At 49.8% G+C, this 57,671-nt stretch carries 44 protein-coding genes and 1 pseudogene (1 of these 45 running past the window's edge); 23 read left to right on the top strand and 22 right to left on the bottom strand.

The genetic code is table 11. From position 1 onward, the window contains the following. From galS to mglC, 4 genes are all read left to right on the top strand, one after another. Positions 1-7 carry the end of an HTH-type transcriptional regulator GalS gene (gene galS, locus H9644_RS09870; protein ID WP_064526837.1) on the top strand. It extends 1,016 nt beyond the left edge of the window, so only the last 7 of its 1,023 coding nucleotides appear in the window; its start codon lies beyond the left edge, outside the window; the stop codon is at positions 5-7. Between the two features lie 297 nt (positions 8-304). Further along, positions 305-1,303, top strand: coding sequence for a galactose/glucose ABC transporter substrate-binding protein MglB (gene mglB / locus H9644_RS09865; protein ID WP_001036964.1), 999 nt, complete (start codon positions 305-307; stop codon positions 1,301-1,303). Positions 1,304-1,363: 60 nt separating this feature from the next. Beyond that, complete coding sequence (gene mglA / locus H9644_RS09860; RefSeq protein ID WP_191774375.1) at positions 1,364-2,884, top strand: galactose/methyl galactoside ABC transporter ATP-binding protein MglA; 1,521 nt, start codon at positions 1,364-1,366, stop codon at positions 2,882-2,884. 15 nt (positions 2,885-2,899) lie between these two features. After that, positions 2,900-3,910, top strand: coding sequence for a galactose/methyl galactoside ABC transporter permease MglC (gene mglC, locus H9644_RS09855; RefSeq protein WP_001275110.1), 1,011 nt, complete (start codon positions 2,900-2,902; stop codon positions 3,908-3,910). A gap of 151 nt (positions 3,911-4,061) precedes the next feature. Here the strand turns inward: mglC and preA are convergent, their stop codons facing one another. The 7 genes from preA to H9644_RS09820 form a co-directional block, all read right to left on the bottom strand. Then, positions 4,062-5,297: an NAD-dependent dihydropyrimidine dehydrogenase subunit PreA gene (gene preA / locus H9644_RS09850; RefSeq protein ID WP_064526841.1), complete on the bottom strand. Its 1,236-nt coding sequence runs from the start codon at positions 5,295-5,297 to the stop codon at positions 4,062-4,064. Beyond that, the gene (gene preT, locus H9644_RS09845) at positions 5,291-6,529 is read right to left on the bottom strand and encodes an NAD-dependent dihydropyrimidine dehydrogenase subunit PreT (protein WP_064526843.1); all 1,239 of its coding nucleotides are present in this window, start codon (positions 6,527-6,529) and stop codon (positions 5,291-5,293) included. Before preT ends, preA begins: the two co-directional genes overlap by 7 nt. 191 nt (positions 6,530-6,720) lie before the next feature. Beyond that, positions 6,721-6,960 (bottom strand): DUF2542 family protein, encoded by a 240-nt coding sequence (locus tag H9644_RS09840; RefSeq protein ID WP_064526844.1) that lies wholly within the window; start codon positions 6,958-6,960, stop codon positions 6,721-6,723. A 2-nt stretch (positions 6,961-6,962) separates the two neighbouring features. Beyond that, positions 6,963-7,682 (bottom strand): outer membrane permeability protein SanA, encoded by a 720-nt coding sequence (gene sanA, locus H9644_RS09835; RefSeq protein ID WP_064526846.1) that lies wholly within the window; start codon positions 7,680-7,682, stop codon positions 6,963-6,965. A gap of 199 nt (positions 7,683-7,881) precedes the next feature. Further along, positions 7,882-8,766 (bottom strand): cytidine deaminase, encoded by an 885-nt coding sequence (cdd, locus tag H9644_RS09830; RefSeq protein ID WP_105289006.1) that lies wholly within the window; start codon positions 8,764-8,766, stop codon positions 7,882-7,884. Between the two features lie 129 nt (positions 8,767-8,895). Continuing rightward, positions 8,896-9,591, bottom strand: coding sequence for a CidB/LrgB family autolysis modulator (locus H9644_RS09825; protein WP_064526850.1), 696 nt, complete (start codon positions 9,589-9,591; stop codon positions 8,896-8,898). Further along, entirely contained in the window at positions 9,588-9,986 is a 399-nt protein-coding gene (locus H9644_RS09820) for a CidA/LrgA family protein (protein WP_064526852.1), read from the bottom strand. The genes H9644_RS09825 and H9644_RS09820 overlap by 4 nt, the downstream gene beginning before the upstream one ends. 273 nt (positions 9,987-10,259) lie before the next feature. On the opposite strand from H9644_RS09820, the gene dusC reads away from it, so the two are divergent. Further along, positions 10,260-11,210: a tRNA dihydrouridine(16) synthase DusC gene (gene dusC, locus H9644_RS09815; protein ID WP_064526854.1), complete on the top strand. Its 951-nt coding sequence runs from the start codon at positions 10,260-10,262 to the stop codon at positions 11,208-11,210. 396 nt (positions 11,211-11,606) lie between these two features. Here the strand turns inward: dusC and yohP are convergent, their stop codons facing one another. Next, positions 11,607-11,690 (bottom strand): small membrane protein YohP, encoded by an 84-nt coding sequence (yohP, locus tag H9644_RS21575; RefSeq protein WP_000691708.1) that lies wholly within the window; start codon positions 11,688-11,690, stop codon positions 11,607-11,609. Positions 11,691-11,912: 222 nt separating this feature from the next. Here yohP and mdtQ point away from each other — a divergent pair, with 222 nt between their 5' ends. Together mdtQ and H9644_RS21570 are read left to right on the top strand one after the other, a co-directional pair. Beyond that, on the top strand, positions 11,913-13,349 hold the full coding sequence (gene mdtQ / locus H9644_RS09805) for a multidrug resistance outer membrane protein MdtQ (protein WP_191774373.1): 1,437 nt from the start codon (positions 11,913-11,915) through the stop codon (positions 13,347-13,349). Between the two features lie 52 nt (positions 13,350-13,401). Continuing rightward, positions 13,402-13,473: pseudogene (locus H9644_RS21570) on the top strand (hypothetical protein); the annotation flags it as partial. A 122-nt stretch (positions 13,474-13,595) separates the two neighbouring features. Here H9644_RS21570 and H9644_RS09800 read toward each other — a convergent pair. Then, positions 13,596-14,174, bottom strand: coding sequence for a DedA family protein (locus H9644_RS09800; protein ID WP_064526857.1), 579 nt, complete (start codon positions 14,172-14,174; stop codon positions 13,596-13,598). Between the two features lie 168 nt (positions 14,175-14,342). Between H9644_RS09800 and H9644_RS09795 the strand changes: the two genes are divergently transcribed. Further along, entirely contained in the window at positions 14,343-14,930 is a 588-nt protein-coding gene (locus H9644_RS09795; RefSeq protein WP_001295454.1) for a Yip1 family protein, read from the top strand. A 173-nt stretch (positions 14,931-15,103) separates the two neighbouring features. After that, positions 15,104-16,033, top strand: a complete 930-nt coding sequence (pbpG, locus tag H9644_RS09790; RefSeq protein WP_064527004.1) for a D-alanyl-D-alanine endopeptidase — start codon at positions 15,104-15,106, stop codon at positions 16,031-16,033. A gap of 211 nt (positions 16,034-16,244) precedes the next feature. Here the strand turns inward: pbpG and dld are convergent, their stop codons facing one another. After that, positions 16,245-17,960: a D-lactate dehydrogenase gene (gene dld / locus H9644_RS09785; RefSeq protein WP_191774371.1), complete on the bottom strand. Its 1,716-nt coding sequence runs from the start codon at positions 17,958-17,960 to the stop codon at positions 16,245-16,247. Positions 17,961-18,155: 195 nt separating this feature from the next. Between dld and bglX the strand changes: the two genes are divergently transcribed. The 5 genes from bglX (at position 18,156) to yehW (ending at position 24,426) form a co-directional block, all read left to right on the top strand. Continuing rightward, positions 18,156-20,453, top strand: a complete 2,298-nt coding sequence (gene bglX, locus H9644_RS09780) for a beta-glucosidase BglX (protein ID WP_191774369.1) — start codon at positions 18,156-18,158, stop codon at positions 20,451-20,453. 236 nt (positions 20,454-20,689) lie between these two features. Then, the gene (gene osmF / locus H9644_RS09775; RefSeq protein ID WP_191774367.1) at positions 20,690-21,607 is read left to right on the top strand and encodes a glycine betaine ABC transporter substrate-binding protein OsmF; all 918 of its coding nucleotides are present in this window, start codon (positions 20,690-20,692) and stop codon (positions 21,605-21,607) included. A 6-nt stretch (positions 21,608-21,613) separates the two neighbouring features. Continuing rightward, the gene (yehY, locus tag H9644_RS09770; protein ID WP_064526865.1) at positions 21,614-22,771 is read left to right on the top strand and encodes a glycine betaine ABC transporter permease YehY; all 1,158 of its coding nucleotides are present in this window, start codon (positions 21,614-21,616) and stop codon (positions 22,769-22,771) included. Next, complete coding sequence (gene yehX / locus H9644_RS09765; protein WP_064526867.1) at positions 22,764-23,690, top strand: glycine betaine ABC transporter ATP binding protein YehX; 927 nt, start codon at positions 22,764-22,766, stop codon at positions 23,688-23,690. Before yehY ends, yehX begins: the two co-directional genes overlap by 8 nt. 4 nt (positions 23,691-23,694) lie before the next feature. Then, positions 23,695-24,426, top strand: coding sequence for a glycine betaine ABC transporter permease YehW (gene yehW, locus H9644_RS09760; protein ID WP_064526869.1), 732 nt, complete (start codon positions 23,695-23,697; stop codon positions 24,424-24,426). On the opposite strand, the gene H9644_RS09755 is transcribed toward yehW, so the two are convergent. After that, complete coding sequence (locus tag H9644_RS09755) at positions 24,407-24,514, bottom strand: protein YohO (protein ID WP_064526871.1); 108 nt, start codon at positions 24,512-24,514, stop codon at positions 24,407-24,409. The two genes, yehW and H9644_RS09755, sit on opposite strands and share 20 nt — an antisense overlap. A gap of 59 nt (positions 24,515-24,573) precedes the next feature. Further along, the gene (mlrA, locus tag H9644_RS09750) at positions 24,574-25,305 is read right to left on the bottom strand and encodes an HTH-type transcriptional regulator MlrA (protein ID WP_064526873.1); all 732 of its coding nucleotides are present in this window, start codon (positions 25,303-25,305) and stop codon (positions 24,574-24,576) included. Between the two features lie 221 nt (positions 25,306-25,526). On the opposite strand from mlrA, the gene btsS reads away from it, so the two are divergent. Genes btsS through H9644_RS09735 form a run of 3 tightly spaced genes read left to right on the top strand, consistent with a single transcriptional unit; the run spans position 25,527 to position 28,445 of the window. Next, positions 25,527-27,212 (top strand): two-component regulatory system sensor histidine kinase BtsS, encoded by a 1,686-nt coding sequence (btsS, locus tag H9644_RS09745; protein WP_064526875.1) that lies wholly within the window; start codon positions 25,527-25,529, stop codon positions 27,210-27,212. Further along, the gene (gene btsR, locus H9644_RS09740; RefSeq protein ID WP_064526878.1) at positions 27,209-27,928 is read left to right on the top strand and encodes a two-component system response regulator BtsR; all 720 of its coding nucleotides are present in this window, start codon (positions 27,209-27,211) and stop codon (positions 27,926-27,928) included. The genes btsS and btsR overlap by 4 nt, the downstream gene beginning before the upstream one ends. 46 nt (positions 27,929-27,974) lie before the next feature. Beyond that, a complete protein-coding gene (locus H9644_RS09735) occupies positions 27,975-28,445 on the top strand; it encodes a YehS family protein (protein ID WP_064526882.1) in 471 nt (156 codons plus the stop codon). 42 nt (positions 28,446-28,487) lie between these two features. On the opposite strand, the gene H9644_RS09730 is transcribed toward H9644_RS09735, so the two are convergent. From H9644_RS09730 to metG, 10 genes are all read right to left on the bottom strand, one after another. Further along, entirely contained in the window at positions 28,488-28,949 is a 462-nt protein-coding gene (locus H9644_RS09730; RefSeq protein WP_064526883.1) for a YehR family lipoprotein, read from the bottom strand. Positions 28,950-29,055: 106 nt separating this feature from the next. Beyond that, the gene (locus H9644_RS09725; protein WP_191774365.1) at positions 29,056-31,071 is read right to left on the bottom strand and encodes an SWIM zinc finger family protein; all 2,016 of its coding nucleotides are present in this window, start codon (positions 31,069-31,071) and stop codon (positions 29,056-29,058) included. After that, complete coding sequence (locus H9644_RS09720; protein ID WP_191774363.1) at positions 31,068-32,204, bottom strand: vWA domain-containing protein; 1,137 nt, start codon at positions 32,202-32,204, stop codon at positions 31,068-31,070. The genes H9644_RS09725 and H9644_RS09720 overlap by 4 nt, the downstream gene beginning before the upstream one ends. Then, on the bottom strand, positions 32,197-34,476 hold the full coding sequence (locus tag H9644_RS09715) for a DUF5682 family protein (protein WP_191774361.1): 2,280 nt from the start codon (positions 34,474-34,476) through the stop codon (positions 32,197-32,199). Before H9644_RS09715 ends, H9644_RS09720 begins: the two co-directional genes overlap by 8 nt. 10 nt (positions 34,477-34,486) lie before the next feature. Beyond that, complete coding sequence (locus H9644_RS09710) at positions 34,487-35,575, bottom strand: ATP-binding protein (RefSeq protein ID WP_191774359.1); 1,089 nt, start codon at positions 35,573-35,575, stop codon at positions 34,487-34,489. A 1,198-nt stretch (positions 35,576-36,773) separates the two neighbouring features. Continuing rightward, positions 36,774-37,091: a hypothetical protein gene (locus tag H9644_RS09705; RefSeq protein WP_064526890.1), complete on the bottom strand. Its 318-nt coding sequence runs from the start codon at positions 37,089-37,091 to the stop codon at positions 36,774-36,776. Positions 37,092-37,142: 51 nt separating this feature from the next. Beyond that, positions 37,143-40,775, bottom strand: coding sequence for a DUF4132 domain-containing protein YehI (gene yehI / locus H9644_RS09700; RefSeq protein ID WP_064526895.1), 3,633 nt, complete (start codon positions 40,773-40,775; stop codon positions 37,143-37,145). 9 nt (positions 40,776-40,784) lie between these two features. Continuing rightward, the gene (locus H9644_RS09695; protein ID WP_064526898.1) at positions 40,785-44,573 is read right to left on the bottom strand and encodes a DUF4132 domain-containing protein; all 3,789 of its coding nucleotides are present in this window, start codon (positions 44,571-44,573) and stop codon (positions 40,785-40,787) included. Positions 44,574-44,585: 12 nt separating this feature from the next. Next, positions 44,586-48,401 carry a DUF4132 domain-containing protein gene (locus H9644_RS09690; protein ID WP_191774357.1) on the bottom strand — a complete coding sequence of 1,272 codons (3,816 nt, stop codon included), beginning with the start codon at positions 48,399-48,401 and terminating at the stop codon, positions 44,586-44,588. Positions 48,402-48,541: 140 nt separating this feature from the next. Further along, on the bottom strand, positions 48,542-50,575 hold the full coding sequence (metG, locus tag H9644_RS09685) for a methionine--tRNA ligase (protein ID WP_191774355.1): 2,034 nt from the start codon (positions 50,573-50,575) through the stop codon (positions 48,542-48,544). A 167-nt stretch (positions 50,576-50,742) separates the two neighbouring features. Between metG and apbC the strand changes: the two genes are divergently transcribed. The 6 genes from apbC (at position 50,743) to H9644_RS09655 (ending at position 57,523) form a co-directional block, all read left to right on the top strand. After that, positions 50,743-51,852 carry an iron-sulfur cluster carrier protein ApbC gene (apbC, locus tag H9644_RS09680; RefSeq protein ID WP_191774345.1) on the top strand — a complete coding sequence of 370 codons (1,110 nt, stop codon included), beginning with the start codon at positions 50,743-50,745 and terminating at the stop codon, positions 51,850-51,852. A gap of 258 nt (positions 51,853-52,110) precedes the next feature. Beyond that, positions 52,111-52,392 (top strand): DUF2574 family protein, encoded by a 282-nt coding sequence (locus H9644_RS09675; protein ID WP_191774343.1) that lies wholly within the window; start codon positions 52,111-52,113, stop codon positions 52,390-52,392. A gap of 282 nt (positions 52,393-52,674) precedes the next feature. Next, positions 52,675-53,217 carry a fimbrial protein gene (locus H9644_RS09670; RefSeq protein ID WP_191774341.1) on the top strand — a complete coding sequence of 181 codons (543 nt, stop codon included), beginning with the start codon at positions 52,675-52,677 and terminating at the stop codon, positions 53,215-53,217. Between the two features lie 85 nt (positions 53,218-53,302). After that, the gene (locus tag H9644_RS09665; protein WP_064526910.1) at positions 53,303-53,977 is read left to right on the top strand and encodes a fimbria/pilus periplasmic chaperone; all 675 of its coding nucleotides are present in this window, start codon (positions 53,303-53,305) and stop codon (positions 53,975-53,977) included. A 15-nt stretch (positions 53,978-53,992) separates the two neighbouring features. Further along, a complete protein-coding gene (locus H9644_RS09660) occupies positions 53,993-56,473 on the top strand; it encodes a fimbrial biogenesis outer membrane usher protein (protein WP_191774340.1) in 2,481 nt (826 codons plus the stop codon). Positions 56,474-56,488: 15 nt separating this feature from the next. Further along, positions 56,489-57,523, top strand: coding sequence for a putative fimbrial-like adhesin protein (locus H9644_RS09655; RefSeq protein ID WP_191774338.1), 1,035 nt, complete (start codon positions 56,489-56,491; stop codon positions 57,521-57,523). Positions 57,524-57,671 lie beyond the last annotated feature (148 nt).

Here is a 57,671-nt window from a genome sequence, read left to right as displayed (position 1 = left end):
TAACTGAGCAAATCAGAGGATGTAACCGCTTTCAATTTGTGAGTGGTTTCACAGTATGTTAACAATGTGGTAGCTATGATTGCACTGTTTTAACGTTGTAACTTGTATGTAACAGTGAGTAATCGCTTTTATCGAGGTTATGGCGTCATCACAACAATTAGAGCCGTTTTATGGAGCGTTACCGGGCATGGAAGAACGAATTTTAAAACGTGAGCTTCGGCGTTCAGTAACACTTCATTAACTATACTGCCCCGCCAAGCATTTATCTCAAGTACTACCCTGCATAAGAAAAACCGGAGATACCATGAACAAGAAGGTGTTAACCCTGTCTGCTGTGATGGCCAGCATGTTATTCGGCGCCGCTGCACACGCTGCTGATACCCGTATTGGTGTGACGATTTATAAATATGACGATAACTTTATGTCTGTGGTGCGTAAGGCTATCGAACAGGATGCGAAAGCAGCACCAGACGTCCAGTTGCTGATGAATGATTCACAGAATGACCAGTCCAAGCAGAACGATCAGATTGATGTGCTGTTGGCGAAAGGGGTGAAGGCCCTGGCAATCAACCTGGTTGACCCGGCAGCTGCGGGTACGGTGATTGAGAAAGCGCGCGGACAAAACGTGCCGGTGGTTTTCTTCAATAAAGAACCTTCCCGTAAAGCGCTGGATAGCTACGACAAAGCCTACTACGTTGGTACTGACTCCAAAGAGTCCGGCATTATCCAGGGCGATCTGATTGCTAAACACTGGGCTGCGAATCAGGGTTGGGATCTCAACAAAGATGGTCAGATTCAGTTCGTACTGCTGAAAGGCGAGCCGGGCCATCCGGATGCAGAAGCACGTACCACTTACGTGATTAAAGAGCTGAACGACAAAGGCATCAAAACTGAACAGTTACAGTTAGATACCGCTATGTGGGACACCGCTCAGGCGAAAGATAAGATGGACGCCTGGCTGTCTGGCCCGAACGCCAACAAAATCGAAGTGGTTATTGCTAACAACGATGCGATGGCAATGGGCGCGGTTGAAGCGCTGAAAGCACACAACAAGTCCAGCATTCCGGTGTTTGGCGTTGATGCGTTGCCAGAAGCACTGGCGCTGGTGAAATCCGGTGCGCTGGCTGGCACCGTGCTGAATGATGCCAACAACCAGGCGAAAGCGACTTTTGATCTGGCGAAAAACCTGGCCGATGGCAAGGGCGCCGCTGACGGCACCAACTGGAAAATCGACAACAAAGTGGTGCGCGTACCTTATGTTGGCGTAGATAAAGATAACCTGGCTGAATTCAGCAAGAAATAAGACTGAACGGGCGCAATAGTTTATTGCGCCCTTATTGTATGGCCAACAAGGTAAAATTATATGGTCAGCTCAACGACTCCGTCATCAGGTGAATACTTGTTGGAAATGAGCGGTATCAACAAGTCCTTTCCCGGTGTGAAGGCTCTTGATAATGTCAATTTAAAAGTTCGGCCACATTCCATCCATGCTTTAATGGGGGAGAATGGTGCGGGAAAATCGACATTATTAAAATGCCTGTTCGGTATCTATCAAAAAGATTCCGGCACCATTTTATTTCAGGGTAAAGAAATCGATTTTCACTCTGCCAAAGAAGCGCTGGAAAACGGTATTTCGATGGTACATCAGGAATTAAACCTGGTATTGCAACGTTCGGTCATGGACAACATGTGGCTGGGGCGATATCCCACCAAAGGCATGTTTGTCGATCAGGACAAAATGTACCGCGAAACGAAAGCGATTTTTGATGAACTGGAAATTGATATCGATCCACGTGCGCGCGTCGGGACATTATCTGTTTCGCAAATGCAGATGATCGAAATTGCTAAAGCGTTTTCCTATAACGCGAAAATTGTGATTATGGATGAACCGACTTCTTCGTTAACCGAAAAAGAGGTTAATCATCTGTTCACTATTATTCGTAAATTAAAGGAACGCGGCTGCGGTATTGTCTATATCTCGCATAAAATGGAAGAGATTTTCCAGTTATGTGATGAAGTTACCGTATTGCGCGACGGTCAGTGGATCGCGACCGAACCGCTGGAAGGGCTGACGATGGACAAGATCATTGCCATGATGGTTGGTCGTTCTCTTAACCAGCGTTTCCCGGATAAAGAAAACAAGCCGGGGGAAGTGATCCTCGAAGTGCGTAACCTGACGTCACTGCGCCAGCCGTCGATTCGTGATGTCTCGTTTGACCTGCATAAAGGGGAGATCCTCGGTATTGCCGGGCTGGTGGGGGCGAAACGTACCGATATTGTTGAGACGTTATTTGGCATTCGCGAGAAATCTGCTGGCACCATTACGTTGCATGGCAAAAAGATCAATAACCATAACGCCAACGAAGCCATTAACCACGGATTCGCGTTGGTAACTGAAGAACGCCGCTCAACAGGAATTTATGCCTATCTGGATATCGGATTTAACTCGTTAATTTCCAATATTCGCAATTACAAAAACAAAGTTGGCTTGCTGGATAATTCGCGGATGAAAAGTGATACCCAGTGGGTCATTGATTCGATGCGGGTAAAAACGCCAGGTCATCGGACACAAATTGGTTCGCTTTCCGGTGGTAATCAGCAAAAGGTGATTATTGGTCGCTGGTTACTCACGCAACCGGAAATATTAATGCTCGACGAGCCAACGCGCGGAATTGATGTCGGGGCGAAGTTTGAAATTTATCAGTTAATTGCCGAACTGGCGAAGAAAGGCAAGGGGATTATTATTATCTCCTCTGAAATGCCAGAGTTGTTAGGGATAACAGACCGTATTCTGGTGATGAGCAATGGCCTCGTTTCCGGAATTGTCGATACAAAAACAACAACGCAAAACGAAATTCTGCGTCTTGCGTCTTTGCACCTTTAAGATTAGGGGCTTCCCATGAGTGCGTTAAATAAGAAAAGTTTTCTTACTTACCTGAAAGAGGGCGGTATTTACGTCGTTCTTTTAGTTTTGCTGGCCATTATAATTTTCCAGGACCCAACATTTTTAAGTCTGTTGAACTTAAGTAATATTCTTACCCAGTCATCGGTGCGTATTATTATCGCGCTCGGCGTGGCAGGGTTAATTGTCACCCAGGGGACAGACCTTTCTGCAGGTCGCCAGGTGGGGCTGGCGGCAGTAGTAGCGGCGACGTTATTGCAGTCGATGGATAACGCCAACAAAGTATTCCCGGAAATGGCAACTATGCCGATTGCGCTGGTTATTCTGATTGTCTGTGCTATTGGCGCGGTTATCGGTTTGATCAACGGCCTGATTATCGCTTATCTCAACGTGACGCCGTTCATAACCACTCTCGGCACGATGATCATCGTTTACGGCATTAACTCGCTCTATTACGACTTTGTTGGTGCGTCGCCGATTTCTGGTTTCGACAGTGGTTTCTCCACGTTTGCCCAGGGCTTTATTGCGCTGGGGAGTTTCCGGCTCTCTTACATCACCTTCTACGCCCTGATTGCGGTGGCGTTCGTCTGGGTACTGTGGAACAAAACCCGTTTCGGTAAGAACATTTTTGCAATTGGCGGTAACCCGGAAGCGGCGAAAGTTTCTGGTGTCAACGTTGGACTGAACCTGCTGATGATCTATGCGTTGTCTGGTGTGTTCTATGCCTTCGGCGGAATGTTAGAAGCCGGACGTATCGGCTCTGCCACCAACAACCTCGGCTTTATGTATGAGCTGGATGCTATCGCGGCGTGCGTGGTGGGCGGCGTATCATTCAGCGGCGGTGTGGGGACGGTCATTGGCGTGGTGACCGGGGTCATTATCTTTACGGTCATCAACTATGGTCTGACGTACATTGGCGTAAACCCGTACTGGCAGTACATCATCAAAGGGGCGATTATTATCTTCGCCGTGGCGCTGGATTCACTGAAGTACGCGCGTAAGAAGTGATGTGAAGGCGGGCATTGCCGGATGCAACGCTGGCGCGTTTTATCCGGTCTACAATGGGTTCAACATACTGATTTGTATGGTTTTGTAGGCCGGATAAGGCGTTTACGCCGCATCCGGCAATCGGTATCAAATGCCGGATGCGATGCTGGTTCTACAACGTTACCGGATGTTCTTTCTCACCTTTTTTAAACTTCACTTCCCCAAGATCAATACAACCAACCGGGCAGACGTGACCGCAAAGCAAACAACCGACGCATTTCTCGGTATTACAATGTGGCGTGCGCGTTTTCTCATTCCACTCCATTGCCTGATGACCGCCGTCGTAACAGGAAATATAACAGCGCCCACAGCCAACACATTTATCGAGATTGATGTTGGGATAGACGATATAACTGCGGTCTAAATCTTCTGCCGGAACAATATTATGATTCGCCAGCCCCACCATTTCCTGCAACGAGGCAAATCCCTGATCGGCAAGGTAATGCGACAACCCGCTCGTCATATCTTCCACAATGCGATAACCGTACTGCATAATGCCTGTGGTCACCTGCAACGTTGCCGCGCCGAGCAATAAAAACTCCGCTGCATCTTCCCAGGTTTCAATACCGCCGATACCGCTGATCGGGAAATCGCGCAGTTCTGGATGCGTGCGCATTTGCTGAATAAAGCGCAGGGCGATCGGTTTCACCGCTTTACCGGAATAACCGGAAATACTCGATTTACCGTTGACGATCGGCATACCGATTTTCTGATTAAGATCGATATTGGTGATGGATTTGACGGTGTTAATCGCCGCAATGCCGTCTGCGCCGCCGCGTTTCGCCGCCAGCGCCACTTCGCACATATCACCGATATTCGGCGTCATCTTCGCCAGCATTGGCAGCGTAGAACCACGTTTCACCGCTCGACAATATTTCTCTACCAGTTCCGGGCTTTGCCCGACATCGCTCCCCATCGCATGGGAAGTCATTTGCGGACAGGAGAAGTTACACTCGATCATATCGGCGCCAGCTTTTTGCACCAGACGCGCCAGATCTTCCCACTGTTGCTCATTTTCCCCCATGATCGAGGCGATCAATACTTTGTCGGGGTAATCTTCTTTCAGTCGACGCAGGGCAGCCAGATTCTCCTCCAGCGGATGCTCGGCAATCTGCTCCATATTTTTGAAGCCAATAAATCCGGTATCTTCTTTTACCAGATGATCAAAACGCGGCGAGACTTCATTAGCGATAAAAAAACCGATCGTTTTAAATACCACTCCGCCCCAGCCTGTGTCGTAGGCTTTGGCGCACATCTCGTAGCAATTGCCAACCGGCGAAGAAGAGAGGCAGAACGGGTTGGGAAACTTCACGCCGCAAAAGGTAATAGAAAGATCTTTCGTTAACATGAGCAAGCCCCCTCTAAATAATGATGAATCGCCTCGGCGGCTTCTTTCCCGGTCTTCACGGCATAAACTACGGTTTTGTCACCCTCAACAATATCGCCAGCGGCAAACAGTTGCGGGTCGCAGGTCTGGTAATTTTGCGTTTCGATGGTGTTACGCTGTGGTTCCAGTGCGGAAAAAGCAGCAAGTTCGGCATGTTGACCTACGGCGAGAATAATTTTGTCCGCCGCCATCGTTAGTTCACCTGGTAAACGAACATGCTTAAAGGTGACTTTATTGCTGTCTACTGCCACTGGCGTAAAGCCATCAATAATCGATACACCCAATTTCTGGGCGCTGGTGAACTCTTTCTTGCTTGCCGGAAACGCATCTAACTCTTCGCGCGCTACACAGGTCACCGCCTGACAACCAAGAACTTTCAGCGTGCTGGCAACGTCCATCGCGACATCGCCGCCGCCAATAATTAATGCGCTCTGTGGGATGCTGATATCACCTTGCGCCTGGCGCGCGCGTTGCAAGAAATCGACGGCTATTTCAACGTCGCTGTGTTCAAACAGCGGCAGACCAGAACCGCTCGATAACCCCACGGTGACCAGTACCGCTCGGTTTTCTGCTTTCAATTGTTCCAGCGTGAGCGTTTTACCAATCTCGTAATTGCACTTAATGGTCACACCCATTTTTTCGATACGGGCGATTTCTGCATCCAGCACCGATTGCGGCAAACGAAATTGCGGAATACCGTTACGCAGCCAACCACCTGGCTGTGCTTCTTTTTCATAAATCGTGACGTCGTATCCCCGGTTGGTCAGTGTCACACTAGCTTGTAATCCGGCGGGGCCTGCACCAATAATCGCCACTTTGCCGAGCGTTTTACTGCCGGGCTGATAAATTTCCATTCCGGTTTGCTGTTCGAAATCAGTAACAAAACGCTGTAAGCGACCAATATCAATCGGGTCGTCGACCCCGGCTCGTGTACAACCGCGCTGGCATAATTTTTCCGTCGGGCATACTCTGGCGCAAACGGCACCGAGCGCGTTATTTTCGCGAATTGTCTCGGCAGCACCTTTAAAGTTACGAAAATAAATGGAGCGAATAAATTTTCCCGGATCGGTTTGTGCCGGACAAGCCTGACTACAGGGCGCGTCGTGACATAATAAACAGCGAGAGGCTTCTTTAATCGCCAGTAAAGGCGTAAAAGCCGGAGTGAGTTCATCCAGATAATTTTGTTGCGGCATGTGATCTTCCTTAATGCTATAGGTAATTAAGGCGAGCGTTTAGTAAATATATGTACTGATATGAAGGCTAAGCGTGCGGGGAAATTTAAACTGTGAAAAGATTCACAAATAGCTGCGGTTAAGAATGTGATATCCGCAGCTTATCAGGTGAAGTAATAATTATTCTCAATAATTAACTGGAGAGGGGGATATTAACGATAGAAAATAAGATAAATAATCATGCCAACAGATAAAAGTCCGAAACCGCTATACGCCACCATATAAGCAAAGAAGAGCCGCGGATTTTTTTCGCGCCAGACATACACCGGTTCCGGCGAATTTTTAACTCGTTTATCAATCGCGCCAGCACGCCAGCCTTTCCACGCTTCGCGAAAACAAAATACAGGGATCAGGAAAAAAACGGCAACGACAAAAAACTGCTGTACATCCATAACTACTTTCCTTGTTTCTTTTGTAATTCAAGTAACTGCTCGGGCGTGACGGCGGGATAGCCCTGCGCATCTTCCGGCACTTGATGCATTGCCGGAATAGGGACCAATGGACCTAAAAAGCGCGGCTCACGTTTAAAAATATAAAGGTCAGCCAGTGCGCCGAAACGGGCGGCAAATTCGCGAATACGTACCGACCACATATCTTTTGGTGATGGTACGGCATAACACTGGGCCTGAATACCCATATGTAAAGCAATAAATAATGCCCGCTCACAGTGAAAACGCTGGGTGATAATAATGAAATCGTTTGTATCGAACACTTTGCGCGTGCGTACGATGGAATCCAGCGTTCGGAATCCCGCGTAATCGAGAACAATATCAGAGGGGTCGACGCCGGCGGCTATTAAATCTTTGCGCATGGTCATCGGCTCGTTATAACTTTGCAACGCATTATCGCCGCTAAGTAATAGATAGTTCACCTTACCGCTGTTATATGCATTAATCGCCCCCTGAATACGGTAGCGGTAATACTGATTAATGACTCCGGTGCGATAATACTTTGCCGTGCCAAGCACCACACCGACCTGACGGTAGGGGAGATCCTGCAATTCGTCGTAGATATAAGGCGCGGTTTTCCAGCTCATCCAGCGATCGAGGCCGAGCACAGTTAACAGCAGCAAGCCGATCATGACTAACAGGCTGTAGAACACGCGCTTTAACATGCAGAAAACTCGATCTTGGGGAATTTCAATCAGGCTACTTTACCTGCGGGCTTTGCGCAAGAAACGGCAAACTGTTTGCCGGGATTTTCGACACCGGGATAAGTTGGCAAGCCTGATGCGACGCCTGGCGCGTCTTATCAGGCCTACAAAACATACCAGACCAGTAGGCCGGATAAGCGTAACGCATCCGGCATAAGGCTTAAGCGAGGAGAACGCGGTCGATGTTGTTACAACCGAGGGCTTTCAGTGTTGCTGAGGTTGCATCCCATTGAATCAACGGTGCGTCGGCTTTTTCTGCCAGAATCGCGCGCTGAATATCCGGGTAATCATAACCTTTGAGATTCAACAGAATTAACGCGGCCTGTAACGGTGGCAGCGTAGGGTTGAACGCCGCGTTTTCCGCATAACTACCACTGAAAATACGGCCATCTTTACATTCCAGCGCCACTCCGCTGGGAGACTTGCTATAAGGCATGTGTGAACGGTTCGCCGCGGCAATCGCTGCCTGAGAAAGTGCATCGCCAGTTAACGTAAAGCCGTGATCCTGCTCGTCCATCAGCAGCGTTTTAATCTCCAGATCTTTTGGTCCAAAGGCATCCGGCAGATAGTCACGCAGTGCGTGCGCTTCGCGACCTGGTAGATGAATACGCAGATCCAGACCGCTGTTCAGTTCATTCATAAACTGACGGCAGTGACCACAAGGGGTGTAGTTAACGGTAATGGCCGCGAGAGCTTTCTCACCGCTTAACCAGGCGTGGCTGATTGCACTTTGTTCGGCATGAACGGTTTGCTGCATTGTTGCACCAATAAATTCCATATTGGCACCGAAATACCATGTACCACTCACGCCGCGTGCAATAGCGCCAACGTTAAAATTTGACAATGGCGTACGCGCACAGGCCGCAGCCAGCGGTAGCAGTGCGAAAGCCAGCGCGTCTTCGTCCAGCCCTGTTGCGCTCTTAAGCGAAGAGACTTGCTCCCCGGTCAACAAAGCGGGGAAGTACTTGTCTGCCAGAATAGGTTCCAGCGCAGATTGCAAGTTATCCGCAAGTTGGGCAAAAGCAGTTTGAAAACGTGGATGCATGGCGTTGCCTCATAATCATGTAATGGGATAACAGTTTACGAACCTGTTATGGCTTTATATGTGATCTGAATCTCATTAATCATGCAACGCGTGAAACTTGCATCGAAAATGCGCGACGCATCGCAAATTTTAGCGCATTACTGCCAGGATAATCGGGAAAAGAAACGGTGCGAGCAGCGAGGTAATAATCCCGCATAGCACCAACGCCAGCGAACTAAATGCGCCTTCCTGATAATCCAGTTCGGCACAGCGTGCCGTACCGAGGGCGTGAGAAGCCGTCCCCATCGCCAGACCGCGCGCCGCTTTAGTACGAATACGCATTGCATTAAGCAACGTATGACCAAAGACCGCGCCGAGGATCCCGACGAAAATGACACAAACTGCGCTAATTGCCGGAATACCGCCAATACTCCCGCCGACCGCCATCGCAATTGGCGTAGTGACCGATTTCGGTAAGATTGACGCAGCAATTTCCGGTGAAGCCCCCATCAACAATGCCACGCAAGTCCCCGTCACCATCGCTACCACGCTGCCGACAAAACAGATGGTGATGATTGATTTCCAGCGGGCGCGGATCTGATGCAGCTGTTCATATAAAGGATAGGCCAGCGCGACGACTGCCGGTTGCAGCAGATCGTTTAACACTTCGCTGCCTTTAAAGTAGCTGTCGTAAGAGATGCCGGTCAGCAAGAGAAAAGGAATGATCACCACCATTGCCACCAGTAACGGGTTAAGCAGTGGAAACTTATACCGCGCTGCCAGTTTGCGTGCGGCAAAAAAGACAATCAACGTTAGTGGTAATGACCACCAGATATTTGCCATCATTCTTCTGATCCTTTCTGACCTACGACTTTACGTTCACCGTGCACCAGGTGCGAGCTCCAGCTCACCACCAGAAAAACCACCAGCGTACTGACTGCACAGGAAACTACTACCGGGCCAAACTGCGCGCGTAGTAAATCAAAATATTGCATTACGCCTACGCCAATAGGCACAAACAATAGCGCCATATAGCGAATTAAAACGTAACACCCCGGATTGACCCACTTCGCCGGAAGAATTTGCAAGGCCAGCAGGACAAACAGGATTAACATCCCGATGATGCTGCCCGGAATGGTTACCGGTAGCAGGGATGCAATGAAAATGCCTGCATACAGGCAGGCATAAATCAGGACGAAAGCGCGTAAATATTGCCAGATAATGTTCAGTGTCTTACTCATAATCAACACCCCAGATGAGATGGATTCATCATACAATTAATTCGTAAAACGTGCTACCGATCACATTAAGAATTCATCGCTTATTTTTCGCGCCTGGGTATGACGATGTGAGCAGCGAACTCAGGCAAATCTGCTTTTTCGCAACAGCAAGTGTGTTTGCCATAGATCAAGCATAGAGAGGGATTGTAGCTTTGCAGTAATCTCACTCGGCAGACCTTTAATCCGCTGACCGGAGGCGCTAACATAGCGCCTCATTTTTTTGCGGGTGATGATATGCGTGTGTTACTGGCGCCAATGGAGGGGGTACTTGACTCTCTGGTGCGCGAATTGCTGACCGAAGTTAACGACTACGATCTGTGCATCACTGAGTTTGTTCGCGTGGTGGATCAACTGCTGCCGGTAAAAGTTTTTCATCGCATTTGCCCTGAGCTACAAAATGCCAGCCGTACTCCTTCAGGGACGCTGGTGCGCGTACAGTTGCTGGGGCAGTTCCCGCAATGGCTGGCAGAGAATGCCGCCCGTGCGGTGGAATTAGGTTCCTGGGGCGTGGATCTTAACTGCGGCTGCCCGTCGAAAACGGTTAACGGCAGCGGCGGTGGGGCAACGTTGCTGAAAGATCCTGAACTCATCTACCAGGGCGCGAAAGCGATGCGCGAAGCCGTACCGGCGCATTTGCCCGTCAGCGTGAAAGTGCGTCTGGGCTGGGACAGTGGCGAGAAGAAATTTGAAATTGCCGATGCTGTTCAGCAAGCTGGAGCTACGGAACTGGTCGTGCATGGGCGGACAAAAGAACAGGGTTACCGTGCAGAGCATATCGACTGGCGGGCGATTGGCGAGATTCGCCAGCGGCTGAATATTCCGGTGATTGCCAATGGTGAAATCTGGGACTGGCAGAGTGCGCAACAATGCATGGCTATCAGCGGCTGCGACGCGGTGATGATTGGGCGCGGGGCGCTCAATATTCCCAACCTGAGTCGGGTGGTGAAATATAACGAACCGCGAATGCCGTGGCCGGAGGTCGTTGCATTGCTGCAAAAGTATACCCGTCTGGAGAAACAGGGAGATACCGGGTTATATCACGTCGCGCGGATTAAGCAGTGGTTGAGTTATTTACGTAAAGAATATGATGAAGCAACGGGATTATTTCAGCATGTGCGGGTGTTGAATAATTCCCCTGATATCGCAAAGGCTATTCAGGCAATTGATATTGATAAGCTGCGATAATAGTGGAATCGCAGCATATTAGAGACAAGGAATCGCTTATTCAGCTTCATCGTTTTGTTGCGCTCCTTTCATGTTCTAAGCCATATATTGCAACTGGCGCAAGGAGCGCGCAGGGGGCGGCCAATCGCCGCCGCCCCCTGCACCCCCGGGCTCTGGCGAACAAAATCGCCGCTGCGCGGTACCCTCGGCTTATCCCTTACGGCTACCGGGTCGGGCGCGAGGTAACATCCCTGTAAGACGCGCCCTCAGCCCACATCCATGTGGGCTGCCACGGCCTCCAGGGAACGCCTCGGCGATTTTGACGCCACCAACACCGGAGCTGTTTGTAAATCAAGTACACAAAACATCTAATACTATCCAGACTACCTATCTGCCATATCTGGTTTATCTGATATTCTAAAATATCATCTTAAATACGCCAGTCACCACCAGTAGCCCAATCAGGAAAATAATCAATACTGCCCAGAGTATAATTTTCATTGGCGTTCCTTTATTTGTGAGTGCTGAATAAGTATAGGTAAAAATGAAACCCTTTGCCGTTATCCATAAACGATTAAGATAAATCAGAGAATATCATTCACTTGCTGTATATTTTTCTGGATATGTCGCTTTATTTCCACTGATGTATTGCCACGCGAAACTAAAAAATATATCGCCACACACGGTAATCTCCGCGCACCGTTTCTTACCTGATTATTCCCTATGAATCGTGATTCATTTAATGCAGCAAGCGTCTGTTTTCCGCTTTTAATTTTGTTGGCAGGATGTGCGCCTGTACACGAAACTCGTCAGGCGTTAAGCCTGCAAACGCCTGCCACGCAAGTGGACACAGCGTTACCTGCGGCATTGAAAAACGGTTGGCCAGACAGCCAGTGGTGGCTGGAATACCACGATAATCAACTCACTTCCTTAATTAATAATGCAATACAGAACGCGCCGGATATGCAGGTAGCTGAACAGCGCATTCAACTGGCTGAAGCGCAGGCGAAAGCAGTAGCGACCCAGGATGGCCCGCAGGTAGATTTTTCTGCGGATATGGAACGGCAAAAAATGTCAGCTGAAGGGTTAATGGGGCCGTTTGCCCTGAACGATCCAGCAGCTGGCACCACGGGACCCTGGTACACCAACGGTACTTTTGGTTTAACGGCAGGCTGGCATCTTGATATCTGGGGAAAGAATCGGGCGGAAGTCACTGCTCGACTGGGGACGGTTAAAGCGCGGGCGGCTGAACGTGAGCAGACCCGGCAATTGCTGGCTGGCAGCGTGGCACGCCTGTACTGGGAGTGGCAAACCCAGGCGGCGTTAAACACGGTCTTGCAGCAAATCGAAAAAGAGCAGAACACCATTATTGCGACCGATCGCCAGCTCTATCAGCGTGGAATTACCTCTTCGGTTGAAGGTGTGGAAACCGATATTAATGCCAGTAAAACCCAGCAACAGCTCAACGATGTCGCGGGTAAGATGAAAATTATCGAGGCGCGATTAAGTGCGCTCACCAACTATCAGCAAAGCGCATTGAAGCTACATCCGGTCGCGTTGCCGAAAGTGGCAAGCCAGCTTCCTGATGAACTGGGATATTCCTTGCTGGCCCGGCGGGCAGATTTGCAGGCGGCACATTGGTACGTCGAGTCGTCGTTAAGTACCATCGACGCAGCAAAAGCGGCATTTTATCCCGACATCAATCTGATGGCCTTCCTGCAACAGGATGCTTTGCATTTAAGCGATCTTTTTCGTAGCTCCGCCCAACAGATGGGCGTCACGGCGGGGCTGACATTGCCAATATTCGACAGCGGCAGGCTTAACGCCAATCTTGACATTGCGAAAGCCGAAAGCAACTTGTCGATTGCCAACTACAACAAAGCCGTGGTCGAGGCGGTGAATGACGTGGCGCGGGCGGCGAGTCAGGTTCAGACACTGGCAGAGAAAAACCAGCATCAGGCGCAAATTGAGCGCGATGCTTTGCGTGTGGTGGGGCTGGCGCAGGCGCGATTTAACGCGGGTATCATCGCTGGTTCCCGCGTTAGTGAAGCCAGAATTCCGGCGCTTCGCGAACGAGCCAACGGCCTGCTTTTACAAGGGCAATGGCTGGATGCCTCCATTCAACTCACCAGTGCGTTGGGCGGGGGCTACAAACGCTGAGGCTATGCGCTTTCTATACTTAACGTTTAGTCAGCGTCAGGCGGAGAACCCAATGGCACAGGTCGCGATTATTACTGCTTCTGATTCAGGGATAGGTAAAGCGTGCGCGTTATTACTGGCGCAGTAAGGTTTTGATATTCAATGGGTAATATTTTTTTTAGGCATGATAAGACGCGCAAGCGTCGCATCAGGCATAGAGCACCTGTTGCCGGATGCGGCGTGAACGCCTTATCCGAGACAACAGCTTTACGCCTGATTATCTGGCTTTTTCTTCCCTCGCCGTTTCAGCCACCAGCGAACGCCAACCACCAGAGCCACAGCCAGAATCAACCAAACCCAGTGTTTTAGATGCTGGTCAAGATCGTGCAACCACGGCGCAATCACCTGACCACCTGCGTAGCCAATAGTGGTAAAAATCAGCGCCCAGGCAAATGCGCCGAGAATATTCAGCGGTAGAAATATTTTCGGCGGAAGCTGACTGGCGCCAATCAGCGTCGGACCAATCACCCGAAAGCCATACATAAAACGTGTACCAATAACAAACAGATACGGATGACGTTGGATCAGCTTTTGGGCATGCTCGATTTTGTCCTGATGTTTTGAGAAGCGTCGTAACAGCTTGCCGCCAAACTGCCGTCCACACAGATAAAGCGCCTGGTCGCCAATCATGCCGCCAAGTGCTACGGAAAGTACCACCAGCGGGAATTTCAGTAGCCCCTGATGTACGGCAACACCACCGAGCAAGGTGACGGTTTCACCTTCAGCCAGACTGCCAAGTACCAGCGCGGCATAACCATATTGTGAGATGAGTGTATTGAGATCCATAAGCCAGTCTGTCTCCCTTTGGTTGCCTGTAAGCATACACCCAGTGAATTATTTGCGCAGAAAAAGCCCCACTGTGTGGCGCACTAATTTAGTAATCGCACAAAAAATAATCACAAGCTGACTTATACTTGAACTGTCAGGTTCATGAACTCACAACAAGGGGGCGGTATGAGCCATGTCTGGGGGCTGTTTTCCCATCCCGATCGTGAAATGCAGGTGATTAATCGTGAAAACGAAACGATTTCTCATCACTACACCCACCACGTTTTGCTGATGGCGGCGATTCCGGTGATTTGCGCTTTCATTGGCACCACGCAAATCGGCTGGAATTTTGGCGATGGTACTATCCTGAAGTTATCCTGGTTTACCGGACTGGCTTTGGCTGTCTTGTTTTATGGCGTTATGCTGGCTGGGGTCGCGGTGATGGGGCGAGTCATCTGGTGGATGGCGCGCAATTACCCACAGCGCCCGTCGCTTGCGCACTGTATGGTCTTCGCGGGATACGTCGCGACGCCGCTGTTTTTAAGCGGTCTGGTAGCGCTTTACCCGCTGGTCTGGCTGTGTGCTCTGGTCGGCACGGTGGCGCTGTTTTACACGGGGTATCTGCTTTATCTCGGTATTCCAAGCTTCCTGAATATCAACAAAGAGGAAGGTCTTAGCTTCTCCAGTTCGACACTGGCGATTGGCGTGCTAGTGCTGGAAGTCCTGCTTGCTCTTACCGTCATACTATGGGGGTACGGTTATCGTCTGTTCTAGAAAGTTCTTTTGTGTTGCATTGCTGGCGTAAATGTCAGCAATGCAGCATTTCCTCACGATTCTCCTTTGACGACCGCACTTTTTGCTCGTTATGATGGCTTCGCTAGCCTCAGTAAATCCTTACTCCGGCGGTGCGCAACCCGTGCGCGTGAACCACTATTTGAATGCTCATCATGCCGAAATTTCGAGTTTCTTTATTTAGCCTGGCCCTGATGCTGGCTGTGCCTTTTGCACCGCAGGCCGCTGCGAAAACGGCAGCCGCTGCCACCGCTTCGCAGCCGGAAATTGCTTCCGGTAGCGCGATGATTGTTGATCTCAATACCAACAAAGTGATCTATTCGAACCACCCGGATCTGGTGCGTCCGATTGCCTCAATCACCAAATTAATGACCGCGATGGTTGTGCTGGATGCGCGACTGCCGCTGGATGAAAAATTAAAAGTAGACATCAGCCAGACGCCGGAGATGAAAGGGGTCTATTCGCGCGTACGACTGAATAGCGAAATCAGCCGCAAAGATATGCTGCTTCTGGCGCTGATGTCCTCAGAAAACCGCGCGGCGGCGAGCCTGGCACATCATTATCCTGGCGGTTATAACGCGTTTATTAAAGCAATGAATGCGAAAGCAAAAGCTCTCGGGATGAACAACACGCGCTTTGTTGAACCGACCGGGCTATCGGTGCATAACGTTTCAACTGCACGTGACCTGACCAAATTGTTGATTGCCACCAAACAGTATCCGTTGATCGGTCAGTTAAGTACCACCCGTGAAGATATGGCGACCTTCTCTAACCCGTCGTATACGCTGCCGTTCCGCAATACTAACCATCTGGTGTATCGCGATAACTGGAATATCCAGCTAACCAAAACCGGCTTTACCAATGCAGCAGGGCATTGCCTGGTGATGCGCACGGTTTTTAATAATAAACCGGTGGCGCTGGTGGTGATGGATGCGTTTGGCAAATATACCCATTTTGCCGATGCCAGCCGCCTGCGTACATGGATTGAAACCGGCAAAGTAATGCCCGTTCCGGCAGCGGCGTTGAGCTATAAAAAACAAAAAGCCGCCCAGATGGCGGCGGGGCAGACGGCACAAAACGATTAAGTTTAATCACTGTTGGTATTGCCTGATGCGACGCTTGCGCGTCTTATCAGGCCTACAAAATGCGCCGTACCTGTAGGCCGGATAAGGCGTTTACGCCGCATCCGGCAGTCGGCGCACGATGCCTGATGCGATGCTGGCGCGTCTTATCAGGCCTACAAAATGTGCCGTACCCGTAGGCCGGATAAGGCGTTTACGCCGCATCCGGCTATATTTACTTCACTTCCTGCCAGTTTTTCCGTTTACTGGTTTTACCGATCCCAGGATTCATACTGTTGGTCGGATCATTCTCGCGATAGAACTTCTGCAGCGTCTCCGGTGCTTTATACAAATGACCGACGTTATGCTCGGCAGGATATTGCGCGCCGCGCTGGCGTAACAATTCCAGCATCTGTTCCTTCAATGCATGCACATCCACGCCTTTCTTAACGATGTAATCCTGGTGGAAGACATAGCACATAAAATGCCCGTAATAGAGCTTATGCACCAACTGACTGTCGATTTCCGGCGGCAGATGTTCATACCACTCGGTGTCATTACGCCGCAGAGCAATATCCAGTGCCAGAATGTCTTCGACTTCATCGGAATGTACCGCCTGATAACGTATCGCTGCACCCGCAGCCGCGAAACGGTGTAAAAACGCTTTATTACCTTCCTCCGGCGTACAGACAAAGAAATCGCCTTCGGCCTGTTTGAAAAAATCTACCAGCCAGGATTTTGCTTCGCCCACGCCATCCCCCGCCATTTTTAACAGCAGATGATGTTCATATTTATCGCGCCAGCTTTTCATGCGCGGCGGCAAATGACTGGGGAACAAATGACTGAATTTCTGCATGGCGAGATCGGTAAAGTGTGGACGGAAGAACTTTACCTTCTCCAGCATCGCATCGGTACGTCCCTTGATATTAAAGAATAGCGGCATCTTGTCGGTGCCTAGCTTATCGATCATCAGGAAGGTGTCTTTGCCGTATTTTTCTGCAATATCGTAGATATCCCGGTGCATGTATTCCCCGGCAACCGGCAGATTTTTAAAATTGGCCAGAATATGGCGGCGGATCTCGGTCAGTACTTCCGGCTGATTGGTGCCGATGTAAAACACCTGCTGGTTTTTTTCCGCTTCGAAGGTGTCAAGACGTACCGCGAATACTGCCAGTTTTCCGGCGCAACCGGAGGATTCAAACAGGCGATCCGGGTCGGCGTTATAACGTGCGGGAGTGTCGGCTTCAATATCTCGTACGCGGTGAACATAGTCATAATCATGAGCGTGGCGGCCATCGTGGCGCACATCATCTTCTTTTATGCGATCGTCATCCAGCTTACTGAGGATTTGCTCCGGCGTTTCGCCCAGATCAATCCCCAGATGGTTAACCAGCGTCAGCTTGCCGTTTTCATCTATGCGCGCGAACAACGACATTTCGGTATACGCCGGGCCACGCTGCACCAGCGAGCCGCCGGAGTTATTACATATGCCGCCAATAACCGATGCGCCAATACACGATGAACCAATCACCGAGTGCGGTTCGCGACCTAATGGTTTGAGGGCTTTTTCCAGCGAATAGAGCGTGGTGCCAGGATATGCCAGCACTTGTTCGCCCTTACCGAGAACATGCAGCTTGTCGAGGCGCAGGGTGCTGATGATAACGATATCGCGATCATAATCGTTACCGTTTGGCGTGGAGCCTTCGGTCAGACCGGTATTGGCGGCCTGCATCAGAATAATTTTGTCGGCGGTGACGCAGGCTTTCAGTACTCGCCACAATTCCAGTAGCGAGCCAGGGAGAACAACGGCCAGTGCGTCACCCTGACCGGAGCGGAAGCCCTTGCGATAGCGGGCCGTTTTTGCGGGATCGGTGAGCAGGTGTGAATGACCGACCAGACGGGCAAGTTCATTCAAAAAGGTTTTATTATCAGTTGTTGTCATGGAAGACATTTTCCACTCCTTGTGGTGGCGAAAAAATATCACCAACTAGAATAGCGCCTTGTATGACAATTCAGCGAGTGAATATTTTGAAAATTCAGACAATAAACTGAGCTTTCTTTTTCTCTCTCCATCATGCTTATGGCAAACTACCGCTTTTGCACCATTTTCGCTGCCACGTCGGGCAACAGAGGAAGAATAATCCACATGAAATGGCTATGTTCAGTAGGTATCGCAGTGAGTCTGGCCCTACAGCCAGCACTGGCGGATGATTTATTCGGCAACCATCCATTAACGCCCGAAGCGCGGGATGCGTTCGTCACCGAACTGCTCAAAAAAATGACGGTTGATGAGAAAATTGGTCAGCTGCGTTTAATCAGCGTCGGCCCGGATAACCCGAAAGAGGCGATCCGCGAGATGATCAAAGAAGGGCAGGTTGGCGCAATTTTTAATACCGTCACACGTCAGGATATCCGCGCCATGCAGGATCAGGTGATGGAACTGAGCCGCCTGAAAATTCCTCTTTTCTTTGCTTACGACGTGCTGCACGGTCAACGTACTGTCTTCCCGATTAGCCTCGGTCTGGCGTCATCTTTTAATCTTGATGCGGTGAAAACCGTAGGAAGTGTTTCTGCCTATGAAGCGGCGGACGATGGCCTGAACATGACCTGGGCGCCGATGGTCGATGTCTCGCGCGATCCGCGCTGGGGTCGCGCTTCTGAAGGTTTTGGCGAAGATACGTATCTGACCTCAATTATGGGTAAAACCATGGTTGAAGCGATGCAGGGCAAAAGTCCGGCGGATCGCTACTCGGTGATGACCAGCGTCAAACACTTCGCGGCTTACGGCGCGGTAGAAGGCGGTAAAGAGTACAACACTGTCGATATGAGTCCGCAGCGCCTGTTTAATGACTATATGCCGCCGTACAAAGCGGGGCTGGATGCAGGCAGCGGCGCGGTGATGGTGGCGCTGAACTCACTCAACGGCACGCCTGCAACTTCTGACTCCTGGCTACTGAAGGATGTCCTGCGCGATCAGTGGGGCTTTAAAGGCATCACGGTTTCCGATCATGGCGCAATCAAAGAGTTGATCAAGCACGGTACGGCGGCAGACCCGGAAGATGCGGTGCGCGTGGCGCTTAAGTCCGGGATCAACATGAGCATGAGCGACGAGTACTACTCGAAGTATCTGCCTGGTTTGATCAAGTCAGGCAAAGTGACCATGGAAGAGCTGGACGACGCCGCCCGCCACGTATTGAACGTTAAATATGATATGGGGCTGTTTAACGATCCATACAGCCATCTTGGTCCGAAAGAATCTGACCCTGTTGATACCAATGCCGAAAGCCGCCTACACCGCAAAGAAGCGCGTGAAGTGGCGCGCGAAAGTCTGGTGCTGCTGAAAAACCGTCTCGAAACGCTGCCGTTGAAAAAATCTGCCACCATTGCGGTGGTTGGCCCGTTGGCGGACAGTAAACGTGACGTAATGGGAAGCTGGTCAGCAGCCGGTGTCGTCGATCAATCCGTGACCGTGCTGACCGGGATTAAAAATGCCGTCGGTGAAAACGGCAAGGTGTTGTACGCCAAAGGGTCGAACGTCACCAGTGATAAAGGCATTATTGACTTCCTGAATCAGTATGAAGAAGCGGTAAAAGTCGATCCTCGTTCTGCGCAAGAGATGATTGATGAAGCGGTACAGACCGCGAAGCAATCTGATGTGGTGGTGGCTGTGGTTGGTGAAGCCCAGGGGATGGCGCACGAAGCCTCCAGTCGGACCGATATCACTATTCCGCAAAGCCAGCGCGATTTGATTGCGGCGCTGAAAGCCACTGGAAAACCGCTGGTGCTGGTGCTGATGAATGGCCGTCCGCTGGCGCTGGTCAAAGAAGATCAGCAAGCAGACGCGATTCTGGAAACCTGGTTTGCCGGGACTGAAGGGGGTAATGCGATTGCCGACGTGTTATTTGGTGATTACAACCCGTCCGGAAAGCTGCCGATGTCCTTCCCGCGTTCTGTTGGGCAGATCCCGGTTTACTACAGCCATCTGAATACCGGTCGTCCGTATAATGCCGACAAGCCGAACAAATACACTTCACGTTATTTCGATGAAGCAAACGGGGCGCTTTATCCGTTCGGTTATGGCCTGAGCTATACTACTTTTACCGTCTCTGATGTGAAACTTTCTGCCCCGACCATGAAGCGTGACGGCAAAGTGACCGCCAGCGTACAGGTGACGAACACCGGAAAACGCGAAGGGGCGACGGTGATTCAGATGTACTTGCAGGATGTGACCGCTTCCATGAGCCGCCCGGTGAAACAGCTGAAAGGCTTTGAGAAAATCACCCTGAAACCGGGCGAAACTCAGACCGTCAGCTTCCCGATCGATATTGAGGCGCTGAAGTTCTGGAATCAGCAGATGAAATATGATGCCGAGCCAGGCAAGTTCAACGTCTTTATCGGCACCGATTCCGCACGCGTTAAGAAAGGTGAATTTGAGTTGCTGTAATTCTTTAGCGAGGGCGCGAAGCTTGCGCCCTTTGCCTGATGCGCTGCGCTTATCAGACCTACAGGATGGTTGCAATTTGTTGAATTTTCAACGTTTGTAGGTCGGGTAAGGCGCTCGCGCCGCATCCGGCAAGAAACGCTGAGAAAGATACGCCCTGTCAGGCCAATCCCGCCATTATCAACTATGCTTTTCTCTTAATTCGCTGAAAACAACAGTAAAAGAATGAGGAAAGCATCATGCCACTCTCAAAGCTCTGGGCTGGTTCACTGGTTATGCTGGTAGCCGTGAGCCTGCCGCTACATGCGGCTTCCCCCGTTAAGGTTGGTTCGAAAATCGATACCGAAGGCGCGCTACTCGGCAACATCATCTTGCAGGTACTCGAAAGCCACGGCATACCAACGGTAAATAAAGTGCAACTGGGAACCACGCCCGTGGTGCGTGGGGCGATTACTTCCGGCGAACTGGATATCTATCCGGAATACACCGGCAATGGCGCTTTCTTCTTTAAAGATGAAAACGATGCGGCGTGGAAAAATGCCAGACAGGGTTACGAGAAAGTCAAAAAGCTCGATGCGGAGCAAAACAAGTTAATCTGGCTGACGCCTGCGCCTGCGAATAACACCTGGACCATCGCCGTGCGTCAGGATGTTGCAGAGAAAAACAAACTCACTTCGCTTGCCGATCTCAGCCGTTATCTGAAAGAGGGCGGCAACTTCAAACTGGCGGCCTCGGCAGAGTTTATTGAACGCGCCGATGCGCTACCCGCCTTTGAAAAAGCCTATGACTTTAAACTCGAACAGGGGCAGTTACTGTCACTGGCAGGCGGCGACACGGCGGTGACGATTAAAGCCGCTGCCCAACAAACATCCGGTGTTAATGCGGCGATGGCTTACGGCACTGACGGCCCGGTAGCGGCGCTGGGGCTACAAACATTAAGCGATCCGAAAGGCGTGCAACCTATCTACGCGCCTGCGCCAGTGGTGCGTGAATCGGTGCTGAAGGAGTATCCGCAAATGGCACAGTGGCTACAGCCAGTTTTCGCCAGCCTCGATGAAAAGACATTACAGCAGCTGAATGCCAGTATTGCCGTTGAAGGACTGGATGCCAAAAAAGTGGCTGCCGACTACCTGAAACAAAAAGGGTGGACGAAGTAATTTCCCGTGGCTTATCTACGTATTAATCCTGTACTGGCGTTGCTGCTGTTGCTGACGGCAATAGCAGTAGTGCTGCCGTTTATCAGTTACGCGCCTAACCGATTAGTCTCTGGTGAGGGTCGTTATCTCTGGCAACTGTGGCCGCAGACTATCTGGATGCTGGTGGGCGTTGGTTGCGCCTGGCTGACTGCCTGCTTCGTTCCTGGCAAAAAAGGCAGCATTTTTGCACTTATCCTTGCGCAATTCGTCTTCGTGTTACTGGTGTGGGGCGCAGGAAAGGCCGCGACGCAGTTGGCGCAAAATGGCAGTGTGCTGGCGCGTACCAGCCTCGGCAGTGGCTTCTGGCTGGCTGCGGCGCTGGCATTGCTGGCCTGTAGCGATGCCATCCGCCGGATCACTACGCATCCGCTGTGGCGCTGGTTGTTGCATATACAGATTGCCATTTTTCCGCTGTGGTTGCTGTTCTCCGGCACGCTTAACGATCTCTCGTTATTGAAGGAATATGCCAATCGCCAGGATGTGTTCGATGACGCGCTGGCGCAACATCTGACCCTGCTGTTTGGTGCAGTGCTACCTGCGCTGGTGATTGGTGTGCCGCTGGGCGTCTGGTGCTACTTTTCCACCGCGCGGCAGGGAGCGATTTTTTCTCTGCTTAATGTCATTCAGACCGTGCCTTCGGTGGCGCTATTCGGCCTGTTGATTGCCCCGCTTGCCGCGCTGGTTACTGCCTTTCCGTGGCTGGGTACGCTTGGTGTGGCAGGAACAGGCATGACGCCAGCACTGATAGCGTTGGTGCTCTATGCCCTGTTGCCGCTGGTGCGCGGCGTGGTAGTGGGGTTGAATCAGATCCCGCGTGATGTGCTGGAGAGCGCCAGAGCGATGGGTATGAGCGGGGCGCAGCGTTTCCTGCAGGTTCAGTTACCGCTGGCACTACCCGTATTTCTGCGCAGCCTGCGGGTGGTGATGGTGCAGACCGTCGGTATGGCGGTGATTGCGGCGTTAATTGGCGCGGGTGGCTTTGGCGCGCTGGTTTTCCAGGGGCTGTTAAGCAGTGCCATTGATTTAGTGTTGCTGGGGGTGATCCCGGTAATTGTACTGGCGGTGCTTACCGATGCACTGTTCGATTTGGTTATCGCACTGCTGAAGGTGAAAAGTAATGATTGAATTTAGCCATGTCAGCAAACTGTTCGGCACACAAAAGGCCGTCAACGATCTCAATCTTCATTTTCAGGAGGGGAGTTTTTCGGTGCTGATTGGCACGTCAGGCTCTGGTAAATCTACCACACTGAAAATGATTAACCGTTTGGTGGAGCATGACAGCGGCGTGATCCGCTTTGCCGGAGAAGAGATTCGTTCGCTGCCAGTGCTGGAGCTGCGCCGCCGGATGGGATACGCGATTCAATCTATTGGCCTTTTTCCCCACTGGAGCGTGGCGCAAAACATCGCCACCGTACCGCAATTACAAAAATGGTCGCGGGCGCGGATTGACGATCGTATCGACGAATTAATGGCGCTACTGGGGCTGGAGCCGAATCTGCGTGATCGTTATCCGCATCAGTTATCCGGTGGTCAGCAGCAACGTGTGGGAGTGGCCCGCGCGCTGGCTGCCGATCCGCAAGTCTTACTGATGGATGAACCGTTTGGCGCACTGGACCCGGTAACGCGCGGCGCGTTGCAACAAGAGATGAGGCGCATTCACCGTTTGCTGGGGCGTACTATTGTTCTGGTGACCCATGATATCGACGAGGCACTGCGGCTGGCAGAACATCTGGTGTTGATGGATCACGGAGAGGTGGTGCAGCAGGGCAATCCACTGGCGATGCTTACTCGTCCGGCGAATGATTTTGTCCGCCAGTTTTTTGGGCGCAGCGAACTGGGCGTGCGCCTGTTGTCTTTACGCAGTGTGGCAGATTACGTGCGCCGCGAAGAACGTGCTGAAGGTGAAGCGCTGGCAGAAGAGATGACGCTACGCGATGCGCTCTCCCTGTTTGTTGCGCGGGGATGCGAAGTGCTGCCGGTGGTCAACACGCAGGGGCAGCCTTGCGGTACGCTGCATTTTCAGGATCTGCTGGTGGAGGCGTAAGCGTATGAAGATGTTGCGCGAACCGCTATTCTGGCTTATAGCTCTGTTTGTGGCGCTGATTGTCTGGCTACCCTATAGCCAGCCGCTGTTCGGTGCCTTATTTCCGCAACTGCCGCGGCCCGTTTATCAGCAAGAAAGTTTTGCGGCCCTGGCGGTGGCCCATTTCTGGCTGGTGGGGATCTCAAGTTTGTTTGCGGTAATTATCGGCGTGGGTGCCGGAATTGCCGTCACTCGTCCGTGGGGTGCAGAGTTTCGTCCGCTGGTGGAAACCATTGCCGCCGTTGGGCAGACTTTTCCTCCTGTAGCCGTACTGGCGATTGCCGTTCCGGTAATGGGATTTGGTTTGCAACCGGCGATTATCGCGCTGATCCTTTACGGCGTGCTACCGATCTTACAGGCGACACTTGCCGGGCTGGGATCGATAGATGCCAGCGTGACAGAAGTTGCCAAAGGCATGGGAATGAGCCGCGGTCAGCGTTTGCGCAAAGTCGAGTTACCGCTGGCGGCGCCGGTGATTCTGGCTGGCGTGCGGACGTCGGTGATTATCAACATTGGTACGGCGACTATCGCCTCAACGGTAGGAGCCAGCACGCTGGGTACGCCGATCATCATCGGACTTAGCGGATTTAACACCGCTTATGTGATTCAGGGGGCGTTACTGGTGGCACTGGCGGCGATCATCGTCGACCGCCTGTTTGAACGGCTGGTGCAGGCGTTTAGCCAGCACGCAAAATAAAGGTATAACCAGCGAGCATGACGCCACCAATTCCACCTAACGCCATAAACAGGAACAGGGTGATGACCCCAATTTTAGCTATGCGCATAATGCACTCCTTATGTTAACGAAAGGATTGTACAGTAAAGCGCATTTGTTAACGAAACATTAAATGCCAAGCGGGAAAATATCATGGCCTTGTTCCTGCCAACTGGTGAGTTGCTGCTGCTGGGCAGGAGACTGGTTATCACCACACCACACCAATAGCGTGCGACCTTCAAACAGTTCCGGGCGTAGTTGATTGAGCGAGTGAGCAAGAACATCAATACGCCATCCCTGCTGGCTGGCGATCCAGCCTTCCAGCCACAGACGCGTGGTATCCTGAATATTCCAGCCAACCACCAGCGCATCTTTACCCTGTTTTTTACGTGCTGAGGCCAGACAAATGGCGATGTAGTTGATCAGCACACCGTCCAGAATCGCCAGCAATGCCTGAAGAGTCGGTTGTTGGCATTGAAGCCGTCGACGCAGAGGAATAAGCAGGTGCGTGGTGAGTGTCTGGGCGGGATAATCCTGGCCGCGCTCTTTGATCCACATTCGTAGACTCTGGAGATTACCGCTTTGTAGGTAATTAAGCAGTATTTCTTGCTGGTCGCGCCAACCGTTCTGCGCATCAATATTCTCATTACTGAGCAGCATTTTTACTTTGCTGACCTGCACGCCGTTGTCGATCCAGCGCTTGATCTCCCGGATCCTGTCGATATCCGCATCGTTAAACAGGCGGTGTCCGCCGTCTGTCCGCTGCGGTTTCAATAACCCGTAACGCCTCTGCCACGCGCGTAACGTGACAGGATTGATATCACAAAGCAACGCCACTTCACCAATTGTGTAAAGCGCCATCGTTTCACCCTTGCTTGCGAGGTCCCAGCATAACTGTAGACGTTCTTTTATGAACCAGGTAGTTTTGGCCGTTTTTTGATCTCGATTAGGATGATTTTGTTTTTGCCAGGTTGTTTTGAGTGATCATACTCACGATTTTTCATTTTTCTGCAACAGTTCAAAGAAAGTTAAACGCGAGCAATGTATGTTACGCGTTTTAAAGGGAAGTGTGGTTTGCGGGTATGTACGATTTTAATCTGGTGTTGCTGCTGCTTCAGCAGATGTGCGTTTTTTTAGTCATTGCGTGGTTAATGAGTAAAACGCCATTATTCATACCGTTAATGCAGGTCACGGTTCGTCTGCCGCACAAATTTCTCTGCTATATCGTCTTTTCCATCTTCTGCATCATGGGCACCTGGTTCGGGCTGCACATTGACGATTCTATTGCCAATACCCGGGCGATAGGCGCGGTAATGGGCGGACTACTCGGTGGTCCAGTAGTGGGAGGATTGGTTGGTCTGACCGGCGGGTTACATCGATACTCTATGGGGGGCATGACCGCACTGAGTTGCATGATCTCGACGATCGTCGAAGGATTGCTCGGCGGGCTGGTACATAGCATCCTGATCCGCCGCGGGCGCACCGATAAAGTCTTTAACCCCATTACCGCGGGTGCCGTCACGTTCGTTGCGGAAATGGTGCAAATGCTGATAATCCTGGCTATCGCCCGACCTTATGAAGATGCGGTGCGTCTGGTGAGTAATATCGCTGCGCCGATGATGGTAACCAACACCGTGGGCGCGGCGCTGTTTATGCGTATATTGCTCGATAAACGCGCGATGTTTGAAAAATACACCTCGGCTTTTTCTGCCACCGCGCTGAAAGTTGCGGCCTCAACGGAAGGCATTTTGCGCCAGGGCTTTAACGAAGTGAACAGCATGAAGGTGGCACAGGTGCTGTATCAGGAGCTGGATATTGGCGCGGTAGCGATTACCGATCGCGAGAAACTGCTGGCTTTTACCGGTATTGGTGACGACCATCATTTACCAGGCAAACCGATTTCTTCGGCTTATACCTTAAAAGCCATTGAAACCGGAGAAGTGGTCTACGCCGATGGCAACGAAGTGCCTTATCGTTGCTCTTTGCATCCGCAGTGCAAGTTAGGCTCAACGCTGGTGATCCCTCTGCGTGGTGAAAATCAACGGGTGATGGGTACCATCAAATTATATGAAGCTAAAAATCGGCTGTTCAGCTCAATCAATCGCACGCTGGGTGAGGGGATTGCACAACTGCTTTCGGCGCAGATCCTCGCGGGGCAGTATGAGCGGCAAAAAGCCATGCTCACGCAGTCGGAAATTAAACTGCTTCACGCCCAGGTGAATCCACATTTCCTGTTCAACGCGCTTAACACCATTAAAGCGGTGATTCGCCGCGACAGTGAACAGGCCAGCCAACTGGTGCAGTATCTTTCCACTTTTTTCCGCAAAAACTTAAAGCGACCTTCGGAGTTTGTTACTCTCGCCGACGAAATTGAACATGTGAATGCTTATCTGCAAATTGAAAAGGCGCGTTTCCAGTCGCGGTTGCAGGTCAACATTGATATTCCGGATGCGTTATCTCAGCAGCAGTTACCCGCATTTACCCTGCAACCGATAGTGGAAAACGCCATCAAACATGGGACATCACAGCTGCTGGAAACAGGGAGAGTGGCAATTAGCGCCCGACGTGATGGGCAACATTTAATGCTGGAGATCGAAGACAATGCCGGTTTGTATCAACCGGTAACCAATGCCAGCGGGCTGGGGATGAATCTGGTGGATAAGCGTTTACGTGAACGGTTTGGCGATGACTATGGGATAAGCGTCGCCTGTGAGCCTGATAGTTACACCCGAATAACGTTACGACTGCCATGGAGGGACGAGGCATGATTAAAGTCTTAATTGTTGATGATGAACCGTTAGCACGGGAAAACCTGCGTGTGTTTCTGCAGGAGCAGAGTGATATTGAAATCGTTGGTGAGTGCTCAAACGCCGTAGAAGGGATCGGTGCGGTGCATAAACTGCGCCCTGATGTGCTGTTTCTCGATATCCAGATGCCGCGTATCAGCGGTCTGGAAATGGTGGGTATGCTTGATCCGGAACATCGCCCGTATATTGTTTTTCTCACCGCGTTTGACGAATACGCTATAAAAGCCTTTGAAGAACATGCCTTTGATTATCTGCTGAAGCCGATTGATGAAGCGCGGCTGGAGAAAACACTGGTGCGTTTGCGACAGGAGCGCAGCAAGCAGGATGTTTCGCTGTTACCGGAAAATCAGCAGGCGCTGAAATTTATCCCTTGTACAGGTCATAGTCGGATTTATTTGCTGCAAATGAAAGATGTGGCGTTTGTTAGTAGTCGGATGAGCGGTGTTTACGTCACCAGTCACGAAGGGAAAGAGGGCTTCACGGAATTAACTTTGCGCACGCTGGAGAGTCGCACACCGCTACTGCGCTGCCATCGACAATATCTGGTTAATCTCGCGCATTTACAGGAGATTCGCCTGGAAGATAATGGTCAGGCTGAGTTGATTTTGCGTAATGGCTTAACCGTGCCAGTCAGTCGCCGTTATCTGAAAAGTTTAAAAGAGGCGATTGGCCTGTAAAAGACTGCTAAAATGGCTTTTTGCCTCATCAACACCTGAAGGCCTCATGCTAAGTAACGATATTCTGCGCAGCGTGCGCTACATTTTGAAAGCCAATAATAATGACCTGGTGCGTATTCTGGCGCTGGGTAATGTCGAAGCCACCGCGGAACAGATTGCCGTCTGGCTACGTAAAGAAGACGAAGAAGGTTTTCAACGTTGTCCGGACATTGTTTTGTCTTCATTCCTGAATGGCCTGATTTATGAAAAACGCGGCAGGGATGAGTCCGCACCGGCACTGGAGCCGGAGCGTCGCATTAATAACAATATTGTACTGAAAAAATTGCGCATCGCGTTTTCACTGAAAACCGATGACATTCTGGCGATCCTTACCGAACAGCAGTTCCGTGTTTCGATGCCGGAAATTACTGCGATGATGCGCGCACCGGAACATAAAAACTTCCGTGAATGCGGCGATCAATTCTTGCGTTATTTTCTGCGTGGACTGGCAGCGCGCCAGCATGTGAAGAAAAGCTAAGACAGGTATGGCGGCCATGTGAAGAACATGGCCGCCGACAGATTATTTCACTTCTTTAAAGCCCGCGGCTTTCATCACCAGTTCCATTTGCGCCATAGTGATGCCTTTTTTGGCATCGTCAGCAGAAATGTTGATGCCGGAAATACCCTGCAGAGCTTTAAAATCAACTTTTTCCATATCGATAGTCACGTTTTCCTGCGCGTAAGTATCAGTAAAGGTTAATTTTTCTTCAACGCCTGCAATGTTTTTGTATTTGGCGCTTAACGGCTCAAGGGTTTTAGCCGCATCTTCTTTGTTAGCCGCGCCGATTGACGCGAACTGGATTTTGGTTTCTGAAGATTGTTTAAGCACCTTGTCGCCTTTGTAGACATAGGTAATGGCAATTTCAGTACCGTTCAGATTAGCGCTAAATTTCTTTGATTCTTCTTTGTCACCACAGCCAGCGAGAGAGAAAACCAGAACAGATGCAACAACGAGGGAAAACAGCTTGTTGAAAGCCTTCATGTAAAACTCCATTTTATCAAGATCAGAAAACTGGTGACTCTCACCAGGGCGCTATAGAATATTCTTTATACCTCGTCTTGAGCAGTCCGGAAATGGAGTAGATCTCTTAATAAAAAGGATTTTTTTCTCCTTGTTGCTCAAGCATCAGTAACAACTGTTCGCAGAGTAAAACGCAACTATTCAATGTTTCTACCAGTGCCTCGCCTTCCGAATTGCGTAATTGCTTCAACACATGCGCCAGTCGATAAAAACCTACTACGGTGAGCTCGTTCGCCAGCAAATCAGCCTGGCTAATGATGCTCTGTGCCTGATAGCGCCAGCCGTTATGGAGTAGCTGAATAAGCAACGCCTGACAGCGCATCAGCAACTGATGAGCGGTGGACGGCACAGGAAGAACGTTGGCGGAAGGTAGCGGTGCCACAGGCGCAGTTTCTGCATCCAGCGCCCAGGCTCTGGTTTGCGTCATCATCACTTGAGGTTCCAGCGTTAACTGTCCTTCAACAAAACTGACGAATCCAGAAACCAGACACACAGGGTCATCCTGCTGTTGTAACAGTGCCGCCATGCGTTCAGTGGCAAAGGGCGCGCAGGCAGAGGCTGGCAGCGACAACGTCAGAACATTATTTTCACCTTCGCCGCTAATCACCTGCGCATCCAGTGTCTGGCGGCTGCTATCCCAGCCAAGGGAAAGACATTCCGCCACCGGCAGAATAAATAAATTATCTACCTGGTTAAGAGGTCGTATGCAGGCTGGTGGACGCTGGCGTAAGTATTCCCGCAAAGCCGCAATGCCGGGCTGGCGCAACGGCGCACTGAGCATTTGCCAGGCATCGGGCGACAGTGGGACAACGCTGCTCAAGCGGTTGCGCGTACCTAATAACAGTTCACCTTCGGCGCTCCGACGTGCAGCTTGTGAAACAATTTGCCCCCCCGCCAGTGCGCCAGCCTTAAAGCTAAACAGCCGACGTGTTGCCGCAGGCGCGTTTTCTTGTTCACTTCTCGGCCAACAACGAGAAAGGTGCAAAATACTGCCGGTGTCAGGATCGGTGAACCAGATGCGTAAACCATACTGTTGGAAATCCTGCCAGCAGCGCATACCTAATGACACCATTCGCAGATGATCAAGCTTTGCTTCTCCGGCAATGCCTGCGCCAACCACCGTGCGCCACGGCATGGGCGGTACTTCGCCGATACTGTCGCGGCGCGCCATTTCTTGTGCGCTGTTCAGGCGACTGGTCAACGCCGCAAGCTGACGCAAGCATTCTCCGGCATGATAGTGACTGGCGCGGGTGTGAAAAGCATCAACACTGGCCTGAAGCTGCCGTAGCGATTCACTTACCCAGCGCCAGTGGCAGATTTCTGCCGCCTGCAATGCACGGCTGAATGCCGCTTCGTAATGGATTAACGGCTGGCTGATGCCGCCCAGCCATAATGCCTGGCTTAATTGCTGAACATACTGGCGACACGTTTTGCCCTCGTCGCTGGCAAACGGATCGTCAGATGATGTGACGTGTTCGCTGCGCATCTGCCAGATTAAATGAGTAAACTCAGCTTGCTGCGCTTTGGCCTCGGCGAATGCCTGTACCGCCAGCGCCACGTGTTCGCAAAGCGTTCCGGCAATACAATCACAGCGGGCGAAGCGAATACTGCTGCGGGAATAAAAACGTACGTCACTCATCGGCAAACGGGCAGAGGGAATTTCCCCTGGCGCACAGAACAACTCGATGCTGATGCCTTTAGCGATTAGAGCTTGTGCTCGTTTACGCGTGGCATCGGGTAGGGTAGCCAGCTCTTCCAGCCAGATTGCCGGATCCCATTCTTCTTTTTCCGTGGGCTGGGTAGCGGCGCAAAGTCGTTGATAACTTAACACCAGCATCACGCGATGGCGGCACATTCCACTAGCTCCGCAGCTGCACTGGGCCTCTTTCAAAGCCTGACCGCTCGCCAGCTGGGTACGTATACCGTCACTGAAAGTGGCGATTAAGGCACCGTTCTCATGACTGATTTCTGGAACATTGCCATTTTCCAGTTCCTTAAGGCTGCGCTTAACAAAACCGGCATTGCTTAACGCCGTCAGAGCTTGTGGCGTTAGTTCTAATAATTCCGGGCGTAGTGAATTCATGACTGCAAATTCTCCGCCAGCCAGGAAGCCAGTTCGCCCGGCGTCATCGCGGCTATTTGTGCACCGACATTAACCAGCGCCTGGGCCATATCGCGGTCATAGCATGGTGTTGCCGTGCTATCAAGTGCCTCCAGCCCCAGCACTTTTATGCCGCTCTGGACACACTTTTTCACCTGATGCGTCAGCAATGATGATGAACCCCCTTCATAAAAATCACTCACGAGGATGATTACGCTTTTCGCCGGTTGTTCAATGAGTTGCCGACCATACTCTACTGCGCTTGCGATATTGGTCCCACCGCCCAATTGTACTTTCATTAATAATTCCACTGGATCAGCAACGTCTGCCGTAAGATCGACGACGCTAGTGTCAAACGCCACCAGGTGGGTACGAATGCCGGGTAACTGCCATAAACAGGCCGCCATCACCGCTGAGTGGATCACTGAATCCACCATTGATCCACTTTGATCAACCAGTAAGACCAGTTGCCATTGTTCACTGTGGCGCTTAATGCGGCTGTTAAAGCGGGGGGATTCGATATACAACTTGCCATGTTGCGGATGCCAGTGTTGCAGGTTGGCGCGCAGAGTACTTTTGAAATCAAAGTTTCTCGCCAGTGGAATATACGAGCGGCGACGGCGATCGCGTACACCAGAAAAAGCCTGGCGAACTTCCTTTGCCAGTCGCGCCATAATCTCTTCAACAACCTGGCGTACTATCCTGCGGGCGGCAGCCAGTACTTCGGGATTCATCAGATGTTTTGTGTGCAAAACGGCGCGTAACAGGCTTTCAGAAGGCTGCATGCGTTCCAGCACATCGAGATTTGTCACCACATCTTCAATGCCGTAGCGCAGTACAGCATCGCTTTCCAGCCGCTCAATCACGGGTTGCGGAAACAGCGTGTGAATACTGTTGATCCACTCAGGCGTGGTGAGATTTGAGCTACCTAATCCTCCGGTCCTTTCACCACGCTGGAGCCGTTCAGGATCGCGTCCGTACAGCCATTCCAGCGCGTGATCTATCTGCCGGGCGTTGTCATCCAGCCCGCAAAGCGTAGTTTCCGCCGCTTCGCCAAGAATTAATCGCCAGCGTTGTAGCTCACGGGTAGTCAGAAGATCGTTTTGTTCAGACATGGAAAACTCCCCAGTGTTGCAGCGATGCCAGTGCTTGCTGTTCGATTTGTTGATAATGAGCAATGGCTTGCGGTGGACAATGCAACGGCATTTGCAGCGCCGAAACGGGAAGCTGCGCCAGTTGGTAATGCTCAAGCACCTGATGCGCCAGCGTCCCGCGTTCTCGTGGTGGTAGCCAGGCCATCGCCGCGCGCAAATCGGGCAGGGCGTTAATAAAATCGGCGTCACTCAGTTGATTTAAATGACTGCTGAAACCGGCGATGAATGCAGGCTGACAGGCCAGCTGATGGCGGGCCAGCGCCAGCAAACCGTGCAGCGCCTCGCCAGATTGCGCCGGGGATAACTGCGCCAGCAGCGTAAGCGCCGCTTCGGCACTGGCGTTGGGATGTTCCAGCCGCATTAACGCGCCAAGAGCCGCGCCGCGATCCAGTGCCGTGGCATGGATAGCCTGACTGCGGCGCACCAGTAAGGCTACCGCCGCAGAAAGAGAAACGCCGGGTATCTTCACACCGCTATGAAGATCGCGCAGGATATGGCAAAGCGCCTGCCAGCTATGCAGGTGCGCATGAAATTCCTTTTCATCCGGTCTGCCGTTGGATTCACACAGCCACAGCGTGCGATCGATAGCCGCGCATAACGTCGTTTGTAATATCTGCGCGCCTTGCATACCGCTGATTTCATCTAATCGCCACAGGGCATAAAGCACTTCCAGCGCCTGTCCCATTTCGGCAAACTGATTTTCCAGGGCGATTAATAAGCTGAGTTGTTCCAGTAACTGCTGACTGAAGGACGCAAGACCCGCTAACGCGGCCTGGCTAAGACATGTGGTGATGTTGCCGATTCCTCCGGCATTCAGCATGTCCGCTTCTAATTTATTCCGTGCGGCTTCCTGGAGTGTGGCGCCAAAGCAGGCGGCTTCAATCAATGCCGCATGTTGGCTAAGTGGCTGGGTTAATTTCCACTGTTCTTCACCGTTACCCGCCAGTGTCAGTGTACTTCCGTGCTGGCGCACAATTCCCGGGATCTCCAGTATTGCCAACCGATGCAGCACCTGGCTTTGCGCCAGGCCGCTGGGGGTAAAGCGATTCAACGTCAGGTTGGATGGAAGAGTGATTTCGGTACGTTCCAGTTCGGACGTCACATCTTTTGGTAGAGGAGGCAGAGGCGTGGAAGGGGCAAGTTTGCCAAATCCATCTCCTGCCAGGACATCAATCAGTGTCAGCAAAATGGGATCGGTATCCGGGTGAATGACTCCGCGATAGCTCCACGGTAGCGGCGCATTTAATGCTTCTTTGATAAGCGAGCTCGCTAATGCATCCAGCCAGTCAGTACGTAGCGGCAGAGTATGACCGCGTAGTTGTGCCAGAGCCATTGAATGCAGGTGGGCGGCAGCCATATCGGCAGTGGAGGCAGGTAAGTGATGCTGACGTAAACGGGTTAGAATCGTTTTAAGTAACAGCTCTCCGGCGCGTTGCAAACCAAATTTCCAGCACCAGCTTTGCCAGACCGGGGCTGGCATTCCTGAAAGGTATCCCGCCAGCACATCAAGACGTTTTTCACTGTATGGTGTGAGATAACAACCAGTAACAGCTTCTGGTAGCGATGGTAATTCTGGTTTTTGACTTTCCTGCAAGCATTCGCGCCATCTTTTTGCCAGAGCTGGGGCGTGCCAGCCGCCGCAGACGACTAACACATTGCCATTGTTTTGCCGCATAGCCCATGCAATCCAGCGAGCCATAAAGGCTTCACGCTGGCAGTTGAGAGCATCAGCAGGGGATTCGCCCCGTAGTTGTTCAAAATAGCGTGCCAGTGATGATGGCAGTACAGTTTGCTGGCTTTCATCTTCGAACAGGTGATCCCACAGTGTGTCGCTGTTATCCATGCGTGTCGCGCGTAGCAGTAAGGCCTGACTGTCATCAGCCGCAGCCGATTCATCGTCATCCTCTTCACTCTGCGCCCAGCAAGGCAAATCGATAAAGTAAGTTTGTGCCTGAATATGACGTGCGGCTTGTAGTGCCTGCCACTCTGGCGAAAATTCGGCAAATGGCGTCCAGGCGCCGCGCCCGGGGGCAGCACCGTCCTGATACTGGCAATAACTGTAAATAGCTACCGGAAGCTGGTGGGCTAAAAACAGTTCGTCTACCCGGTCATTAAAATCAGCCGGGCCTTCAATCAACACGTATCGTGGTCGCTGGCTTTCGATTAACGATTTCACCAGCCGGGCGCAGGCCGGACTATGATGCCGGATGCCGACAATTAACGGCTCACTCATGCATCTTTCCTCACGGCAGGCGGTGGCGAGCTTGATAATAAGCCTGCCAGTGAGCTTCTTTATGTGTGGCAACACGCTGTTCGAAGTAACGGCGCAGACGAGCGCGATCTTCTTCGTTATCTTTGACGATGGTTCCGGCAATACAGTCCACCAGATCGGCAGGCTCCCCCGCGCGATTCGCTAAAAACCAGGCGCGGACGCCCACGGCATGGGCCACGTTCACGGCTTCAGCGGTGGACATTATTGCTGTCAGAGTATCCATTGACGTTTTCTTTTCGCCGTTGGCACGCAGATCGCGAAAGGTGCGGACCAGTAACTCCAGTACTGCGTCAGGGACTTTATGCGGAATACCGCTATGGGCCAACAAACGCGCCGAAGCACTGGCGACAAGTTCCAGCTCCTGGGCGAAATCCATAATCGGAAAGACGGTTTCAAAATCGAAACGACGCTTGAGCGCGGCACTCATTTCATTGACGCCGCGATCGCGGGTATTGGCAGTGGCAATAATATTAAAGCCTTCTCGTGCATAGAGCTGACTGGCTTCACCAGTGAGTTCCGGCACCGTCATTACCCGATCAGAAAGCATACCTAACAGACAGTCTTGCACTTCCAGCGGTGTACGCGTTATCTCTTCAAAACGGACGATTTTGCCATCGCGCATTCCCTGATAGAGTGGGGCAGGGACCAGCGCGTCCGTTGACGGACCATGATTGATAAGCAGCGCGTAGTTCCAGCCGTACTTGATTTGATCTTCGGTGGTAGATGCGCCGCCCTGGATGGTTAAACCAGCATCGCCGCTTATAGCGGTAGCCAGTAATTCAGAAAGGAGAGATTTAGCCGTACCCGGTTCCCCGACTAGCATTAAACCGCGCCCGGTGGCAAGAGTGACTAACATACGTTCGACAGCGGAGGGGCTAATCACGACTTTACGGCTGATATTTTGCGCTTCGTCGCCAAGGATAAAAGCACGGGCCGCAGGCAAACTTAACTGCCAACCTGGCGGGCAGGGTGCGTTATCATTTTGTTTTAATTTTGCCAGTTCATTGGCGTATAACACAGCGGCAGGCGGACGCTGCAGATGATTATTCTGCACTGACATATATTCATCCCTGAAATGTATTAATAAATTAAACGATATTTTACGCGCAATAAATGTTTGGCGCATTAGTTGTTTGACTGGAAAATAGTAAGTAAATATCTGGAAAGTGGATCACAGTAAATAAAAAAACCTGCTGGTGAGGCAGGTTCTTTTATTTACTACTTTCAGGCCCAACACCGCAGCCTGTGCAACATCGTGTTCCAACGAACGAATTATAACCACCGCTGGACCCCGTTGCAATTAAGATAATGAGATTTATAATCCTGACTGTTGGGAAGTTGCGCCGGATCGAACCCATTTCAAGCCCTGGCTACCGGACGGGTGGTGCTGCAGGTGGTGCCCTGATCCGGAGTGCAACATCGTGGTCCAACAGACGTAAACCAGTATCGACAGGCAGTGTAAGGGTAAGGTGCTGGTGTTGCGCTCCTTAATAAGGAGAGCGGATGGACACGCTGACACGAAAGTTAACCGTGCTCATTGCCGTACTGGAGTTATTAGTGGCTCTGTTACGGTTGATTGATTTGTTGAAGTAACGGGCAAATTGAAACGCATCTAAGGGGGAATACCGTTTCCCCCTTTAATAAAATGATTACATCTTTCATTAATTCACCCGATAACTTTTTTCTTATTTATAAATTCATCGATTTTATAATCAATATACCATTTGTCCGGGATGTGTGTATTTATGGTGGAGTATTGGCGAAAAATATCTGGAAAGCGGATCGCAGAAAATAAAAAAACCTGCTGGTGAGGCAGGTTCTTTTATTTACTACTTTGACGATAACTTGCTGATTGTGCAACATTTCGTACCAACGAGTGAATTATAACCATATCACCCCCCCGTTGCAATTCACTAAACGAGATTTATAATCCAGATCTGTTGGGGAGTTGCGCCGGATCGGACCCATTTCAAGTCCTGGCTGCCGGACGGGTGGTGCTGCAGGCGGTGCCCTGATCCGGAGAGCAACGTTTCGTACCAACATACGTAAACCAGTATCGACAGGCAGTGTAAGGGTAAGGTGCTGGTGTTGCGCTCCTTAATAAGGAGAGCGGATGGACACGCTGACACAAAAGTTAACCGTGCTCATTGCCGTACTGGAGCTATTAGTGGCTCTATTGCGGTTGATTGATTTGTTGAAGTAACGGGCAAATTGAAACGCATCTAAGGGGGAGTACCGTTTCCCCCTTTAATAAACTATTATTCTATTTGTTGGTTGAATATATTCTGTAGTTCACGATTAAAAATTGCTATTACAGTTTCTGCCGATTCACCTCGTAATTTTCGTTCATCAATAAACTCATCTCTTATATATATCAAGGCATCATTTATTACCGGGGCTGTATCCTCTCGATCACATTGATTAAACGTTGGGCGTAGCCGAAAACGTTCCATACGATAGACTGCACCAGTAAATAATTGAGCATATTTATGGATTTCAAGTCGTAAGGAAAAGGGGTCATCAGGATCAATAACCTGATAATCGTAAACGGCTACCAGTTTACTTTGTATGATCATAGCTTCCTCAGTTTTCAGATAACGGGCAGTATGGTTACTGCCCGCAGTGTGTTAGTGAAAAATGATGTCTGGCGTACTTAACGCTTCACTCAAATCAAACACATCGAGTTCGGCAAAAGTGACAGATTTATTGTCACGGTACACTCGAAGAGAACGGAAGCTCATTAGCGCTTTGCTATCAGCATTGTAGTGGTTAAAACCGGGGGAAAACTCAAGGACCAGACGATACTCACCTGAGTCATAGACAAATGCGTCCTCATAGCCTGACTCCCAGCCTTTGTATCGCATTCCCATAAGTTGCCCAACGGTAGCGGATTTACCTTCCCAGCGGTTCAAACTATTACTGGCTGACTCGTCAGGAGTGAGCAGCACCGTGCGTCGCGTTAACTGGCGAAGTGGCGGCATAATCTCGTAATCGGCAAAAAGTTGGGCAAATTCACTGCGCATTTCTGCTGTCATTTCTAACGGGTGGGCAATGCCAATCAGGGCATCCGCAGGCAGGTCAATGGACTCATCTTGCGCATTGCAGAACTCCCCCTCTGCGGCCACACGAAAGGCGTTGAGTAAACGACGCGGTTCACTTGCCGGATACACGCCCCATATTAATCGCTGGGTAACCAGGCGGGTGAAGGGATGATTAACAAACAAAGAATGAAAATCTGCCAGCGACCAGCGCCGGGTGGTGCGTAGGGCTGTTTCAAGACGCGGTAGCAGGTTTTTGCTCACCTGAGTAGCATCTTTTTTTAGTCCTTTTAGTCGGGCCAGGGCCTCGGGCGCTTTCAGTTGATCGTCATCAGCGCGCAACCGGGGAACGCTTTTCTGGCGAACGTTTTGCTGGTCATAGATAACCGGGGTGAGGTTTTCATCGAAGCGAACGGTAAACTGCCGTGGACCAAAATCAAAAATTAACGCCTGTGGATCATCAAGACCCAGTGTTGGGACTAATCTGTCCGCTAACTCTTCTTGGCTTAACCCGCGATTTTCTGCGACCACCTGAAGAAATTCCGCCGCGTTATCACGTAAGGGGCGGGATTTCGCCCGTTGCGATATATGATGCAGTTGTATCAGCGCCATATCATTATTCATCAGGGTAAGGATGTTCAGGCCACTGACGGCACGGGCAGATTTTCCTTCCTGTGGCCAGGCGAGGATCTGTGTCGTCAGATCCCGAGCCGTGCTTTCGTCGCCAAAGAGACTTAACGCCAGAAATGCCCAGTTATCTTTTGCGGGGGCGCCAGCTTGTTGCCAGGCGGTGAAGAGATCCCAGGCAAAAGCTGCCAGCGTTTGCGGCTGGCAGAACGTTTTCAGTTGTTCCAGCCCATTATAAAAACGCCCACCCTGGGTAAAGCGCAGCATTTCGCCGATAATTTCCAGAGCATCATCGGTAATCGGCTGATTATTAAAGATAAGTCTCGGCCTGGACCACATTGCTGGATGCCAGAAATCAGGTGCTTTTGGTATGCGTGGCGGGTAAATTTCCAGCGGGTTCTGGGTAAGCAATTGTTCCAGGGCTGGCCATATATCAGTACGTTGCCAGCGGTTTGCCACGGTTTGCAGCAATTCACCATGTCCCTGTTCATACAGTAAACGAAGGGTAAGTAATGCCGCTTCGCTGTTGTCGCTGGGTTTAGCAAAGACGAGTGGAATAAGGGCGGTTGCCGTATGTTCCGGCCATTGCAAAATCCACTGGCGAGCCAGATCACGCTGCGCTGCGAAACGTCGCCAGACGCGAGCAACGGGTAGCGCCAGTTCGGTTGTGCCGAAATTTAAAATTAACGGAAATGTTTCTTTTGGACGATGTGAAAAAGCCAATAACAGACCGGGTAGCGCATCCAGTCCGAGGATACTGAGAAAATAGTCTTCGCCAGCGAACAGGTATTTTTTCTCATTGATACGCAGCCAGAACGTCAGTGCCATCTTTCGTGGCAGCTGTGCCAGCAAATACAGATTCCAGACACTCTTTTCCCGACGATAACGCGAGTAGCTGTCATTTTCCCAGGCGTAAATTAATGCTTCAACGTCTCCGCTACGAAGCGCCTGTTCTGCGGATTGTGCTTCCGGAGAATTCCAGCCATGCAGGATCTCTTCAACCCGCCCCGGGTAGTAATGCCACTGAACAATGAGTGAATTGCGTGCAGCATCCAGTTTTCCGGGGAGTATATAATTCTGAAACAGCCATACATCATCCCCAAAACCCAATTCCTGCAATACGACACGACCACTTTTTCGCTCTAAGCGTTCGACAACAGAATCCGTGCTGAAGTAGTGAGCAGATTCTGTTGAATTAAGTCTCTCGCGTTCGCCCGGTTGCCAGTAAACTTGTGGTGTTAATTCGAGTGGCGCTAAATCAAGGCGCGGAAGTGTCATTTTTTTCTTACGACGCCACGGCGGTGAAACAAGGATTTCAGGCTGGTTATTGCTTTCAGGACTTTCCATAGCAAGCGTTGGCGGTGCGGATAAATAGCCGTTCAACACGGCTTGGGCATTTGTACTTAACCACGGCATCACCTCTTCTGCCAGTTGTGGCTGCGATGCCATCAGTGTTTGTAACAGCATACGCCAGTATTCATCTCGAGCTTTTTGCTGTGCAGGCAGCTTTTTGTCTTCGATGATTGGATAACCAGGGCGGGCAGGTGGTTCTTTTATCGCCAGAAGCTCTGCCAGTGCGGCAAGCGTCGCATGGGGGAAATTTTTACTGAATTTAGCAACACGTTGCAGGCTGGGTTTATTTTTATCGGCAACGAGCAGCAAAATGCGGATGACCTGTGGATGGTTAATTTGTACCAACAGGCTTCCGCAATCCTCTTTATGCGCATACAACGCGAGGCGAGGAATGGCTGCCAGCCCTTGTTCGCGCAATAGGGCGGCACAGGCCGCGTAGCCGAAGTGGTTTTTCTGCGACATATAACTCGCTTCGCGATCACTAAATATGTCCAGGACCCAGAAACGTTCAAGTTTCGTTACCGCTTTAGGGTCAGTCGCTACGGCTTTTAACCACTCTTTAGAATGAAAATGAGTCCTCGGGCATTCAAGACCTACCAACTTATTAGCAATTTCTGGTTTTTCCGGCAGCACCAGCGCAATAAAAGGACGGCGAACTTTGGGTATTTCTGGCAGTGCGGCAATGAGTTTATCCGCGCAACGTTGCCAGCAGCTTTCTTCCGCCAGGGAAAGATGTTTACGCAGTCGCAGATCGAAATCGTTGTAGGTTTCTGAGCGATAGCCATAACTCTGGTCATCAGTCACTGTCATTAAATGCACTGTTGATGGGTCAGTACGGTAGCCCTGCGCAATACTCTGACGGGCTATCACCACATCCGTTGCATATTCCAGCCCTTCTTTTTGGACGATTTCATCCAGCAACTGCTCATTGTCACTGTTTGCGATACAGATCAGTGCCGCCATTGTAAGGGGAGATATTGATGTCTTATGCTCGCCGAGCAGTGCGATCGCTTGTCTGATGGGGGCGAGCCACTCTGCTGAACAGTGCTCATATTGCCAGCTAATATTTTCTTTGCTGCCTTCACGTAGCAAAAGTTCATCACCCAGTGTCTGAATGATGCTTTCAGTGATAACGGGCACCGGTTCTCCCGGCCAATTGCGATGACTGAGTGGCGTTTTGCCTTTTTTATATTTCAGTTCCAGTTGCGCGTTATCCGCCAGCCACGGTAATTCCTTGCTCATGTTCTTTCCTTATTCAAACAGTGCTTCAATATCGTTAATCAGCTCGCTGGAGGTAATGTCGTCGAGCACGGAGAACTGTGCTTCCTGAGTTGAATTACGTCCCCAGCCATAGTTTTCTGCTTTGCCGTCCCACAGCCATAGTTTACTTAAAAGCTGCTCGGCGCTCAGTTCGGCTGGCGACATGCCTACCGCAAATCCTTCATCGATTTCCATGATTAACGACCAGCGGCCCAGAGGTTTTATCATCCAGCCGATCCAACCTGCATCCTGCGGTTCACCACGCATCCAGCCTTTATTCGCCAGCCCCATTACCCGGCCGCTCGGGCATTTTCTACCTGCCCAGCGGGTCAGTTCGCTGGCATTGCGCTCGGCTTCTGTCAGGGCGTAACTGTTACGGTCAAGCTGGCGGAACGGCGGTAACAGTTCGTAGTCGGCAAAAAGTTGACCAAAGGCGGCGGCATCCGTCGGTGATATTTCCAGAACGTGAGGAATACCAATAGAGATATCGCCTTCAGGCAAAGTGAAAAGGTCATCGTCAGCGGTGCTGTAGCTGTTATCTTCCGCCACGCGAAAGCACGCCAGTAGCTGGTTATCGACGCTATAAACGCCCCAAATCAGACGGCGGGTTAAGTGGCGAACCAGCGGATGCTCAACCAGAAAGAGCTGGAAGTTTTCCGGCGACCAGCGGCGGCGCAGGCACATGGCGGACTCCAGCCTTGCCACCTGCTGGGCGGCGACGGTACGAGCATCTTTTTTCAGCAGTTTGTAGCGGTTAACTGCCTCGTTCGCCTGTGATTCATCATCGCTTTTGTTCGGTTTAGGTAAATCTTTCAGGCGGCTGCCGGAAGCATCACGTACAAACGGTTTTAAGGTTTCATCAAAGCTGACAGTGAATTGACGTGGACCGAAATCCAGCAGCAACGAACCGTTATCATCCAGACCGAGGTCCGGGGCCAGGCGATCTTCAAGCTCCGCTACCGTGAGTTCACGGCTTTCGGCAATATCGGCAATTTTTTCTTTTGCCCGCTCCTGTAATGCTTTGAATTTCAGTTTCTGGGCGATGCCGTTAAGCTGCATCAGAGCGATGTCGCTGCCGATAGCGGCGAGGATATCCAGCCCGACAGTGGCGCGTTTATGCTGGGATTCACCAGGCCAGGCGCGGATTAATGGCGTCAGTTTGCGGGCGGTATCATCGTTACCGAGAACACCTAAGGCGGAGAATGCCCAGCTCTCTTTTGACGGTGCGCCAGCGGTCTGCCAGGCGGTAAACATATCCCAGGCAAATTCTGCCAGTGAGTCGGCGGTGCAGGCGTCTTTCACCTGTAATAACCCCGGATACAGTGCCTCTTCCTGGGGGAAGCGGAGCATTTCGCCGAGGTGGAGGAGGGCGCTATCTGGCAGTGATTGTGCATTTACTTTTAATACCGGGCGCGTCCAGAGCGATGGCTGGTAAAAGCTCGGAAGAGTGGGGATTTTTGTCGGGTGATTATCTAAGGGATCGAGCGCAAGCAGAGCGTTCACCGCGTCTGTTACTTCCGGCTGGTTATAACGCCGGGCGATTTCTGCCAGTAATGGCTGATGACCGTTTTCGGTAAGCATACGCAAGGCAGCGCGGGCGTTATCCTGGGCTTCACCGGCTTTGCCGAGCGCTGCAGGCAGCAGGCCGGTAATGGCATGTTCCGGGTATTTCAACAGCCAGGTGCGGGCGTCTTGTCGTAGGGTTTTGAGTTTGTTGAAGGCGCGGGCGATGGCGGGTGCCAGTTCCGTAGATGCAAAATAATCAGCAATAGCAAAACCTTCTTGAGGGTAGCGTGAAAACGAGTGCAGAAAACCACTCATACCTGCAAGCCGCAAATAAAGCATGACAGGTTTCACCGCAGTGTGTGGTTCTTTGCTGAGAAACTCCCATAGCTTGATTGCTTTTTGCATGGGTAAAAAGGGAAGTGAGTTGAGGTGCCATTCCCTCTGATACGGCGCGTGATGTGCTTTAAACATTTGAATGAGTGCGGCGAAGTCCTCTCGTTCCCAGGCATCAATTGCTGAGTCAGAAGCACCAATATATTTATATGTGTCAAAATCCCAGCGGCGATATCCCAGTGAGTAAAGGAAATCTTTAGCACCTTCACCTGGCTTTTGCGGCTCCCAGTCCCAACGAGTTTGAAACTCTTTAGCTTCTGTGTCGGTTATTGTGCATACAGATTCGAGGCTAAGTGGTGCTAAATCCAGCACTGAAATCGTCGATTTTTTCTTTTTAGCCAGCCAGGGCGGTGAGACTAATACGGTAGGTAACATATCGGCGTTTGCATAAACTGAAGGTTGTATCAGCTGTTGCTGGCATGATTTCAGCACGGTAGCTGCCGGGGCAGATAGCCAGGGGATTACCCGCTCTGCTAATGCTGGTTGTGAGATAAGCATTGCCATTAGCATCATGCGCCAGCGCTTTTCATCTTTTTGTGCTAGGAGTTCTGCTAATGCCGCCAGCGCTGCATGTGGAAATGAAGCGCAGGCTTTCATCATTCGTTCATGACAGCGTTTAGATTGCCCAGCTACACGTATAAGCAGTGTCAACGCGAACGGATGATTGATATGGCGCAGAACATCGCCGCAGTAGTCACTAGCAGCATACGGAGCAAATCGGGGCAGGGCTGCAACACCTTGCTCTTGTAATACAGTAGCTGTCCATATGGCACCATGATAATAATTATCAAAAACTTTATATTGCTCGTAATATTTTTCTAATGAGGCAAGAATGTGTTCATCAGTTGCCACTATTTTTAGCCACTCAAGTGCGGGTGATTTTTTTTGTCTAAGTAGACGATGAGCAATTTCATGTGCAACTTCTGGTTTTTCAGGTAACAACAGGGCAATTAATGGCTGTCGCCATTCTGGAATATTTGGGATTGCAGTGATAAGTTTATCCGCACATTTCTCCCAAAGAGACTCTTCAGCCAGTGATAAATGTTTACGTAGGCGTAATTCAAAGCTGGAATATTGCTGCAAGTAATCAGGTGAAATGTCAGACGACAGGAAAACAATATTATTGTTGACATAATCCCATTCAATAGATATTTGTTGAAGATGTATTATTACGTCAGTAGCATAATCCAGACCGCCTTCCTGAATAATCTGATCCATAACATCCTCACGCTCTTTATATCTTGTGCATTTCATTTCAAGTGCCGTGAGTACAGCCATTACGGGTGATGGTAACTGTGTTGTTTTCAGGCTGTCGATCTGACTGAGCGCCTGGGCGATGGCGTTTTGCCATTCTAAAGAACAGGCGCTGAAGTTAAATGTGGCTGTTTTATTATCCCGTTGCGACACGCTACAGGCTAAACGGCGTAACTGGGTCAATTTGTCTGCTTGCTGAACAGGAACTCCGGGAAAGCGGCGATGGCTGAACGTGGTGTGTACAACTTCGGGTGGAAAAACGACAGCTATATCTTTCGCCAGCCACGGTAAAACAACATCTGTATTTTTGTCAGCTGCGCAGATTTCTGGTGTAACTGAGGTCTGTTCCTGAATGATAGTGGAATAGTCAGGCAATTCGAGAGATTTCGTTACCGTGTGAGTCTGTTTTGAATGATTATCCTTCGCTTGCTCCACATACCCCTTCTTCACCTTCTCCGCAATCAGCTTCAGTTCCGCTTTTTCCGCCGCCGCCGCATCAGCAAAGCTTTTTACCTGGCTTTGCCCGTTGGTGCCGACTTTGCCCCAACTGATATGCAGTTCATTTCCCTGCTGCTCAACCGCCCAGAATTTATGTGATTTTTCATCCTGATAAATATAGGTTTTCATTGCTAAATCCTTTTAATCAAACAGTGATTCAATGTCGTTAATGAGTTCGCTGGCGGTGATGTCGTCGAGCGCGGAGAACGTGAGTGAGGATTGTTTACTGTCGCGGTTACCCGGTGAACTCATTTTTACGCTTTCAACAGGCAACAGGTCGCCATATCCCGTTTCGCCATAAATTAATGAAAAAGGTTCTGTTTCAAGCTCGATATCGCCATAAGAGGTAGATTTTCGCATTGCATAGACGCTGCCGCTTTCCTCCAGGCGTTGCCAGCCTCTGCGTTCCAGGCCGACAATGCGTCCGGCCTGGCAAAGACGTCCGTCCCAGCGCGTCAGTTCGTGGGCGCTACGTTCATTATCAGCAAGACGATAACTACCACGATCGAGCTGTTGGAAGGGGGGAAGCAGTTCGTAATCAGCGTAAATTTGCCTGAATGTAGTGGCGGATTCAGGGGAGATTTCCAGCACATGCGGAATACCTATGTTTCCTGCTGGCAGCGTGAATAGTTCATCCTGCGCATCGCTGTAAGTGCCGTCTTCTGCGACCCGGAAGCCGGCAATCAGCATGTTTTTGTCGGTATACACCCCCCATAACAGTCGTCGGGTTAAGTGGCGCATCAGCGGATGTTCCGCCAGAAACAGGCGGAACTGTTCTGCAGTCCAGCGCCTACGCTGGCACATAGCTTGCTCCAGGCGGGTAATTTGCTGGCCGGCGATGGCGCGTACATCTTTTTTTAATTGTTTGAAGCGGTTAACGGCGTCAGTTGCCAGTGTTTCATCATCGCTCTGGTTTGGTTTGGGTAAGTCTTTCAGAACTTTACCGTTTGCGTCGCGAACAACGGGTTTTAAGGTTTCGTCAAAACCAACGGTGAATTGACGTGGGCCGAAATCAAGTGTCAGCGAACCGTTGATATCAAGCCCCAAATCTGGAGCCAGGCGGTCTTCCAGTTCGGCCATAGTCAGCCCACGGTTTTCAGCGACCATGTTGATTTTGTCGCGGGCATGTTCCTGCAATACTTTGAATTTAATCTTTTGTGCAATGCCATTAAGCAACATTAGCGCAATATCGCTGCCAATATCAGCTAATACATCCAGCCCGTAAACCGCGCGTTTATGCTGGGATTCTCCAGGCCAGGCACGGATAAGCGGAGTTAATTTACGCGCGGTGTCGTCATTGCCTAAAATCCCCAGCGAGGTAAATGCCCAGTTTTCTTTTGCTGGTGCGCCAGCTTCTGTCCAGGCGGTATACAGCTCCCAGCCAAAGTCAGCCAGTGATTCGCGGGTGCAGGTTTCTTTGATGATATCCAGCCCTGCGTAGGGGGTGATGTCGCGAGGAAAGCTCAACATTGTGCCAAGGTGGCGCATAGCGTCATCTGGCAGAGGCAGGTTATTACTTTTAAGCCGAGGTCTGCGCCATAAGGTGAACTGATAGAAGCCTGGGAGCGGAGCGATTTTTGCGGGATGCTCCTCAAGCGGATCGCTATCAAATAATGTTGCCAGCGCCGCTAAAACATCAGGTTGATTATACCCCTGGGCTATTTCCTCAATCGTTTCTCGCTGGTTTAAATTCACCAGCAGACGGAGTGCCTGGCGGGCATAATCACGATCTTTTCCTTGTTTGCCCAGAGCCACAGGAAGTAGTCCGGTGGCGGCATGGCGCGGGTAATCCGTTAGCCAGTTTCGCGCATCTTCATAAGACATTTTTTTCTGGAGTCGTTGCGCCATTGGCCATGCCAATTCACTAACACCAAGGAAGAAGGTGAAAAACCACAACCGTTGTGGCTCACGTTGCAGGCAGGTCATAAATGCAGGAATGGCGGCGCTTCCAAAAATTGCCAGAATATTTCCCTCACCAGAGTAGTTATCTTCTTTGACTATCTGGTTAAGAAAAGAAATGGCCTGTTGACCAGGCAGGTAACAGAGGGCAATGAGATTCCAGCTTTTGTAGGCATTGTTATGGTATTGCGCAAATTCAGCATTGAGTGCTGGAAAATCGAAGCGTAACAGGGCATCAACGGCGCTTTGTGGTGCCGGAACTTTTTCGTATATTTTTTCTCCGCTCTCCCGCCATTTGTCAAAACCCAGATACCACAGAATTTGCTGTTCTTGCGTAAGGGGGACTAAGTGTGTCTCCCAACTTGCTTTTTCCATCGGCGGCAGGTCGGTAAACAATGTTTGTTTTGATGCCTGCTGTTGGGCTATTTGCTGGAAGCGTGTGACAAGGTAAGTACGGGTTAGTTTTTTGGCAATCTCTGGAGTGATATCCGAAACAGAAGGAACTGGAAGCACAGGAAGATCAAACACCAGCGTATTTTTCTTTTTCTCTTTGGTCATCCAGGGCGGCGACACAAACATCTCCGGCAACATATCCGCAGTGGCGTATTCGCATTCTTCAGCGACTGGTTGCGGACGGCATTCAGATAAGATGCCTGCCGCTTTAGCATTAACCCAGGGAATGACGTCACATACCAACTCTGGCGTGACGGTAATCAGTTTGACAAGTGCGTTACGCCACTCTTTATTTTCATGTGTTGCCAGCAAAGTAGCGTAAGCCGCAATAGCCGCAGCGGGATGCTTTTGACAGGCTTTGCTTAAGTATTCCAGGTGCTTTTTCTTGCCAATTACACCGAGGATCAGAATTTGAATCGCATCCGGGTGATTCGTTTTCCATAGCCATTTGACAAGGTTTTCAGTCTCGCTGATGCGATCGAAGAGATAACAGGGATTGTCAGAATGATCTTCCGTTAACTCAAGAAGTATCCGGCTTACACCGCACATCCCATGATTTGCCAGCAACATTGCCAGATAAGCGCGAAAATCACGATGCAACGGTGGGAAGTCGTATTTTTCCGCTGTGGTCAGAGCTGTGTCATCGGTTACCACCAGTCTTAACCAGGTCATCGCCGGAACGTTTTGGTCTGCATAGCGTAGAGCCATAGCATTGGCAATATCCGGGCGTTCAGGGAGCAGTAACGCCGCAAAAGGTTGCCGTGCTGGGGAGAGCGAGGGAATGGCTGCGAGTACTTTATCTACACAGCGTTGCCACTCATCTTCTGAAGCGAGTGAAAGATGATGACATAGGCGTTGATGCCAGTTTGGTAGTGATTCTGCTTTGAGATCCAGAGGAATATTGGTTACTACATTCACCTCATCATCCTCAGAGTCATCATCAAATATTATAAGTTGAAAAGATAGAAGGGCGATTTCAACGGTACTTTCCAGGCCACAACGAACGACTAAGTCATCGACCAGTTCATCTGTTGAGTAAGAGTTCCTTAAGTGCCAGAGTAATGCAGCGTCAGATTGTGCACTCCCTGTCTGTAGATTATCCTGAATTCGCAACTGTAATTCGGCAAACGCCTGTCGCCAGTTTTCCGGATAAGAACTGTAGTATTCTTTTAAATCATATGCATCGGTGTTATCTGCAATACGTTTCCATATCTCACCTTTATTGCGCAGATAATTAATTTCTCTTGGCCTGGTGCGATGAGGAAAAGCAAAGCGATTAATATCATCAGTTAACGGAATGACCGCATCATCAGCCAGCCATGGGCGTTTGTTTTTACTCTCAGGGAAAATTTTAACTTCAGGAGTGACTTTGGTGGCGAGTGGGAGATTCACATTTGCTGAATCGCCTTCCACATAGCCTTTTTTCGTTTTCTCTGCGATCAGCTTCAGTTCCGCTTTTTCCGCTGCCGCAACATCCGCAAAGCTTTTTACCTGGCTTTGCCCTTGGGTACCAACTTTTCCCCAGCTGATATGCAACTCGTTTCCCTGTTGCTCAATCGCCCAGAATTTATATGATTTTTCGTCCTGATAGATAAACTGTCTCATTCTGCATCCCTGTATTTTTATCCAGTTGAATGTAGATGCTAACAGTATTTATGCAGGTTAGAGAGAGACGAAATCGCAAGAAAACAACTTTAGGAATTTATAAAGAAAAGGCGCTGTCGATGCAGCGCCTTGAAGGGGGATTATTTCACCTGATGGCCAGGTTTAGCACCAGCATCCGGGCTTAACAGGAAGATATCTTTCCCGCCAGGACCAGCAGCCATTACCATGCCTTCGGAGATACCAAAGCGCATTTTACGCGGCGCCAGGTTAGCCACCATAATGGTGTGACGACCAATCAACGCTTGCGGATCCGGGTAAGCAGAACGAATGCCGGAGAAGACATTGCGTTTTTCACCGCCGAGATCCAGCGTCAGGCGCAGCAGTTTATCGGAACCTTCAACAAACTCTGCGTTTTCGATCAGCGCCACGCGCAGGTCAACTTTGGCGAAGTCGTCAAAGGTGATGGTTTCCTGAATCGGATCATCAGCCAGCGGACCAGTTACCGGTGCGGCAGTGGCTTTCACTTCTTCTTTGGATGCTTCCACCAGGGCTTCAACCTGCTTCATATCGATACGGTTATACAGCGCCTTGAACGGATTGACTTTGTGGCCCAGCAGCGGTTGCTGGATACCATCCCAGGTCAGTTCCGTATTCAGGAATGCTTCTGCACGCTCGGTCAGTTTCGGCAGTACCGGTTTCAGGTACGTCATCAGCACGCGGAACAGGTTAATGCCCATTGAGCAAATCGCCTGCAGGTCGGCATCGCGGCCTTCCTGTTTTGCGACAACCCACGGAGCCTGCTCGTCAACATAGCGGTTAGCCAGGTCAGCCAGCGCCATGATTTCGCGCACAGCTTTACCAAATTCGCGGCTTTCCCACGCTTCGCCAATAACTTCAGCGGCATCAGTAAAGGTTTTGTACAGTTCAGGGGCAGCCAGTTCGCTTGCCAACACGCCGTCAAAACGCTTGTTGATAAAGCCAGCGTTACGGGAGGCCAGGTTCACTACTTTGTTGACGATATCGGCATTTACGCGCTGAACGAAATCTTCCAGGTTGAGATCGATATCATCAATGCGCGAAGAGAGTTTCGCAGTGTAGTAGTAACGCAGGCTGTCAGCGTCAAAATGATTCAGCCAGGTGCTGGCTTTAATAAAGGTGCCGCGAGACTTGGACATCTTCGCGCCGTTCACCGTCACATAGCCATGAACAAACAGGTTGGTCGGCTTGCGGAAGTTGCTGCCTTCCAGCATGGCAGGCCAGAACAGGCTGTGGAAGTAAACGATATCTTTGCCGATGAAGTGATACAACTCGGCGGTGGAATCTTTCTTCCAGTATTCATCGAAGCTTACGGTGTCGCCGCGCTTGTCGCACAGATTCTTGAAAGAGCCCATGTAGCCAATCGGCGCGTCCAGCCAGACGTAGAAATATTTGCCCGGTGCGTTTGGAATTTCGAAACCGAAGTACGGCGCATCGCGGGAGATATCCCACTGTTGCAGGCCGGATTCGAACCATTCCTGCATTTTGTTAGCCACCTGCTCCTGCAACGCGCCGCTGCGGGTCCATGCCTGCAACATTTCGCTGAAAGAGGGCAGATCAAAGAAGAAGTGCTCGGAATCACGCATTACCGGCGTAGCGCCAGAAACCACCGATTTCGGTTCGATCAATTCAGTCGGGCTATATGTTGCGCCGCAAACTTCACAGTTATCGCCGTACTGATCTGGCGCTTTACATTTCGGGCAGGTGCCTTTTACAAAACGGTCCGGCAGGAACATGCCTTTTTCCGGATCGTACAGTTGAGAGATGGTGCGGTTTTTAATAAAACCGTTCTCTTTCAGGCGAGTATAAATAAGCTCTGACAACTGGCGGTTCTCTTCGCTGTGCGTCGAGTGATAGTTGTCGTAGCTGATATTAAAGCCTGCGAAATCAGTCTGATGCTCCTGACTCATTTCGCCAATCATCTGCTCCGGGGAGATACCAAGCTGCTGGGCTTTCAGCATGATCGGCGTACCGTGGGCATCGTCGGCGCAGATGAAGTTGACCTCGTGGCCGCGCATTCGCTGGTAACGGACCCAGACATCAGCCTGGATGTGCTCCAGCATATGGCCGAGGTGGATTGAGCCGTTGGCGTACGGCAGTGCGCACGTTACCAGAATTTTCTTCGCGACTTGAGTCATAGTAGGCATTACTTCTTTGTAGTGAAAAGGGCTTAGATAGTACCAAATGGGGCATGGTTACGTAAGTCCTGTGCAAGCATCTTATGATGCATTATTAGGTAAGTACTTAGCTGTTAACTTCAGGTAAACTAATAGCGATAAGTTATCTTTATAAATAAGGAGTCGGGATGAACGAACAATCCCAGGCCAAATCACCAGAAGCCCTGCGCGCAATGGTTGCCGGGACACTGGCCAATTTTCAGCACCCAACCCTCAAGCATAACCTCACTACGCTAAAAGCGTTGCATCATGTCGCCTGGATGGACGACACGTTGCATGTGGAACTGGTTATGCCGTTTGTCTGGCATAGCGCGTTTGAAGAATTAAAAGAGCAATGTAGCGCTGAATTGCTGCGTATCACTGGGGCGAAAGCTATCGACTGGAAACTGTCGCATAACATTGCCACCCTGAAACGCGTGAAGAATCAGCCGGGTATTAACGGCGTGAAGAACATCATTGCGGTCAGTTCCGGCAAAGGCGGCGTGGGTAAATCCTCCACGGCGGTAAACCTGGCGCTGGCGCTGGCGGCGGAAGGGGCGAAAGTTGGTATTCTGGATGCCGATATCTACGGCCCGTCAATCCCCACCATGCTGGGGGCAGAAAATCAGCGTCCGACTTCGCCAGATGGCACTCACATGGCGCCGATTATGTCTCATGGCCTGGCAACCAATTCAATTGGTTATCTGGTCACTGATGACAACGCGATGGTGTGGCGTGGCCCAATGGCCAGCAAGGCGCTGATGCAGATGTTGCAAGAAACCTTATGGCCAGACCTCGACTATCTGGTGCTCGACATGCCGCCAGGAACCGGTGACATTCAGCTGACGCTGGCGCAGAACATTCCGGTGACCGGTGCAGTAGTGGTAACAACGCCGCAGGATATCGCGCTGATTGATGCGAAAAAAGGCATCGTGATGTTTGAAAAGGTCGAAGTTCCGGTGCTTGGTATTGTTGAGAACATGAGCGTGCATATTTGCAGTAACTGTGGCCATCACGAACCGATTTTCGGTACTGGTGGCGCAGAGAAACTGGCAGAGAAGTATCATACACAACTGCTGGGACAAATGCCGTTACACATCAGCCTGCGTGAAGATCTCGACAAAGGCACTCCGACGGTTATTAGCCGTCCGGAGAGCGAATTTACCACTATCTACCGCCAGCTGGCAGACCGTGTTGCAGCTCAACTCTACTGGCAGGGCGAAGTCATTCCTGGCGAGATTGCCTTTCGTGTCATATAGCGCGCATTAATCTTTCTGGTTGTTCTTCATTCACCGCATCAATGTTAAATTGATGCGGTGAATTTTTTGCAGCCTTAATAATCACTTTTTTAATGCTGCGAATATTCAGTGGATCTTAGTCCGAAACTGTACAAAGGCGATTGAATGTGCAAGCACTGTCTCTTTATCATCCCTCGTGGCTGTGTAGCGGATGTACAGCTATAGTTTGTTATGCACTCAATCTACCCGGCATAACCTTTACTACAGGGATAACGTTCAATGAATAAGTATTGGTTGTCAGGAGTTGTTTTTCTTGCTTATGGACTAGCATCACCCGCGTTCTCTTCTGATACTGCAACATTAACCATCAATGGCAGGATTAGTTCCCCTACATGCAGTATGGATGTTGTTAATAACCATCTTCAGCAACGTTGTGGGCGGTTGTTACAACGAGTTGAAACCAGCTATCGTGCTTCTTCTACTGCAAAAGGCGTTACGACAGAAGTGGTTGCTGTGGGTAGTAATGACAAACGCAAAATCGTGTTAAATCGCTACGATTAATTTCGCAACACCATTTTAAGTATATTTAGAAAGCCAAAATCACTCTCGTGAATGATTTTGGCTTTTTTTATTTGATTCATAAATGTTATTTACGGTAATTAATCAGTTTTAAAAATGTTTGTTATGGCGAATTATTTGTTGCAATTATATTGCATTGGTTAATTTGTTTTAAATCAACAAAACAATATGTTTACATTGCGGCAACCTTTTTGGTGTGAGAAATTTGTTTCCAAGAGATACAGACTCTTAACAAAACAAAATAAACTTATTAAGGAACGCATCATGAAACATTCAATTATTGCTGCCGCTGTCTTATCTTCTGTATTTATGAGTGCTGGTATTTTCGCTGCTGAAGTAGATACCGGAACTTTAACTATTAAAGGTAATATTGCTGAATCTCCATGTACATTTGTCGCTGGTGGTGATTCAGTCAGTATTAATATGCCGACTGTACCAACCACAGTATTTGATGGTAAGGCGAAATATGCAACTTACGATGACGCGGTTGGTGTAACCAGCAGTATGCTGAAAATTACTTGTCCGAAGACTATTGATGGCGTAAAACTTTCATTGATCACCAACGAGAAAATTCTTGGTAATGATAAGGCAATATCCAGTAGTAATGACACAGTCGGATATTATCTCTATTTGGGTGATAGCAGTGAGGTACTGGATATTTCCGCACCGTTTAATATTGAAAGTTATAAAACTGCTGATGGACAATATGCCATTCCGTTTAAGGCAAAATACCTGAAGTTGACCGACAGTAGTGTTGCATCTGGTACTGTTAACTCTTCATTGGTTATGCGTGTTGCCCAGGATTAAATATTTAAAATAATCAATTTTTTTTCAGTAAGCTAAACTGACCGCCATATTCATGGCGGTCAGCATAAATATAAGAGGCATTAAGATGAAAGGATTATTATCTTTACTCATCTCTTCTATGATATTTCCCGCGCATGCCGGAATGGTTATTTTCGGGACCCGTATCATTTACCCGGCAGAGCAGAAAGAAGTCATGGTACAACTGATGAATCAGGGTAACCGTTCTTCACTGGTGCAGACGTGGATTGATGATGGTGACACGTCTCTGCCGCCAGAAAAGATTCAGGTTCCTTTCATGTTAACGCCACCAGTAGTTAAAGTAGCGGCCAATTCTGGGCAACAAATAAAAATTAAAATCATGCCTAATAAATTACCCGTTAATAAGGAAAGTATTTTTTATCTTAACGTTCTGGATATTCCACCGAATAGCCCAGAAGATGAAGGAAAGAATGCGTTAAAATTTGCCATGCAAAACAGAATTAAGTTGTTTTATCGACCAGTAGGTGTTGCCCCGGTAAATAAAACGACCTTTAAAAAATTGCGGATGAATCGTAACGGTAATAACGTAGTCATAAAAAATGACTCGCCAAATTGGGTGACGATTTCTGACATTAAGGCGAATAATGTCAAAGTGAATTATGAAACTATCATGATTGCACCACTAGAAAGTCAGAGTGTCAGTGTAAAAAATAATAATGCGAATGGCTGGCAACTGACCATTATCGATGATCACGGCAACTATATTAGTGACAAAATTTAATTGCAGGAGCTGCCTATGTTGAGAATGACCCCGCTTGCATCAGCAATAGTCGCGTTATTGCTCGGCATTGAAGCACATGCAACAGAAGAAACCTTTGACACCCATTTTATGATGGGAGGAATGAAAGGTGAGCAAGTAACAAATTTGCGTCTTGATGATAATCAGCCTTTACCCGGCCAGTACGACATTGATATTTATGTCAATAAGCAATGGCGTGGGAAATATGAAATTATCGTAAAAGATAACCCAGATGAAACTTGCCTGACGCGTGAAATTGTAAAGCGGTTAGGTATAAATAGCGATAATTTTGCACGCGAAAAACAATGTTTAACATTTGAGCAACTTGTACAGGGCGGAAGCTACGCCTGGGATATTGGGATTTTTCGTTTGGATCTTGCTGTCCCCCAAGCCTGGGTTGAAGAACTGGAAAATGGTTACGTTCCGCCAGAAAACTGGGAACGGGGAATCAATGCGTTTTATACATCTTATTACGTAAGTCAGTATTACAGTGACTATAAAGCCTCGGGTAATAGCAAGAGTACCTATGTGCGTTTTAACAGCGGGTTAAATTTACTGGGGTGGCAACTGCATTCTGATGCCAGTTTTAGCAAAACGGATAACAATCCTGGGGAGTGGAAAAGCAACACACTGTATCTGGAGCGTGGATTTTCTCAAATTCTCGGTACGTTGCGTATTGGTGATATGTACACGTCAGCGGATATATTTGATTCCGTTCGCTTCAGTGGGGTTCGGTTATTTCGTGATATGCAGATGTTGCCAAACTCGAAGCAAAATTTTACCCCACGAGTACAGGGGATTGCCCAGAGCAACGCGTTGGTAACTATTGAACAGAATGGTTTTGTCGTTTATCAGAAAGAGGTTCCACCTGGCCCGTTTTCGATTAGTGATTTGCAGTTGGCGGGCGGAGGTGCGGATCTTGATGTGAGTGTTAAGGAAGCCGATGGTTCTGTGACTACGTATCTGGTGCCTTATGCGGCAGTACCTAATATGCTGCAACCTGGCGTATCAAAATATGATTTTGCGGCGGGCCGTAGTCATATTGAAGGTGCGAGCAAGCAAAGTGATTTTGTCCAGGCGGGTTATCAGTATGGTTTTAATAACTTACTGACGCTGTATGGCGGCACGATGGTTGCTAATAATTACTATGCGTTTACCTTCGGAACAGGGTGGAACACGCGCATTGGCGCAATTTCAGTCGATGCAACTAAATCGCACAGTAAACAAGACAATGGTGAAGTATTTGACGGACAAAGTTATCAAATTGCCTATAACAAATTTTTGAGCCAAACATCGACACGTTTTGGTCTGGCGGCCTGGCGTTATTCGTCGCGTGATTACCGCACATTTAACGATTATGTGTGGGCAAATAATAAAGATAATTATCGTCGTGATAAAAACGATATCTATGACATTGCCGATTATTACCAGAATGATTTTGGACGCAAAAATAGCTTTTCCGCCAATATGAGTCAGTCATTGCCAGAAGGCTGGGGGTCTGTGTCATTAAGTACTTTATGGCGTGATTACTGGGGGCGCAGCGGCAGTAGTAAAGATTATCAGCTGAGTTATTCCAATAACTGGCGGCGGATAAGCTATACCCTCGCGGCAAGCCAGGCGTATGACGAGAACCACACCGAAGAGAAACGCTTTAATATTTTTATATCGATTCCCTTTGACTGGGGCGATGACGTTACGACGCCGCAGCGGCAAATATATATGTCTAACTCAACGACCTTTGATAATCAGGGTTTTGCCTCAAACAATACCGGTTTATCGGGAACCGTTGGGAGTCGCGATCAGTTTAACTATGGTATCAACTTGAGCCACCAACATCAGGGAAATGAAACGACAGCTGGGACCAATTTGACCTGGACCGCTCCGGTCGCAACAGTGAATGGCAGCTATAGTCAGTCGAGTGCCTATCGACAGGCCGGAGCCAGTGTTTCAGGGGGTATTGTCGCCTGGTCGGGTGGCGTTAATCTGGCGAACCGTCTTTCCGAAACGTTTGCTGTGATGCATGCACCAGGAATTAAAGGTGCTTATGTCAATGGGCAAAAATATCGCACAACAAACAGTAATGGTGTGGTGGTTTACGACGGAATGACATCTTATCGAGAAAATCACCTGATGCTGGATGTGTCGCAAAGCGATAGCGAAACAGAATTACGCGGGAACCGTAAAATTACCGCCCCTTATCGCGGCGCGGTCGTTCTGGTTGATTTTGATACCGATCAGCGTAAGCCCTGGTTTATAAAAGCATTAAAATCAGATGGACAGCCATTAACGTTTGGTTATGAAGTCAATGATATCCACGGTCATAACATTGGTGTTGTCGGCCAGGGAAGTCAGATATTTATTCGCACCAATGAAATACCGCCAGCGGTTAATGTGGCAATTGATAAACAACAAGGGCTTTCATGCACAATCACCTTCGGTAAAGAGATTGATGAAAGTAGAACTTATATTTGCCAATAAGCATCGGGTAGTTTTATGAAAATTAACATAGTATTATTTATATTCATGGTGATGGTTATACCTGAGAGCTATGCGGCATGTTATGGAGAGTTGTCAGCGCAGCATAATCTGGTTGTTCAGGGGGACTTTGCACTGACTCAAACACAAACAGCGAAATATGAATATAATTTTAATGATTCGTCATGTGTGAGTACGAATACCATCACCCCTATGAGTCCTTCGGATATTATTGTTGGGCTTTATAACGATACCATTAAATTAAATTTACATTTTGAATGGACTAATAAAAACAGCATCACGTTATCAAATAACCAGACCAGTTTCACAAATGGTTATTCAGTAACCGTGACATCGGCGGCCAGTAACGCGAAAGTGAATGTTTCTGCGGGGGGCGGCGGAGCAGTGATGATTAATGGTGTCGCGACATTATCCAGTGCTTCATCAACAACGCGTGGGAGTGCCGCAGTGCAATTTTTAATATGTTTGTTAGGAGGAAAGTCGTGGGATGCATGTGTGAATAGCTACAGAAATGCATTGGCACAAAATGCCGGTGTCTATTCCTTTAATCTGGCATTATCATACAACCCGATAACAACGACCTGCAAACCTGATGATTTATTAATTACTTTAAAGAGTATTCCCGTTTCACAATTACCAGACACAGGTAACAAAACAACAATAAATAGTGAAGAAGGGAATATTATTCTGCGTTGTAAAAACTTATTAGGTCAACAAAATCAAACATCACGGAAAATGCAGGTGTATTTATCAAGTTCTGACTTGTTAACCAACAGTAACACGGTACTGAAAGGGCCGGAAGATAATGGCGTAGGATTTATTCTTGAAAATGATGGTTCGCCAGTCACACTTTTAAATATCACTGACAGCAGTAAAGGATACACAAATTTAAAAGAAATTGCGGCGAAGTCAAAAATTACAGATACAACGGTTTCAATTCCAGTAACAGCCAGTTACTATGTTTATGATAAAAATAAAGTTAAATCTGGCGCACTGGAGGCAACCGCATTAATCAACGTGAAATACGACTAATAACAAGCAAGACGAGCAAGTGGCTAATAATAAAAAATAATAAGGTGTCTGCATTTCCCCCTCTCTCCGAGCTGTCTCTTGATCAGATCTCCTGATCAAGAGACTTCATCACCAGGTAACCCTCAACCATATCCTGAAGTCTGAACCA

The sequence above is a fragment of the Escherichia whittamii genome, from assembly GCF_014836715.1.
GTDB lineage: Bacteria > Pseudomonadota > Gammaproteobacteria > Enterobacterales > Enterobacteriaceae > Escherichia > Escherichia whittamii.
Note: the sequence above shows the minus strand (reverse complement) of the source record. Positions and strands in the feature narration are given on the sequence as shown.

Bases quoted from the DNA above. Each gene is read 5' to 3' on its own strand.
- mglB (WP_001036964.1), top strand. From the start codon at position 305: ATGAACAAGAAGGTGTTAACCCTGTCTGCTGTGATGGCCAGCATGTTA.
- mglA (WP_191774375.1), top strand. From the start codon at position 1,364: ATGGTCAGCTCAACGACTCCGTCATCAGGTGAATACTTGTTGGAAATG.
- mglC (WP_001275110.1), top strand. From the start codon at position 2,900: ATGAGTGCGTTAAATAAGAAAAGTTTTCTTACTTACCTGAAAGAGGGC.
- preA (WP_064526841.1), bottom strand. From the start codon at position 5,297: ATGTTAACGAAAGATCTTTCTATTACCTTTTGCGGCGTGAAGTTTCCC.
- preT (WP_064526843.1), bottom strand. From the start codon at position 6,529: ATGCCGCAACAAAATTATCTGGATGAACTCACTCCGGCTTTTACGCCT.
- H9644_RS09840 (WP_064526844.1), bottom strand. From the start codon at position 6,960: ATGGATGTACAGCAGTTTTTTGTCGTTGCCGTTTTTTTCCTGATCCCT.
- sanA (WP_064526846.1), bottom strand. From the start codon at position 7,682: ATGTTAAAGCGCGTGTTCTACAGCCTGTTAGTCATGATCGGCTTGCTG.
- cdd (WP_105289006.1), bottom strand. From the start codon at position 8,766: ATGCATCCACGTTTTCAAACTGCTTTTGCCCAACTTGCGGATAACTTG.
- H9644_RS09825 (WP_064526850.1), bottom strand. From the start codon at position 9,591: ATGATGGCAAATATCTGGTGGTCATTACCACTAACGTTGATTGTCTTT.
- H9644_RS09820 (WP_064526852.1), bottom strand. From the start codon at position 9,986: ATGAGTAAGACACTGAACATTATCTGGCAATATTTACGCGCTTTCGTC.
- dusC (WP_064526854.1), top strand. From the start codon at position 10,260: ATGCGTGTGTTACTGGCGCCAATGGAGGGGGTACTTGACTCTCTGGTG.
- yohP (WP_000691708.1), bottom strand. From the start codon at position 11,690: ATGAAAATTATACTCTGGGCAGTATTGATTATTTTCCTGATTGGGCTA.
- mdtQ (WP_191774373.1), top strand. From the start codon at position 11,913: ATGAATCGTGATTCATTTAATGCAGCAAGCGTCTGTTTTCCGCTTTTA.
- H9644_RS09800 (WP_064526857.1), bottom strand. From the start codon at position 14,174: ATGGATCTCAATACACTCATCTCACAATATGGTTATGCCGCGCTGGTA.
- H9644_RS09795 (WP_001295454.1), top strand. From the start codon at position 14,343: ATGAGCCATGTCTGGGGGCTGTTTTCCCATCCCGATCGTGAAATGCAG.
- pbpG (WP_064527004.1), top strand. From the start codon at position 15,104: ATGCCGAAATTTCGAGTTTCTTTATTTAGCCTGGCCCTGATGCTGGCT.
- dld (WP_191774371.1), bottom strand. From the start codon at position 17,960: ATGTCTTCCATGACAACAACTGATAATAAAACCTTTTTGAATGAACTT.
- bglX (WP_191774369.1), top strand. From the start codon at position 18,156: ATGAAATGGCTATGTTCAGTAGGTATCGCAGTGAGTCTGGCCCTACAG.
- osmF (WP_191774367.1), top strand. From the start codon at position 20,690: ATGCCACTCTCAAAGCTCTGGGCTGGTTCACTGGTTATGCTGGTAGCC.
- yehX (WP_064526867.1), top strand. From the start codon at position 22,764: ATGATTGAATTTAGCCATGTCAGCAAACTGTTCGGCACACAAAAGGCC.
- yehW (WP_064526869.1), top strand. From the start codon at position 23,695: ATGAAGATGTTGCGCGAACCGCTATTCTGGCTTATAGCTCTGTTTGTG.
- H9644_RS09755 (WP_064526871.1), bottom strand. From the start codon at position 24,514: ATGCGCATAGCTAAAATTGGGGTCATCACCCTGTTCCTGTTTATGGCG.
- mlrA (WP_064526873.1), bottom strand. From the start codon at position 25,305: ATGGCGCTTTACACAATTGGTGAAGTGGCGTTGCTTTGTGATATCAAT.
- btsS (WP_064526875.1), top strand. From the start codon at position 25,527: ATGTACGATTTTAATCTGGTGTTGCTGCTGCTTCAGCAGATGTGCGTT.
- btsR (WP_064526878.1), top strand. From the start codon at position 27,209: ATGATTAAAGTCTTAATTGTTGATGATGAACCGTTAGCACGGGAAAAC.
- H9644_RS09735 (WP_064526882.1), top strand. From the start codon at position 27,975: ATGCTAAGTAACGATATTCTGCGCAGCGTGCGCTACATTTTGAAAGCC.
- H9644_RS09730 (WP_064526883.1), bottom strand. From the start codon at position 28,949: ATGAAGGCTTTCAACAAGCTGTTTTCCCTCGTTGTTGCATCTGTTCTG.
- H9644_RS09725 (WP_191774365.1), bottom strand. From the start codon at position 31,071: ATGAATTCACTACGCCCGGAATTATTAGAACTAACGCCACAAGCTCTG.
- H9644_RS09720 (WP_191774363.1), bottom strand. From the start codon at position 32,204: ATGTCTGAACAAAACGATCTTCTGACTACCCGTGAGCTACAACGCTGG.
- H9644_RS09715 (WP_191774361.1), bottom strand. From the start codon at position 34,476: ATGAGTGAGCCGTTAATTGTCGGCATCCGGCATCATAGTCCGGCCTGC.
- H9644_RS09710 (WP_191774359.1), bottom strand. From the start codon at position 35,575: ATGTCAGTGCAGAATAATCATCTGCAGCGTCCGCCTGCCGCTGTGTTA.
- H9644_RS09705 (WP_064526890.1), bottom strand. From the start codon at position 37,091: ATGATCATACAAAGTAAACTGGTAGCCGTTTACGATTATCAGGTTATT.
- yehI (WP_064526895.1), bottom strand. From the start codon at position 40,775: ATGAGCAAGGAATTACCGTGGCTGGCGGATAACGCGCAACTGGAACTG.
- H9644_RS09695 (WP_064526898.1), bottom strand. From the start codon at position 44,573: ATGAAAACCTATATTTATCAGGATGAAAAATCACATAAATTCTGGGCG.
- H9644_RS09690 (WP_191774357.1), bottom strand. From the start codon at position 48,401: ATGAGACAGTTTATCTATCAGGACGAAAAATCATATAAATTCTGGGCG.
- metG (WP_191774355.1), bottom strand. From the start codon at position 50,575: ATGACTCAAGTCGCGAAGAAAATTCTGGTAACGTGCGCACTGCCGTAC.
- apbC (WP_191774345.1), top strand. From the start codon at position 50,743: ATGAACGAACAATCCCAGGCCAAATCACCAGAAGCCCTGCGCGCAATG.
- H9644_RS09675 (WP_191774343.1), top strand. From the start codon at position 52,111: ATGAATAAGTATTGGTTGTCAGGAGTTGTTTTTCTTGCTTATGGACTA.
- H9644_RS09670 (WP_191774341.1), top strand. From the start codon at position 52,675: ATGAAACATTCAATTATTGCTGCCGCTGTCTTATCTTCTGTATTTATG.
- H9644_RS09665 (WP_064526910.1), top strand. From the start codon at position 53,303: ATGAAAGGATTATTATCTTTACTCATCTCTTCTATGATATTTCCCGCG.
- H9644_RS09660 (WP_191774340.1), top strand. From the start codon at position 53,993: ATGTTGAGAATGACCCCGCTTGCATCAGCAATAGTCGCGTTATTGCTC.
- H9644_RS09655 (WP_191774338.1), top strand. From the start codon at position 56,489: ATGAAAATTAACATAGTATTATTTATATTCATGGTGATGGTTATACCT.